General features: G+C 73.0%; 54 protein-coding genes and 1 pseudogene (1 of these 55 cut by a window edge). 20 read left to right on the top strand and 35 right to left on the bottom strand.

Annotation, left to right across the window (positions count from 1 at the left end):
- The 3 genes and pseudogenes from ACCP09_RS19470 to ACCP09_RS19460 all read left to right on the top strand — a co-directional run.
- Nucleotides 1–1,099 carry the 3' portion of an MFS transporter gene (locus tag ACCP09_RS19470; RefSeq protein WP_378363094.1) on the top strand. 239 nt of this gene lie to the left of the window's left edge, so 1,099 of the gene's 1,338 nt are visible here — the last part of the coding sequence; the start codon falls outside the window, past its left edge; its stop codon occupies nt 1,097–1,099.
- Nucleotides 985–1,392 (top strand): annotated as a pseudogene (locus ACCP09_RS19465) (MBL fold metallo-hydrolase); the annotation flags it as partial. The gene ACCP09_RS19470 and the pseudogene ACCP09_RS19465, both read left to right, overlap by 115 nt.
- Before the next feature lie 157 nt (nt 1,393–1,549).
- Nucleotides 1,550–1,843, top strand: a complete 294-nt coding sequence (locus ACCP09_RS19460; protein ID WP_433748586.1) for a hypothetical protein — start codon at nt 1,550–1,552, stop codon at nt 1,841–1,843.
- 20 nt (nt 1,844–1,863) lie between these two features.
- On the opposite strand, the gene ACCP09_RS19455 is transcribed toward ACCP09_RS19460, so the two are convergent.
- The 5 genes from ACCP09_RS19455 to ACCP09_RS19435 form a co-directional block, all read right to left on the bottom strand.
- Entirely contained in the window at nt 1,864–3,039 is a 1,176-nt protein-coding gene (locus tag ACCP09_RS19455) for an NAD(P)/FAD-dependent oxidoreductase (RefSeq protein ID WP_433748583.1), read from the bottom strand.
- 71 nt (nt 3,040–3,110) lie between these two features.
- Entirely contained in the window at nt 3,111–4,310 is a 1,200-nt protein-coding gene (locus tag ACCP09_RS19450) for a cytochrome P450 (RefSeq protein ID WP_433748580.1), read from the bottom strand.
- The gene (locus ACCP09_RS19445) at nt 4,307–5,470 is read right to left on the bottom strand and encodes a cytochrome P450 (RefSeq protein ID WP_433748578.1); all 1,164 of its coding nucleotides are present in this window, start codon (nt 5,468–5,470) and stop codon (nt 4,307–4,309) included. The genes ACCP09_RS19450 and ACCP09_RS19445 overlap by 4 nt, the downstream gene beginning before the upstream one ends.
- Complete coding sequence (locus ACCP09_RS19440; protein WP_051362706.1) at nt 5,467–6,777, bottom strand: MFS transporter; 1,311 nt, start codon at nt 6,775–6,777, stop codon at nt 5,467–5,469. Before ACCP09_RS19440 ends, ACCP09_RS19445 begins: the two co-directional genes overlap by 4 nt.
- A gap of 82 nt (nt 6,778–6,859) precedes the next feature.
- Nucleotides 6,860–7,804: a PaaX family transcriptional regulator gene (locus ACCP09_RS19435; RefSeq protein ID WP_433748574.1), complete on the bottom strand. Its 945-nt coding sequence runs from the start codon at nt 7,802–7,804 to the stop codon at nt 6,860–6,862.
- 98 nt (nt 7,805–7,902) lie between these two features.
- On the opposite strand from ACCP09_RS19435, the gene ACCP09_RS19430 reads away from it, so the two are divergent.
- Together ACCP09_RS19430 and ACCP09_RS19425 are read left to right on the top strand one after the other, a co-directional pair.
- Nucleotides 7,903–8,826, top strand: coding sequence for a hypothetical protein (locus ACCP09_RS19430; RefSeq protein ID WP_433748571.1), 924 nt, complete (start codon nt 7,903–7,905; stop codon nt 8,824–8,826).
- On the top strand, nt 8,823–10,145 hold the full coding sequence (locus tag ACCP09_RS19425; RefSeq protein ID WP_433748568.1) for an alpha/beta hydrolase family protein: 1,323 nt from the start codon (nt 8,823–8,825) through the stop codon (nt 10,143–10,145). Before ACCP09_RS19430 ends, ACCP09_RS19425 begins: the two co-directional genes overlap by 4 nt.
- Here ACCP09_RS19425 and ACCP09_RS19420 read toward each other — a convergent pair.
- The 8 genes from ACCP09_RS19420 to ACCP09_RS19385 all read right to left on the bottom strand — a co-directional run bounded on the left by ACCP09_RS19420 (nt 10,117) and on the right by ACCP09_RS19385 (nt 18,848).
- Nucleotides 10,117–11,562, bottom strand: coding sequence for an MFS transporter (locus tag ACCP09_RS19420; RefSeq protein ID WP_231960603.1), 1,446 nt, complete (start codon nt 11,560–11,562; stop codon nt 10,117–10,119). The two genes, ACCP09_RS19425 and ACCP09_RS19420, sit on opposite strands and share 29 nt — an antisense overlap.
- 123 nt (nt 11,563–11,685) lie before the next feature.
- The gene (locus ACCP09_RS19415; RefSeq protein ID WP_433748565.1) at nt 11,686–12,915 is read right to left on the bottom strand and encodes a 2-hydroxyacyl-CoA dehydratase; all 1,230 of its coding nucleotides are present in this window, start codon (nt 12,913–12,915) and stop codon (nt 11,686–11,688) included.
- The gene (locus ACCP09_RS19410; RefSeq protein WP_433748562.1) at nt 12,912–13,925 is read right to left on the bottom strand and encodes a 2-hydroxyacyl-CoA dehydratase; all 1,014 of its coding nucleotides are present in this window, start codon (nt 13,923–13,925) and stop codon (nt 12,912–12,914) included. Before ACCP09_RS19410 ends, ACCP09_RS19415 begins: the two co-directional genes overlap by 4 nt.
- The gene (locus ACCP09_RS19405) at nt 13,925–15,163 is read right to left on the bottom strand and encodes a CaiB/BaiF CoA transferase family protein (RefSeq protein WP_433748559.1); all 1,239 of its coding nucleotides are present in this window, start codon (nt 15,161–15,163) and stop codon (nt 13,925–13,927) included. The genes ACCP09_RS19410 and ACCP09_RS19405 overlap by 1 nt, the downstream gene beginning before the upstream one ends.
- The gene (locus ACCP09_RS19400; RefSeq protein ID WP_123683124.1) at nt 15,160–16,293 is read right to left on the bottom strand and encodes a CapA family protein; all 1,134 of its coding nucleotides are present in this window, start codon (nt 16,291–16,293) and stop codon (nt 15,160–15,162) included. Before ACCP09_RS19400 ends, ACCP09_RS19405 begins: the two co-directional genes overlap by 4 nt.
- On the bottom strand, nt 16,290–17,075 hold the full coding sequence (locus tag ACCP09_RS19395) for an amino acid ABC transporter ATP-binding protein (protein WP_027931317.1): 786 nt from the start codon (nt 17,073–17,075) through the stop codon (nt 16,290–16,292). The genes ACCP09_RS19400 and ACCP09_RS19395 overlap by 4 nt, the downstream gene beginning before the upstream one ends.
- Nucleotides 17,072–17,932, bottom strand: a complete 861-nt coding sequence (locus ACCP09_RS19390; RefSeq protein ID WP_027931316.1) for an amino acid ABC transporter permease — start codon at nt 17,930–17,932, stop codon at nt 17,072–17,074. The genes ACCP09_RS19395 and ACCP09_RS19390 overlap by 4 nt, the downstream gene beginning before the upstream one ends.
- Nucleotides 17,933–17,945: 13 nt before the next feature.
- Entirely contained in the window at nt 17,946–18,848 is a 903-nt protein-coding gene (locus tag ACCP09_RS19385; RefSeq protein ID WP_027931315.1) for a transporter substrate-binding domain-containing protein, read from the bottom strand.
- Nucleotides 18,849–18,965: 117 nt separating this feature from the next.
- Here ACCP09_RS19385 and ACCP09_RS19380 point away from each other — a divergent pair, with 117 nt between their 5' ends.
- From ACCP09_RS19380 to ACCP09_RS19365, 4 genes are all read left to right on the top strand, one after another.
- Complete coding sequence (locus ACCP09_RS19380) at nt 18,966–19,961, top strand: PaaX family transcriptional regulator (RefSeq protein WP_400989445.1); 996 nt, start codon at nt 18,966–18,968, stop codon at nt 19,959–19,961.
- Between the two features lie 81 nt (nt 19,962–20,042).
- A complete protein-coding gene (locus tag ACCP09_RS19375; protein WP_433748686.1) occupies nt 20,043–20,189 on the top strand; it encodes a hypothetical protein in 147 nt (48 codons plus the stop codon).
- Between the two features lie 73 nt (nt 20,190–20,262).
- Nucleotides 20,263–21,027, top strand: a complete 765-nt coding sequence (locus ACCP09_RS19370) for an SDR family oxidoreductase (protein ID WP_433748552.1) — start codon at nt 20,263–20,265, stop codon at nt 21,025–21,027.
- 92 nt (nt 21,028–21,119) lie between these two features.
- Nucleotides 21,120–22,490: a M14 family zinc carboxypeptidase gene (locus tag ACCP09_RS19365; protein WP_433748549.1), complete on the top strand. Its 1,371-nt coding sequence runs from the start codon at nt 21,120–21,122 to the stop codon at nt 22,488–22,490.
- A gap of 156 nt (nt 22,491–22,646) precedes the next feature.
- Here ACCP09_RS19365 and catC read toward each other — a convergent pair whose 3' ends face one another.
- From catC to ACCP09_RS19345, 4 genes are read right to left on the bottom strand one after another with little or no spacing between them, the layout of a single operon-like run.
- Nucleotides 22,647–22,925: a muconolactone Delta-isomerase gene (catC, locus tag ACCP09_RS19360; protein WP_027931311.1), complete on the bottom strand. Its 279-nt coding sequence runs from the start codon at nt 22,923–22,925 to the stop codon at nt 22,647–22,649.
- A 21-nt stretch (nt 22,926–22,946) separates the two neighbouring features.
- Nucleotides 22,947–23,792: a catechol 1,2-dioxygenase gene (gene catA / locus ACCP09_RS19355; protein WP_020418937.1), complete on the bottom strand. Its 846-nt coding sequence runs from the start codon at nt 23,790–23,792 to the stop codon at nt 22,947–22,949.
- A gap of 35 nt (nt 23,793–23,827) precedes the next feature.
- Entirely contained in the window at nt 23,828–24,931 is a 1,104-nt protein-coding gene (locus tag ACCP09_RS19350; protein WP_027931310.1) for an enolase C-terminal domain-like protein, read from the bottom strand.
- On the bottom strand, nt 24,928–25,830 hold the full coding sequence (locus tag ACCP09_RS19345) for a LysR substrate-binding domain-containing protein (protein WP_027931309.1): 903 nt from the start codon (nt 25,828–25,830) through the stop codon (nt 24,928–24,930). Before ACCP09_RS19345 ends, ACCP09_RS19350 begins: the two co-directional genes overlap by 4 nt.
- A 219-nt stretch (nt 25,831–26,049) precedes the next feature.
- Between ACCP09_RS19345 and benA the strand changes: the two genes are divergently transcribed.
- Genes benA through ACCP09_RS19320 form a run of 5 tightly spaced genes read left to right on the top strand, consistent with a single transcriptional unit; the run spans nt 26,050 to nt 34,834 of the window.
- Complete coding sequence (benA, locus tag ACCP09_RS19340) at nt 26,050–27,399, top strand: benzoate 1,2-dioxygenase large subunit (RefSeq protein ID WP_027931308.1); 1,350 nt, start codon at nt 26,050–26,052, stop codon at nt 27,397–27,399.
- A complete protein-coding gene (gene benB / locus ACCP09_RS19335; protein WP_017981487.1) occupies nt 27,396–27,902 on the top strand; it encodes a benzoate 1,2-dioxygenase small subunit in 507 nt (168 codons plus the stop codon). Before benA ends, benB begins: the two co-directional genes overlap by 4 nt.
- A 10-nt stretch (nt 27,903–27,912) precedes the next feature.
- Nucleotides 27,913–30,867, top strand: a complete 2,955-nt coding sequence (gene benC, locus ACCP09_RS19330) for a benzoate 1,2-dioxygenase electron transfer component BenC (RefSeq protein WP_433748542.1) — start codon at nt 27,913–27,915, stop codon at nt 30,865–30,867.
- A 58-nt stretch (nt 30,868–30,925) separates the two neighbouring features.
- Nucleotides 30,926–32,236 carry an MFS transporter gene (locus tag ACCP09_RS19325; protein ID WP_027931306.1) on the top strand — a complete coding sequence of 437 codons (1,311 nt, stop codon included), beginning with the start codon at nt 30,926–30,928 and terminating at the stop codon, nt 32,234–32,236.
- A 9-nt stretch (nt 32,237–32,245) separates the two neighbouring features.
- A complete protein-coding gene (locus ACCP09_RS19320; RefSeq protein WP_433748538.1) occupies nt 32,246–34,834 on the top strand; it encodes a LuxR C-terminal-related transcriptional regulator in 2,589 nt (862 codons plus the stop codon).
- On the opposite strand, the gene ACCP09_RS19315 is transcribed toward ACCP09_RS19320, so the two are convergent.
- The 15 genes from ACCP09_RS19315 to ACCP09_RS19245 all read right to left on the bottom strand — a co-directional run bounded on the left by ACCP09_RS19315 (nt 34,829) and on the right by ACCP09_RS19245 (nt 47,986).
- The gene (locus ACCP09_RS19315) at nt 34,829–36,064 is read right to left on the bottom strand and encodes a benzoate/H(+) symporter BenE family transporter (protein WP_433748535.1); all 1,236 of its coding nucleotides are present in this window, start codon (nt 36,062–36,064) and stop codon (nt 34,829–34,831) included. The two genes, ACCP09_RS19320 and ACCP09_RS19315, sit on opposite strands and share 6 nt — an antisense overlap.
- 62 nt (nt 36,065–36,126) lie before the next feature.
- Nucleotides 36,127–36,312 carry a CsbD family protein gene (locus ACCP09_RS19310; RefSeq protein WP_020418946.1) on the bottom strand — a complete coding sequence of 62 codons (186 nt, stop codon included), beginning with the start codon at nt 36,310–36,312 and terminating at the stop codon, nt 36,127–36,129.
- 246 nt (nt 36,313–36,558) lie between these two features.
- Entirely contained in the window at nt 36,559–37,488 is a 930-nt protein-coding gene (gene ligD / locus ACCP09_RS19305) for a non-homologous end-joining DNA ligase (protein ID WP_433748532.1), read from the bottom strand.
- 66 nt (nt 37,489–37,554) lie between these two features.
- The gene (locus tag ACCP09_RS19300) at nt 37,555–38,934 is read right to left on the bottom strand and encodes an MFS transporter (RefSeq protein WP_431903732.1); all 1,380 of its coding nucleotides are present in this window, start codon (nt 38,932–38,934) and stop codon (nt 37,555–37,557) included.
- Nucleotides 38,931–39,518, bottom strand: coding sequence for a dienelactone hydrolase family protein (locus ACCP09_RS19295; RefSeq protein ID WP_123683118.1), 588 nt, complete (start codon nt 39,516–39,518; stop codon nt 38,931–38,933). The genes ACCP09_RS19300 and ACCP09_RS19295 overlap by 4 nt, the downstream gene beginning before the upstream one ends.
- On the bottom strand, nt 39,518–41,137 hold the full coding sequence (locus tag ACCP09_RS19290) for a thiamine pyrophosphate-binding protein (protein ID WP_433748527.1): 1,620 nt from the start codon (nt 41,135–41,137) through the stop codon (nt 39,518–39,520). Before ACCP09_RS19290 ends, ACCP09_RS19295 begins: the two co-directional genes overlap by 1 nt.
- 226 nt (nt 41,138–41,363) lie before the next feature.
- Complete coding sequence (locus ACCP09_RS19285; RefSeq protein WP_378335766.1) at nt 41,364–42,143, bottom strand: SDR family oxidoreductase; 780 nt, start codon at nt 42,141–42,143, stop codon at nt 41,364–41,366.
- A gap of 8 nt (nt 42,144–42,151) precedes the next feature.
- Nucleotides 42,152–42,886, bottom strand: a complete 735-nt coding sequence (locus ACCP09_RS19280; RefSeq protein WP_433748524.1) for an SDR family oxidoreductase — start codon at nt 42,884–42,886, stop codon at nt 42,152–42,154.
- Nucleotides 42,877–43,590: an alpha/beta fold hydrolase gene (locus ACCP09_RS19275; RefSeq protein WP_433748521.1), complete on the bottom strand. Its 714-nt coding sequence runs from the start codon at nt 43,588–43,590 to the stop codon at nt 42,877–42,879. Before ACCP09_RS19275 ends, ACCP09_RS19280 begins: the two co-directional genes overlap by 10 nt.
- Nucleotides 43,587–44,363, bottom strand: coding sequence for an aspartate dehydrogenase domain-containing protein (locus ACCP09_RS19270; RefSeq protein ID WP_433748518.1), 777 nt, complete (start codon nt 44,361–44,363; stop codon nt 43,587–43,589). The genes ACCP09_RS19275 and ACCP09_RS19270 overlap by 4 nt, the downstream gene beginning before the upstream one ends.
- Entirely contained in the window at nt 44,360–45,283 is a 924-nt protein-coding gene (locus tag ACCP09_RS19265; protein WP_433748515.1) for a VOC family protein, read from the bottom strand. Before ACCP09_RS19265 ends, ACCP09_RS19270 begins: the two co-directional genes overlap by 4 nt.
- 17 nt (nt 45,284–45,300) lie before the next feature.
- Nucleotides 45,301–46,344, bottom strand: a complete 1,044-nt coding sequence (locus ACCP09_RS19260) for a Rieske 2Fe-2S domain-containing protein (protein ID WP_431903754.1) — start codon at nt 46,342–46,344, stop codon at nt 45,301–45,303.
- 2 nt (nt 46,345–46,346) lie between these two features.
- Nucleotides 46,347–46,532 (bottom strand): recombinase-like helix-turn-helix domain-containing protein, encoded by a 186-nt coding sequence (locus tag ACCP09_RS19255; protein WP_037322573.1) that lies wholly within the window; start codon nt 46,530–46,532, stop codon nt 46,347–46,349.
- Between the two features lie 4 nt (nt 46,533–46,536).
- On the bottom strand, nt 46,537–47,472 hold the full coding sequence (locus ACCP09_RS19250) for a PDR/VanB family oxidoreductase (RefSeq protein ID WP_433748511.1): 936 nt from the start codon (nt 47,470–47,472) through the stop codon (nt 46,537–46,539).
- Nucleotides 47,473–47,476: 4 nt separating this feature from the next.
- The gene (locus ACCP09_RS19245) at nt 47,477–47,986 is read right to left on the bottom strand and encodes a cupin domain-containing protein (RefSeq protein WP_020418960.1); all 510 of its coding nucleotides are present in this window, start codon (nt 47,984–47,986) and stop codon (nt 47,477–47,479) included.
- A 183-nt stretch (nt 47,987–48,169) separates the two neighbouring features.
- Here ACCP09_RS19245 and ACCP09_RS19240 point away from each other — a divergent pair, with 183 nt between their 5' ends.
- Nucleotides 48,170–49,618, top strand: a complete 1,449-nt coding sequence (locus ACCP09_RS19240; protein ID WP_433748507.1) for an aldehyde dehydrogenase — start codon at nt 48,170–48,172, stop codon at nt 49,616–49,618.
- Here the strand turns inward: ACCP09_RS19240 and ACCP09_RS19235 are convergent.
- Together ACCP09_RS19235 and ACCP09_RS19230 are read right to left on the bottom strand one after the other, a co-directional pair.
- Nucleotides 49,615–50,136 carry a hypothetical protein gene (locus tag ACCP09_RS19235; protein ID WP_378363123.1) on the bottom strand — a complete coding sequence of 174 codons (522 nt, stop codon included), beginning with the start codon at nt 50,134–50,136 and terminating at the stop codon, nt 49,615–49,617. The two genes, ACCP09_RS19240 and ACCP09_RS19235, sit on opposite strands and share 4 nt — an antisense overlap.
- A 40-nt stretch (nt 50,137–50,176) precedes the next feature.
- Nucleotides 50,177–50,737 carry a MarR family winged helix-turn-helix transcriptional regulator gene (locus tag ACCP09_RS19230; protein ID WP_037322571.1) on the bottom strand — a complete coding sequence of 187 codons (561 nt, stop codon included), beginning with the start codon at nt 50,735–50,737 and terminating at the stop codon, nt 50,177–50,179.
- A 64-nt stretch (nt 50,738–50,801) separates the two neighbouring features.
- On the opposite strand from ACCP09_RS19230, the gene ACCP09_RS19225 reads away from it, so the two are divergent.
- The 3 genes from ACCP09_RS19225 (at nt 50,802) to ACCP09_RS19215 (ending at nt 53,988) form a co-directional block, all read left to right on the top strand.
- A complete protein-coding gene (locus ACCP09_RS19225; RefSeq protein WP_027931290.1) occupies nt 50,802–51,680 on the top strand; it encodes an NAD(P)H-binding protein in 879 nt (292 codons plus the stop codon).
- A gap of 112 nt (nt 51,681–51,792) precedes the next feature.
- The gene (locus ACCP09_RS19220; RefSeq protein ID WP_433748503.1) at nt 51,793–52,260 is read left to right on the top strand and encodes a CPBP family intramembrane glutamic endopeptidase; all 468 of its coding nucleotides are present in this window, start codon (nt 51,793–51,795) and stop codon (nt 52,258–52,260) included.
- A 9-nt stretch (nt 52,261–52,269) separates the two neighbouring features.
- The gene (locus tag ACCP09_RS19215) at nt 52,270–53,988 is read left to right on the top strand and encodes a protein kinase domain-containing protein (RefSeq protein WP_433748500.1); all 1,719 of its coding nucleotides are present in this window, start codon (nt 52,270–52,272) and stop codon (nt 53,986–53,988) included.
- Between the two features lie 79 nt (nt 53,989–54,067).
- Here the strand turns inward: ACCP09_RS19215 and ACCP09_RS19210 are convergent, their stop codons facing one another.
- Nucleotides 54,068–54,259: a hypothetical protein gene (locus ACCP09_RS19210; protein ID WP_378335754.1), complete on the bottom strand. Its 192-nt coding sequence runs from the start codon at nt 54,257–54,259 to the stop codon at nt 54,068–54,070.
- Nucleotides 54,260–54,328: 69 nt separating this feature from the next.
- On the opposite strand from ACCP09_RS19210, the gene ACCP09_RS19205 reads away from it, so the two are divergent.
- On the top strand, nt 54,329–54,853 hold the full coding sequence (locus tag ACCP09_RS19205) for a YbhB/YbcL family Raf kinase inhibitor-like protein (RefSeq protein ID WP_433748497.1): 525 nt from the start codon (nt 54,329–54,331) through the stop codon (nt 54,851–54,853).
- A 9-nt stretch (nt 54,854–54,862) separates the two neighbouring features.
- Complete coding sequence (locus tag ACCP09_RS19200) at nt 54,863–54,994, top strand: hypothetical protein (protein ID WP_017981498.1); 132 nt, start codon at nt 54,863–54,865, stop codon at nt 54,992–54,994.
- The last annotated feature ends 135 nt before the right edge of the window (nt 54,995–55,129 follow it).

Here is a 55,129-nt window from a genome sequence, read left to right as displayed (position 1 = left end):
TGACCGGTTCGGGCGCAAGCGGGTGCTCGTCCTCACCCTGCTCATGATGGGCGTCTCGACAGTGCTCGTCGGCTGTCTGCCCAGCTACCAGACCGCGGGGGTCGCCGCCCCGGTCATGCTCGTCGCGCTCCGGTTGCTGCAGGGGTTGTCCGCGGGTGGGGAGCAGGCGAGCGCCAACTCGATGTCGCTGGAGCACGCGCCGGAGAACCGGCGCGCCTACTACACCAGCTTCACCCTCAGCGGCACCCAGGCCGGGCAGATCGTCGCCACCGCCGTGTTCCTCCCGGTCGCCACGCTGCCGCAGGACGCACTCCTGTCCTGGGGCTGGCGCGTGCCGTTCTGGGGCAGTGCGCTGATGGTCCTCGTCGGCTACCTGGTGCGCCGCACCGTCGAGGAGACCCCGGTGTTCGAGCAGGAGGTCCGCACCGGCGAGGTCACCAAGCTGCCGCTGGTCGTGCTGCTCCGCGAGCACTGGGCCGACGTGCTCCGGGTGATCGTCGCCGCGCTGATCGCCTCCGTCAGCACCATTTTCACCGTCTACGCCCTGTCCTACGCGGTCAACACCGTCGGCCTGAGCAAGACGCCGATGCTGTGGGTCGGTGTCCTCGCCAACATCGCCGCCGTCGTCTCGATCCCGCTGTGGGCCAAGCTCGCCGACCGCGTCGGGCGCAAACCGCTGTTCGTCGCCGGGTCGCTCGGCTGCGCGGTGCTGATCTTCGCCTACCTCGGCGCGATCGCGGCGGGCAGCTGGGTGCTGATCTTCGCCGTCGGCGTCGTCCTGTTCGGCGTCGTCTACACCGCCACCAGCGCCGTCTGGCCCGCCTTCTACGGCGAGATGTTCCCGGCCCGGGTGCGGCTTTCCGGCACCGCGATCGGCACGCAGATCGGATTCGCCATCAGCGGGTTCCTGCCGACGGTCGCCGCCGCGGTCGCCGGCGACGGGGCAGGCGCGTGGCTCGGCGTGTCGATCTTCACCGCGGCGCTGTGCCTGGTCAACGTGATCGCCGTGGCCACCGCACGCGAGACCTACCGCGTGCCGACCGCGCAGCTCGGCCTCAAGGAAACCGCCGCACCGGAACCGGTGGGCGCCGCGCGGTGAGCCGGTACGAGGTCCACGCCCTCTGCTACGGCCGCCGCGAGGGCACCCGGGGACAGCACTTTCTCGGGTGCGCCGTGGGCGAGGCCGACCAGCCGCACCCGACCGCGTACTACGTGTGGCTGGCGCGATCGGCCCAGCACACCGTCCTGATCGACGCCGGGATCCACCCGTCGCGGGTGCCGGCCGGGCTGGAGTACCGGCGGCCGGCCGAGCTGCTGGACTCGATCGGCGTCGCGGCCGGGGACGTGGACCTCGTGGTGCTCACCCACCTGCACTACGACCATGCCGGCACGGTCGCCGACTTCCCCGGCGCCCGCTACGTCGTGCAGCGCGCGGAACTGGCCTACTGGACGGGGCCGTGGGCGAAGCGCATCCGGCGCGAGCACTGGCTGCTCGACGAGGACGCGCTCGGCCACGTCCGCGGCGCCCGGCTGTCCGAAGTGGACGGCGATGCGGAGTTGCTGCCCGGGCTGGGGCGTCCACCTCGTGGGCGGGCACACGGCGGGGATGCAGATCGTCCGCGTCGCGACCGCCGCCGGGCCGGTCGTGGTCGCCTCGGACGCCGGCCACTTCTACGAGAACCTCGACGACGACCGCCCGGCGCCGCTGCTGCACTCGATGCCCGGCGTCTACGGCGCGTTCGACCGGATCCGCGAGCTGGGCGGAATCGTGCTGCCCGGCCACGACCCGGCGGTGCTGGAGCGGTACCCGGCCGCGGGACGGGACGTCGTCCGCGTCGCCTGAGCCGGGCACCGCTTCCCGCGTCAGGCCGCCTGGTTCGTGACGGCCGGCGCCTGGTTCCGCACCAGTTCGCGGCGCTTCTCGTCCTTGGCCCACCACTGCCGCTTGCCCGGGTGGCGCGCCTCGTAGCCCAGCTGCCACACGATGCTCCGGCAGATGACCTCCTTCACCAGCGCGCCGAACCTGCCGCCGATGAAGCTCGACTTCGCGGTGTCGTCCTTCGTCGAGAACTGGAAGATGCCGTGCCGGCGGCCCAGGCTGATGCACATCCCGGCGAACCCGACGTCGACCGGCGCGGGCTCCTCGCCCGCGATCCGGGCCAGTACCGTCCGCGCGGCCTGCGGACCGACCTGGACGGCGGCCTGGCAGCTCATCCGCACCGGCAGCCCCGACGGCGCCGCCGAGTCCCCGGCCGCGACGATGCGCTCGTCGTCCACGCTGGTCAGGGTCTCGTCGGTGAGCAGGCGGCCCAGCGCGTCGGTGGTCAGGCCGCTGCGGGCGGCGAGGTCGGGGACGCCGAACCCGGCGGTCCAGATGGTCACGCCGGACAGCAGCGCGCGGCCGTCGCTGAGCTGGACGGCGTCGCGCGTCACGGCCGTCACCGTGGGCCCGTCGAGCACGGTCACGCCCAGCTTTTCCAGGCGCCGGGCGACCGAGCGCCGCCCCTTCGGGTGCAGGTACGGGCCGAGTTCGCCACCGCAGACCAGCGTCACGGCGCGACCCTGCCCGGCCAGCTCGGCGGCGGTTTCGATGCCGGTCGGCCCGCCTCCCACGATCGTCACGGTCGACGCCGCGTCGAGCAGCGGTCGCACGCGCTCGGCTTCTTCCAGCGAGGCGATCGGGTGGGCGAACTCGGCCGCGCCGGGCACGCCCGGGTCGGCGCTGCCGCTGCCCACGGCGTAGACCAGGTAGTCGTAGCCGAGGGTGTCGCCGCCGGCCAGCGTCACGCGCCGCGCGGTCGCGTCGATCCGGGTCGCCGTGTCCACGACCAGCCGGACGCCCGGGGCCAGCACTTTCCGGTAGTCCACGACCGCCGGGCCGGTGCCGCCGGCCAGCTGGTGCAGTCGGATCCGGTCGACGAACTCCGGGCGCGGGTTGACCAGGGTGACGGTCACGTCGCCGCGCTGCGTCAGCCGGTTCGCCGCCATGACTCCGGCGTAACCGCCGCCGATCACGATCACTTCGGTGTTGCCGCTCATGGTGTCTCCTTCGCAGAGGGTCGACCATCTGACAAAGCGGCTCCCGGGAGTGTGACAACGCGTGACCCGGATCACTCCCGCGCGGTGAACGCCAGCGGCACCGACCGGGTGCCCCACTCCGCCCAGCGGGCCATCAGGATCTCGCCCGCGACCGAGAAGTCCCTGGTGGCGGCGAGGAGTTCGTCGAGCGTGAGCACCAGCATCATGCGGGCCAGCGGCGCGCCGGGACAGGCGTGGATCCCGGCGCCGAACGGGATCGCGTCGCGCAGGTTCGGGCGGTCCAGCACGAAGTTCTCGCCGTCCGGGAACACCGTCTCGTCCCGGTTCGCGGAGGTGTAGACGAGCGCGATCGGCTCGTCCTTGCGGATGAGCCGCCCGCCGATGACCACGTCCCGCGTCGGCGTGCGCGACATGCCGCGGTAGGGGGTGTAGAGCCGGAGGTACTCCTCGACGGCGGCCGGGATCCGCGACGGCGCCGCCCGCAGCATCGCCTGCAGGTCCTTGTCCGACGCCAGGTGCGCCAGCATCGTGCCGATGAACACGCTCGGCGCCACCATCCCGGTGACCAGCAGCTGCCGCACGCAGCCGAGCACCATCTCGTCCGGGAACGGCTCTCCGCCCGGCCGCGCCGCGAGCAGCGCGGTGGTCAGGTCGTCGTCGAGCGGAGCCGCCCGGCGCTGCTCGATCACGTCCGCCGCGATGCCGTAGAGCACCCGGCTGCCGCGCTTGACCTCCTCGTCGTCCACCACCTGGATCGCGCGCACGTACTCGGCGCTGATCTGCTCGATCCGCTCGGCCAGCTCGACGGGCAGGTGGAAGAACTCGGCGAACACGTGCGCCGGGAACACACGTGCGTACTCGGCCGCCACATCGGCTTCGCCACGCGCGACCAGCCCCGTCAGCAGTTTCCGGGCGTGCGCGCGCACGGCGGGTTCCAGCTCGGCCATCTTCCCGCGGGTGAAGAACCGGTTGATCACGCGGCGGTAGTCGGTGTGCTCGGGTGGGTCGAGGTGCAGCGGCGGGCGCCGCCCGGTGAACGCGAACTTCGGCACCACGTTCTGCACGCTCGTGGTGAACGTGGTGCTGTCGGCCAGCACGGCCCGCACGTCTTCGTGCCGGAACAGCGCCCAGAACCCGCCGTAGGTGGCGCTGCGCGCGACCGGGCAGCGTGAGCGCATCTCCCGGTACTGCTCGTGGGCGCTGGTAAAGGTCTCGGGCGCGAGCGGGTCGAAGTCGTGCTCGCCCGGGCGCGCGGGAACCGGTTCGCTCATCGGGCGACCGCCCGCAGCGGCAGCGACCGCGGGCCGAACTCCGGCCAGCGCGTCATCCCGATCGGACCGTCCACTGTGAACAAACGCGTCCTGGCGAGCAGTTCCCGCAGGGTCACGGTGATCTCCATTCTGCCGAGGCCCGCGCCGGCGCACCGGTGCGGGCCCGAGCCGAAGACGATGTTGTCGCCGGAGGGCCGTCCGGCGTGGAACCGGTCGGGCTCCGGGAACACGGCCGGGTCCCGGTTCGCCGCGGTGAACACCAGCGCGATCGGTTCCCCGGCCCGGATCCGCTGCCCGCCCAGCTCGACGTCCCGCACCGCGGTGCGGGCGAAACCCCGGTACGGCGAGTAGAGCCGCAGCAGCTCGGGGATCGCGGCCGGGATCTCGCCCGGGTTGCGGCGCAGGTGTTCCTGCAGCGCGGTGTCGCGGGCCAGGTGCGCGATGCAGCTCGCGATCGTGACGCTGGCGCCGATCATCGACGCGGGCAGCAGCTGCCGGATGGTGCCGACGACCAGCTCGTCCGGCAGCGGTTCGCCCCCGTCCCGCGCCGCGAGCAGGGCCGACGGCGGGTCTTCGGCCGGGTCCAGCGGATCCGCCCGCCGCCGCGCGACGAGCGTCCGCGCGATCTCGTACAGCTCGCCGCTGGTGCGGCGCAGGCCGTCGTCGTCGCCCTCCTGGAAGGCGCGGTTGTAGGCGTCGGCGGTGTCCCGGACCGCGCCGATCTCGGCGTCCGGGATGTTCATCCAGCGGGCCACCGTGAAGCTGGGCACCCGGTAGGCCAGCTCGCAGGCGTCGAACCGGCCGCGCGCGACGAGGTCCGCGACCAGGTCGCCGACCAGCGCGCGCAGCGGGGGCTCCAGCGCCGCCGTGCGCTCGCTGCGGAACGTCGGCGCCAGCGCCCGCCGGTAGACGGTGTGCTCCGGTGGGTCGAGGTGCAGCGGCGGGCGGCGGCCCGCGGCACGCACCTTCGGCACCACGTTCTGCACGGAGTTGATGAACAGCGCGGGATCGCTGAGCACCTGGCGGACCTCGCGGTGCGCGAGCACGGCCCAGAACCCGCCGAACTCGGGGCTGTGCACGACCGGCGAGGCCGCCCGCAGCCGGTGGTAGTGGTCGTGAATGGCGAACAGGTCGTGCTCGGCCAGCGGATCGAGCCTCACGCATCCACCTTCCGCGCGGCGACGGCGGGCGCGGCGGTGGTGGACGGCAGCAGGCGGCGGCCGACCGTGCACGCGGTGATCGCCGCCGCGGCGAGCAGCGTGACGTACGCGGCGACCATCCACCCGCTTCCCGCCGCCTGCACCAGCAGGCCGGCGACCAGGGGAGTGGTGCCGCCGAGGATGGCGTCGCTGGTCTTGAAGCTGAACCCGGCGCCGGTGACCCGGTCGGCGGGGCGGAACAGCAGCACGTAGATCGGCACCGAGGAGATCACCATGCCGTTGACGGCGATCTGTCCCAGCGACAGGGCGAGCACGATGAGCGCCGCGTTGCCGCTGTCCAGCGCGGCGAACAGCACCCACGCCAGCACGGCCAGTGCCGCCGCGCTGATCCGGTAGAGGCGGCCCAGCCCGATCCGGTCGACGCGGGGGAGCAGCAGGATCGCGGCGACCACGGCAAGGATCTGCGCGCTTGTGGAGAACGTCAGCATGGTCGAGCGGCTGATCCCGGCGTGCGCCACCGCGTAGGACAGCGTGTAGGTGTTGAGCAGGTAGATGCCGGACACCGCGGCCCCGGCGATGAAGAACACCAGCGCCATCTGCCGCCCGTTGCGCCGCACCACGCCGGACAGGCTCGGCCGGGCCGCGGGCGCGACTTCCCGGCGGAACACCGGCGACTCGTCCACGCCGAGCCGGATCCACAGCCCGGCACCCACGATCAGCGCACTGACCAGGAACGGGACCCGCCAGCCCCAGGACGCGAAGGCCGCGTCGGACAGGGCCGCGGACAGCGGCAGCACGGTCAGCGCGGCCAGGATCGATCCGATCGGCCCGCCGACACCGACCGCGCCGCCCCAGAAGCCGCGCTTGTGCTCGGGCGCGTGCTCGACCGCCAGGGTCGCCGCCCCGCCCCATTCGCCGCCGACGGCCAGTCCCTGCGCCAGGCGGAGCACGGTGAGCAGGACCGGCGCCGTCACCCCGATCGCCGCGTAGGTCGGCAACAGTCCGATGCAGACGGTCGCGACGCCCATCAGCAGCAGCGCGGACACGACCACCGTGCGGCGGCCGAAGCGGTCGCCGATGCGGCCGAAGATCAAGCCGCCCAGCGGTTTCGCGATGAATCCGGCGGCGAAGGTGCCGTAGGCGGCCAGCGTGCCGGCGGCCGGGCTCAGCGACGGGAAGAAGACCTTGTTGAGCACCAGCGCGGACATGGTGCCGTAGATGCCGAAGTCGTAGTTGGCCAGGCAGGCGCCCATCGGGCCGGCGAGCAGCGCCCGCTTGCCCGCGGGGCGGGGGACGTCAGGGGACACGATGCCTCCACGCTGAGGACGGGGAAGAAGCTCCGCGTCAAAACGCTACACAGCAATGTCCGGGAGGGCAATAACGTGTTGCCTATGGTTCGCCGAGGGGACCCGTCCATGCGAGGTCGTCGTCCGCGGGGAAGGCCTCGGGCTCGGCGCCCCTGGTGATGTCGCCGCCGGTGCGGTGGGCGGCCAGTTCGGCCAGCTCCGGCGCGTGCGGGGCGACGATCTGGCGGAAACGCTGCTCGGCCACCGGGCCCAGGGTGTCGTAGATGTCCAGGAAGCACCGGCGGGCCGTGGCGCGCGGCCAGTCCGCGGGCAGGAGCTCACCGGGCAGGTCCGGGTCGGCGTCCGGGAAGGCGCGCCACTCGGTCATCACCCTGGTGCGGACGACGAGCGCCTCCGCCGGGCCGACCTCGCCGGCGGCGACCCGCTTCCGCAGTCCGGACCAGCGGTCGAGGAAGTCCACGTAGGACTGGCGCAGCTCGTCGAGGTCCCAGGCGCGCAATGGGTTCCCCGCCGCCGTGACGTCCGCGCTGACCTCCGCGCGGGCGACGGTCGCGGTGTCGACGCCGAGTGCGCCGAGGACCTGCAGGGCGTCCGCGGTGCGGTCCCACGGCGAGACCCAGACGCCGTCGTAGAGCGGCCCGAAACCCAGCCACCGCAGCCGGCCGCGCAGGGTGCGGCGGTCCTCCCGCTGCGGCTCCGGCACCGAGAACATCGCGAACGTCCAGCGGCCGTCCCACTCGCGGTCCTCCGCGCCGAATTCCAGCAGGCGGCGCAGGTGGCCGATGATCAGCCGATGGGTGCGGTCCGGGACGCCGTACGCGGTCCGGCGGCCGGACTTCGACGTGGTGACCAGGTGGCGGGCGGCCGCACGCTGGATCGCCGCGCGGGCCGCGGGCTCGGTCAGGCCGAACTCGCGCAGCAGGTCCACGAGCGCGGCCGAGGGCAGGTGCTCGCGCCGCCAGAACCAGTAGTCGCCGAGCAGGGTGCCCAGCAGGCGCTGCGAGTGCTGCGGGGCGGGTCCGGTCATGGCGGAAGTCTAGAGGCCTTCCACTGAGTGACAGTGCCGTTGACGGTCGTCGCCCGAAATGACCACAGTGAGGTCCCCCAACGAAGGGAAGGCGTCCTGTGAAGCAGTTCGTGTGGAAGGTCCTGGCGGCCGCCGCGGCGGCCGTGGCCCTCACCGGTGTGACGGTGGGCCTGGCATCGGGAACGACTCCGGAGACGGCGAACCGGCCGGCGATGGAGCAGTTCCACCCCGTCGTCCGCGAGGCGGCCGCGAACACCCACGGCCTGGCCGTCGAGTACACGGTGTACCGGCCGGCGGACCTGGACGAGATCCACGGCAGGCTGCCCGTGGTCGTCATCGGCAACGGCGCGTGCCGTCACCTCGGCAACAACGAGCTGCTCGCCACGGAGATGCTGGTGGCCGCACACGGCTTCGTCGTGGTCGCGGTCGGCGCGGTCGACCAGCCGGCGAACGGCGAGAACGGCACCCCGCGCCCGGAGGTGATCACCGACGGCATCACCTGGGCCGAGCGGGAGAACGACCGCAAGGGCAGCGACCTGCGCAACCGGCTCGACCTGAACCGCGTGGCGGTGGCCGGGCACTCCTGCGGCGGGCTCGAAGCACTGGTCGCGGGCGCGGATCCGCGGGTGAAGTCGGTCGCTTCGCTCAACAGCGGCTTCTTCGCCGACGGGCGGTACGGGTACGGCCGGGCGGAGCTGGCGAAACTGCACACCCCGGCGTTGTTCCTCGACGGCGGACCGTCCGATGTGGCCCACGAGAACAGCCTCGCCAACTACGACCTGGCGACCGTGCCCGCCGTGCGGGCGACCAACCCGGGCGCCGGGCACAGCGGGTTCTGGTACGGCCTGCGCGACGGGCAGGTCGACGCCGCCATGCGTGAGGAGGCCGTCGCGGTGCTGGTGAACTGGCTGGACTTCACCCTCAACGGCAACCCGGTGGCCCGCGGCTACTTCCTCGGCTCGTGCACGCTGTGCGCGACGCCGGGCTGGGAGGTCGCCACGAAGAACTTCCCGGTCCGATGAGGCGGCTCGCGCGTGCCCTGGTGGCCGCACTCCTGCTCACCGCCGGGACCGCGGTGCCCGCGTCGGCGGCGGACCAGTGCCTCGCCGGCGCATCCTGTCTCGACGGTCGCCTTGCCGACGGCACGCCGTACCTGTTCGTCAAGCCGGACCACTGGCAGGGCACGGTGATCGTCGGGCTCGACTTCGCCGCCAGCGGGCTCGCCGATCCGCTGACCGCCCGGCTCGTGGACCGCGGGATCGCCGTCGGCGGGACCACCCGCACGGTCACCGGGTGGAACATCGCGCGGGCGATCGACAACCAGGCCGAGGCGCTGTCCCGCTTCGAGGCGGCCTCCGGCCCCGCGAGGTGGGCCATCGCGTCCGGCGAGTCCATGGGCGGGTTCGTCTCGGCCGGGGCGGCGCAGGTGCACCCGGAGGTGTTCGACGCCGCGGTGCCGTTCTGCGGTGGCCTCGGCGGCGCGGTCGGGCAGTGGAACCAGAAGCTGGACACCGTGTTCACGCTGAAGACGCTGCTGTTCCCGGACCGCGACCTTCCGGTGACCGGCATCCCGGCGGACGTTCCCGGCGCGCAGCAGGCGTGGATCTCGGCGCTCGCCGGGTCGCAGGCGACGCCGGAAGGCCGGGCGCGCATCGCCCTCGCCGGGGCGATCGGCCAGCTCCCGGAGTGGGGTCTCGCGTCGGACGGCTCCGAGACGCCGCTGCCCCGCACCGTGACCGAGCGCCAGGAGGGCACCTACCTCGCGCTGGCCGGCGGGCCGTTGCCCTACATCGGACAGGCGATGAGCAGCCGCAGGCAGATCGAGCAGCTGGCCGGTGGCAACCCGTCGTGGAACACCGGGGTGGACTACGCCCGGCAGCTCGGCAACGACCCGGCGGTGCGGGAGCTGTACCGGCGGGCAGGGCTGGACCTCGGCGCGGATCTCGCGCGGCTGGCGGCGGCGCCGCGCATCGCGGCCGACCCGGCCGCTGTGGCCTATCTCAGCCGCGGCATCGTGTTCGACGGCGAGCTGGACATCCCGGTGCTGACCGTCAACGGGACCGGCGACCAGATCTCCACGGTGGCGCAGCAGCAGTCCTACGGCGCGGTGGTGCGGTCCGCGGGCAACGGCCCGCTGCTGCGGCAGACGTACGTGCAGACCGCGGGGCACTGCACGTTCACCGCGGACGAGCAGGAGACGGCCATCGAGGTGATGCTGGACCGGTTGCGGACCGGGCACTGGCCGTTCACCGCGCCGCGGGTGATGGGCGGCCGGTACGTGCCCTACACGCCGCCGGTGTTCAACCGGCCGTTCACCGCAACGGTGTCTCCCGGACGGTGACCACCGCGGCGAAGGCCAGCAGCGCCAGCGGGATCGCGGCGACGAACGCGAGCCGCAGCCCGCTGGTGTAGGTCAGGTGCACCGCCTCCGCCAGGGCGGCCGGGAGCCGGGCGATCTGTTCGGGAGTGCCGAGCAGATCGCCCGGCAGCCCGTCGCGGAGGCGGGACGCGATCACCGAGCCGAAGGCCGCCACACCGACCGCGCCACCGAGGGAGCGGGCGAACGTGGCGGCCGACCCGGCCACCCCCAGGTCACCGGGACCGACCGCGTTCTGCGCCGCCAGCACCAGAACCTGTTGCGCCATCCCGGTTCCCGCGCCGAGCACCGCCATCGCGGCGGCGAGCCACCACGGGGAGGTGGCCGGCGTCAGCGGGGCGAGCATCACCAGGCCCGCCACCAGCAACGCGCAGCCCGCCGCGGGGAACACCTTCCACCGGCCGGACGCGACGATCCGCCGCCCGGTCAGCACCGACGCCAGGATCATGGTCCCGATCTGGGGCAGCATCAGCAGGCCGGCGCCGACCGCGTCGTGCCCGCGCACCACCTGCAGGTACTGCGGCAGGTAGATGATGCCGCCGAACATCACCGCACCCAGCAGGAAACTCGCGCCGACCGCCGCGGCGAACGACGGCACGCGGAACAGCCGGGGCGGCAGGATCGGGTCTGCCGCCCGCAGCTCCCGGGCGAGGGCCGCGACCCCCAGGCCTCCGGCGACCAGGGCCAGCACGAGACTCGGCCAGGACAGCCACGGCCAGGCGCTGCCCGCGGCGGACAGCAGCAGCACCAGCCCGCCCAGTGCACCGGTGAGCAGCGCGCCACCCGCGTAGTCCACGGGGGCGCGGGATGCCGGTGGCTGCCGGTGGGGCGCCAGCCGCACGAGAACCGCCGCCACCGCGGCGATCGGTACCACGCCCAGGAAGCACCACCGCCAGCCCCACGCGCCGACCACCAGCCCACCGGCGAGCGGCCCGGCAACCGAGGCGACGCCGAACGACATGCCGAACCACCCGGTGTACCGGCCGCGCTCGCGCGCCGGGACCAGCCCGGCCACCAGCGCGTTCGACAACGCGAGGATCCCGCCCGCCCCGGCGCCCTGCACCGCGCGGCCGGTGATCAGCCAGCCCATCGCCGACGCCGTGCCCGCGATGAGCGACCCGGCCACGAACACCGCGATCGCCGCCAGCAGCAGCGGCCGCGGGCCTCGCCGGTCGGCGCCCTTGCCCCACAACGGGGTCGCGGCCGTCATGGTCAGCAGCGCCGCGCTCGCCACCCACGCCACTTTGTCCTGCCCGCCCAGCTCCCCGGCGATCGTCGGCAGCGCGATGCCCGCGATGGTGTTGGTCAGCGACGCGGCGAACAAGGCCACCAGCGCGCCGCCGAGCACCGCGGGCATCGACGGTGGTTCAGCGGATGTCATTGTTCAGCCCATCGCGGACGCTGCGCGCCGCCAGTGCTGCTGATCGCCCGGGGAGGCGCCTGCCGCCGGGCGCCGTGGGTGTCGAGGGTTGTGCTGGTCGCTTGGGCGAGCGCCGCGGGCAGGTCAGCACACCTCACGATCCAGCCAGTCGCGCACCACGGCGCTGATCGCCTCGGGCGAGGCCTGCCGCGCGTCGACGTTGTCCGCGTGCAGCTCCAGCACCGGGATGCCCGCCGCCCGGAGGGCGCGCGTCGTGAAGTAGCCGCCGCGTGCGTCGTCGGAGACCAGGTGCACCACGCCGTCCACGCCGTGGTTGCGGGCCTCCTTCACGTACCACTCGGCCGACCACGGCGGCGTGTACAGCTGGTCGGAGAACGCGGCGAAGCGCGCCGCCAGCGCCCGCAACGGGTCGTCCCCGTAGCGCAGGTACCCGTCGGCCGCGATCGCGAGGTACATCGACCACACGAACACCGCGCCGTGACTTTCCTGGAAGCGGCGGTAGAAATCCAGGTCGAACCACAACCCGCGGCCGATCCACATCAGACGGACGCGTTCGTCCTCGCACACCGCCGCGCCCGCGTCGATGCGTGCCGCGACCTCGTCGTGGAAGGCGCGGGCCGCGTCGCGTGCCCATTCCGTGCCGCGGTGCCACTGCGGCACCATGACGCTCGGGATGCTGTCGGTCACCGCGAGCGGGCACGGCCGCGCCGCCGCGATCAGGTCCCTGGTGCGCCGGTTCCACTCCTGCTGCTCGTTGACCAGCGCCATCACCTCCCGGAAGCGGGTTTCCGAGAACACCCGCCCGGTGGTCTGTTCCAGGAACCGGATCAGCCCCTCCAGCTCGCCGACCATCAGGTCGAGCCGGTCGCTGCCGATCGCCTCCTCCCAGCGCCGCGGCATCAGCTCCCACCAGCGCACCGGCACGTCGTCCGCGGCCGCGCTCTCCAACGGGTAGAACGTGATGCCCGGCTGGGCGTCCCAGACGTCGAAGATCTTCCGGGACGCGTCCCCCGTGGTCTCGGCGAGCACGATGGACGGCCGCGGCAGGCCACCCCACGGCGCGTTCGCCGGATCGGGGTCGAACAGCGAAGCCAGCGACGTCGAGCTGTACTGCTCCACGTAGTCCGGGTAGCCGCGCTCCCGCAGCAGCGCGAGGTAGTCCTGGGTGCGCCGCTTCGCCGCGACGATCGAGGCCCACCACTGGTTCACCACGTACGGGATGCCCATGGCGCGGAAGATCTCCTGCGGCGCGTCGGCGTTGACCAGCGCCAGCGGCCCGTCGTGCCCGCGCAGGCCGGCGAACCACTCCTTCTGGTAGGCGGTGGCGGCGGACGCGGAGGCGAGGCGGGTCACGAGAGTTCCTTGATCGCGGTGCGGGCTTCGGGGGTGAGGCCGCCGTAGGGCTGCCGTTCGAGCAGGACCGCGGGCAACCCGGTCGCTTCGCGCTGGGCCGGGTAGTCCCACGGCGGCGCGTCGTCGTGCTCGCGGACGTAAGAGACCAGCGCCTGCGCTCCGCACTCCCGCGCCGCGGCGGCCGTGTGTGCGGCGCGGGCGCGGATCGACGCGCGCGGGGCGGACGGGCCGTTGTGCTGGTAGCGCTCGGCCAGCGCCAGCTCGGTCGGCGCACCGACCCGCCGCTGCCACAGCAGATCACCCCAGTCGTGGTCCTCGCCGACGATCAGCAACCCCGCCTCCTCCAGCGCCTCGTACACCTCCGGGCCGTCGTGGCCGCTGCCGGTGAGGAACACCCGCAGCCCCGCCACCGGGGCGTGGTCCTCGGCGAGCACCGACTCCAGCAGCTCGATGGCCGCGGTCACCGGCAACGCCGTCGTTTCAGCCACAATGGACAGTGCCCGGGTGCCGCTGATCCGCCCCCGCCTGCGCAGGGTCGCCAGTTCGGCGAACAGGGACCGCAACCGGTCGTGCGCGGTGATCGCCTCGGCCAGCGCCGCGTCGGTGATCAGCGAGCCCGTCCACGATTCCAGCGTCGCCCGCAGCTGCCGGACCTTCGCCAGCACGTACCGCGTCGTCGTGCGGTGCGGCAGGTGCAGCACGTCGACCAGGTGCAGCGGCGGCAGCGCCACCGCCGGCTCCACCCGCCGCAGCTCGCGCAGCGCGTAGAACACTCGCAGCGACGCTTCGCAGTCGCGGGACACCACGATCCCGTCCAGCCTGCCGAACTCCCCGGCCAGCAACCGGGACAGCAGCGACCGCGCCGCCGGGTCGAGGCCGCGGCCCAGGTACCGGTCGCCCAGTGTCCGGTCCGCGTCCGGCCGCCCGGCCAGCCGCACCGGGCGCGCCCCGGCCGCGGTGATCAGCTCCACCGGGACGTCCGCGCCCACGTATCCGATCACCGCGCCCATCAGATCACCGCGTCGGCGGCCAGTTCCGCGAGCTGTTCGGCGCTGTACCCCAGCCACTCCCGGTACACCTGGTCGTTGTGCTCACCGAGCGCGGGCGCCGGGCGGTCGAAACCCGCGCGGGCGCCGGAGAACCGGATCGGGATGCCGGTCGCGGACAGGTCGGCGACCGCGCCGTGCCGGGGGTGGGCGAGCGGCACCACTTCCTCGCGCTGCCGCACGAGGGGATCACGCACCGCCTCCCGCGGTTCCCGCACCGGCGCCGCGGGCACGCCGTGTGCGGCGAACGCGTCGACCACCTCGGCGACCGGGCGCGACGAGCACCACTCGCGGATCAGGTCGTGCAGCTCGTCGGCGTGCCGCACGCGCTGGTCCCGGCTGTGGAACCGGCCGTCCTCGACCAGGTCCGCGCGCCCGATCGCCCGCAGCACGCCGTGCGCGAACGCGTCGGTCGGCGCGCACAGGGCGACGTGACCGTCGGCGGCGGGCAGGATCCCGAACGGCGCGAGCCGCGGCACCATCGACCCGGTGCGCTGCGGCAGCCCGACCGCCTCGAAGGCGTCGAACGGCTCGCACGCCACCAGCGAGGTCAGCGCGCCGAGCATCGACACGTCGACGTGCTGCCCCTCGCCGGTGTGCTCGGCCTGCATCAGCGCCGACACGGTCCCGATCACCGCGAACAGCGGCGCCAGCATGTCGCCGACCGGCAGCCCGAACCGCACCGGGCCCTCGTCCGGCTCGCCCGCGGTCATCATCACGCCGCTCAGCGCCTGGATGATCGAGTCCATCGCCTTGCCCGATCCGGGACCGCCCTGCGCGCCGAACCCGCTGATCGAGGTGTAGACCAGGCGCGGGTTCAGCTCCCGCACCGCCGGGTAGTCGATGCCGAGCCGGTGCGTCACGCCCGGGCTGTAGTTCTCCACCAGCACGTCGGCGTCGCGCACCAGGTCGGCGAAGACCGCCTTCGCGCGTGGGTTCTTCAGGTTCAGGGTGACGCTGAGCTTGTTGCGGCCGCGGACGAGCATCGACACCGACATGTCGTCCTCGCCGCGCCGCGTCAGCGACAGCCCGTCCCGGCCGAGGTAGGGCGCGTTGTTGCGGGAGGAGTCCCCGCCGGTGAACGGGTTCTCCACCTTGATGACCGTGGCGCCGAGCCCGGCGAGCAGGAGCGTCGCGTACGGGCCGGCCAGCGCCGTGGTCAGGTCGATGACGGTGCGCCCGGCGAGCGGCTGGTCGGTCATGACGTCCTTTCGATGTCGTCCAGCAAGACCCGGTCGCCGCGCGGCGTGAACCGCCCGTTGAGGCCGGCCCTGCGGGTGATGTCGTCGATGTAGCCGGTCACCCGGTCGCCGTCGGGCGTGCCGCCGCACGGGACCGGGGCGCCGCGCTCGTCGATCCAGCACGGCACGAACCCCGCTTCGGCGAGCCCGTCGCGGTCGAAGCCCAGCCAGGCGATCGCCGTGTTGCGGCTTTCCGGGTGGAACGGGTATGCGGGCATCCGCGGATCGGGCGCGAACCCGTACAGCTCCTTGCGCCGCCGCGACCACGCCTCCAGTTCCGCGCTGGAGCCCGTGCCCGGGGTGAGCGCGTGGGTCACGGTGACGAAGTTGCCGAGCCCGTGGAAGATCGGCTTGCCGCGGTGGGTCTCGATGCCGCGCATGATGTGCGCGTGGTGCCCGAACACCGCGTCGGCGCCCGCGTCGATCGCCGCGCGGGCCACCGGCTTCTCGTACATCGCGACCGCGGCGGGGGTGTGCCCGACGCCCTTGTGCAGCGACACCAGCACGATGTCGGCGTCCGCGCGCAGCGCCCGGATGTCGTCGGCCATCGCGTCCAGGCTGTCCGGATCGGCGAAGGTGTAGATCTTCGGCGGCCCGCCGGGGCTCGCGTGGTCCAGCTCGTAGTGGGTGAGCACGTGCACGTAGGCGCAGCCGGGCTTCTTCGACGTGGCCCAGGATTCCCGCGGGCCGACGCAGTTGTAGGACAGCACGCCGACCCGCAGCCCGTCGCGCTCGACGATCGCCGGCCTGCGCGCCTCGTCGAGGTTCGCCCCCGCGCCCGTGGGGACGAGCCCGGCGGCGCGCGAGTGCGCGATGGTGTCCGCGACGCCGACGTCGCCGGCGTCGCAGATGTGGTTGCCTGCCAGCGTGACGACGTCGAACCCGGCGTCCGCCAGTGCGGTCAGCGCGGCCGGGTCGGCGGGCGGGGCGGGCACGTCGGTGCTCTGCGAGACCGTCGTCGTGGAGTGCGGGACCTCCACGTGCCCGATCGTCACGTCGGCCGAGCGCAGCAGGTCCGCGGACGGCGCGAGGAACGACGCCGGGTCCGGCTCGTCGAGGATCAGGTCCCCGACCGAGGCGATGGTGATCACGCAACACCTTCCATCGTCGCGTTGTGGCGGGCCAGGAAAGCCCGCAGCCGCGGGGTTTTCGGGTCGCCGAAGAGTTCCGCGGGCGGCCCGGACTCGACGATCCGGCCCGCCTCCATGAACACGCAGCGGTCGGCGACCTCGCGGGCGAAGGCCATCTCGTGGGTCACCACGACCATGGTCATGCCGTTCGCGGCGAGGTCCCGCATCACGCCGAGCACCTCGCCGACCAGCTCGGGGTCGAGCGCGCTGGTGGGCTCGTCGAACAGCGTGATCCGCGGGTGGGTGGCCACCGCGCGGGCGATCGCCACGCGCTGCTGCTGCCCGCCGGAGAGCTGCCTCGGGTAGTGCCCGGTGCGGTCGCTCAGACCGACCTGCGCGAGCAGCTCCAGCGCCTCCGCCCTGGCTTCGGCGCGGTCCCGGCCGTGCACGCGCACCGGCGCTTCGGTGACGTTGCGCAGCACGGTCATGTGGGGGAGGAGGTTGAACTGCTGGAACACCATGCTCATCCGCCGCCGCTGGGCCGCGACGCGCCGTTCGGGCAGCGGGCGCAGCCGGGAACCGCGGCGCTCGTAGCCGAGCAGCTCGTCGTCGAGGTAGATCGCGCCGCCGTCGATGCTCTCCAGCTGGTGCACGCACCGCACCAGCGTCGACTTGCCCGACCCGGACGGGCCGATCACCACCACGACCTCGCCCTCGTGCACGTCGAGGCTGACGTCGTCGAGCGCGGTGTGATCGCCGAAGTTTTTGCGCACGTTGCGCACGCGCAGCACCGGATCACTCATTTCCGCCCCCCGTGTCCCCGGCTGAAGTGCCGTTCCAGGCGGCGCTGGCCGATCGTCAGCAACGTGACCACCGCCAGGTACCACAGGCACGCGACGATGAGCATCGGCACGATCTGGTACGTGCGGTTGTAGATGACCTGGACCGAGTGCAGCAGGTCGGCCATCGCGATCACCGACACCAGCGCCGTGCCCTTGAGCACGCTGATGAACTGGCTGCCCGCGGGCGGGATGATCGTGCGCATCGCCTGCGGCAGCACCACGCGCACGAACGTCTGGCCGGGCGTGAACCCCATCGCCCTGGCCGCGTCGCGCTGGCCGCTGTCCACGCCGAGCAGCCCGGCGCGGATGATCTCGGCCAGGTAGGCCGACTCCACCAGCGACAGGCCGATGATCGCCGCGGTGAGCGGGGTGATCACCAGGTTGGCGTCCCAGGAGGCGAACACCGGGCCGAACGGGATGCCGATCGACAGCCGCGGCAGCAGGTAGGCCAGGTTGAACCAGAAGATCAGCTGCACCAGCGGCGGGATGCCGCGGAACACTCCGATGTAGACGGTCGCGGCCCAGCGCAGCGGCGGGAAGTCGCTCAGCTGCGCGGCGGCGAGCAGGCCGCCGACCAGCGAGCCGATCACCATCGCCACCACCGCCAGCAGGACGGTCGTGCCGAGCCCGGCGAGCACGGTCGGGTCGAACAGGTACTCGGCCACGACGTCCCACTGGAAGCGGGAGTTGCCGATGAGGAACCAGGCGAGCTGGGCGGTGACGACGGCCAGGACGATCCCGGCCACCCAGCGCCACGGCCGGAACCGGTGGCGCGCGGTGGCGACGTCGTCGGGCGGCGCCGCGGTGAGGGTTGTCATGGGTTCTCCGTGGTCAGCGGGACGTGGCGACGTTGAGCAGCGGCTTCTCGACCGTGACGTCGGTCAGTCCCCACTTCTGCATGATCTGGCGGTACTCGCCGCTGTCGAACAGGGCCTGGTACGCGTCACGCAGCACCGGGCCGAGGCCGCTGGTCTTGGGCACGAGCAGCGCGAGGTTGTCGGCGGTCGCCCCCTGCGCCTCGGTCTGCGTGACGTAGGTGAAGGCGCCCTTCTGCGCGGTGGTGACGTCGATGGCGGCGGCCTGGGTCATCCCGGCGGCGTCCGCGCGGCCGGACTGGGCGGCCAGCATCGTCGCGTTGGTGTCGGCCAGCCCGATCGTGGTGGTGGGCGCGCGGCCGGCGCCGGTGCAGTACTGGGAGAGCTTGTTCAGCTGCTCCTCGACGATGCTCGCGCTGACCACCGCGACCCGCTTGCCGCACAGGTCGTCCACCGTCTTGATGCCCGCGGTGGAGCCGGCCGGCACGACGTAGGAGGTGCGGGTGGTCATCCAGGTGATCGAGTCGAACTGCTGCTCGCGCTCCGCGGTGGCCTTGACCGGGCCGTTGAAGGCCTCGTAGCGGCCGCTGAGCATGCCCTGCAGGGCGGCCGGGAGGTTGCTGACCACCACGGTCTGGGTGCGGACGCCCAGCACCCGGCCGAGCGCGTCCTGGAAATCCTTGTCGATGCCGGTGACACTGGTGCCGTCGGCGCCGACGGTCCGGTACGGCGGGTGCGAGTCGCCGGCGAATCTGAGCACGCCGGAGTCCTTGACCTGCTGCGGCAGGGCGTCGTGCAGGGCGGGCACGGCGGCGGTGCCCGGGCCGGGACCCGAACCGGACGAGGCCTGGCCGCAGCCGGTGAGGGCCAGGACCGCGGCCACCGCGAGGACGAGGGGACGGCGGAGGGTGTGGCGCATGGCGTGTTTCTCCCTGCGTTGGGCCTTGCCAGGCGATCGAGGAGGGTTGCTGTCGAAGTTGAGGACGAGCGTCGCACGAGCTGTCGCCTATTTCAAGACCTGTGCGAGACTGGGCCGGTGACCGCGAAGAATCCGGGGGCCGCACTGCCCCGCCCGCAGAACGGCGCCGAACCGCAGCTGCTGCTCACGTCGCTGCTGGGCGACTTCTGGTACTGGCGGGACGAGCACGTGCCGGCGACCGCGCTGGTCCGGCTGCTCGCGGACTTCGACGTCACCGCCGACGGCGCCCGCGCGGCGATGCGGCGGCTCGCGGCGCGCGGGCTGCTCACGGTGTCCCGGCAGGGCCGGACGACCGCGTACGGGATCCCGCCGCGCACGTCGGAAGTGATCGTCGAGCGCACGCACCGCATGCTGACGTTCGGCTCGACCGCCCCGAAGTGGGACGGCCGCTGGACGGTCGTCGCGTTCTCCGTCCCCGAACAGGACCGGACGCTGCGCAACAACCTGCGGTCCCGGCTGCGGGTCCTGCGCTTCGCCGCGCTGTACGACGGGGTGTGGGTGTCGCCGCACGACGCGGGCGAGGAGGCCCTGGAGGTGCTGCGCGAGCTGGGCATCACGACGGCGACCGTGCTGCGGTCGACCGAGGTGCCGGGCGGGCCGGTCAGCCCCGTCGCCGCGTTCGACCTGGAGCCGCTGGCGCGGGAGTACCGCGAGTTCGCCGACCGCTACGAGCCGATGCTGCAGAGCCTCGACGACGGGCTCATCGGGCCGAAGCAGGCGCTGCGGATGCGGACCGAGCTGCGCGTGGACTGGCGGCACTTCCCGGAGACGGACCCGGACCTGCCCGCCGAACTGCTGCCCGCCGGCTGGGACCGGGCGCGGGCGCAGCGGGTGTTCGTGCAGATCTACGACCGGCTCGGCCCGCTCGCGGAGATCCGGTTCCGGCAGATCCTCGGGTCTGTGGCGCCCGACCTGGCCGAGCACGCGTCCCACCACGACTCGGCGACGGTCGCGGAGCTGTTCGCCACCCTCGGGGACCGTCGCGCGCACGGCGACACGCCGTTCGAGCAGGCGGCGGCCGCGCGTCGCCTCGCGGAGGCGGAGCGGGGCTAGCGCGTGCTCCCGTGCACTGTTCAACAGTGACACGTCCGGTGCTGCTCATCTCGAGAGAGACCTCGTGCCCGCGCCGAAGGCCTGGCCGCGGCGCCGGACCACACCTTCCTCTCCGTGGCCGACACGGGCGCGGACACGATGACGGTCGTCGACATCCCGACCGGCACCCGGCACGCGACTGTCCCCGTCGGCGCGCAGCCCGAAGGCGTGGCGGTTTCCCCGCGGTAGCCGGGACCTGGCCGGGGATCGCCAAAGGTATACTGAGGCGAGAAATCAACTCAGTCTACTTTCTGGGGGCGTCATGAAGACCTGGCTGATCACGGGCGCGTCCGGTGGCTTCGGCACCGCGATCGCCCGGCAGGCGCTCGCCGCGGGAGACGCCGTGGTCGCCACCGCGCGGCGGCCGGAGCGCGTCCGGCTCGCCGGGGAGCGGTTGCTCGTGCTGCCGCTGGACGTCACCGACGAGGAGGCGGCCCGCGCGGCTGCCGAGCGCGCCGTCGAGCGGTTCGGCCGGATCGACGTCCTGGTGAGCAACGCGGGCCGCGGGTTGTTCGGCGCGGTGGAGGAGACGTCACCGGCGGAAGCGCGGGAGTTGTTCGACACCAACGTGTTCGGCGTACTGGCGGTGACGCGCGCCGTGCTTCCGGTGATGCGTGCCCAGCGCAGCGGGCACCTGCTGGCGATCAGCTCGATGGGCGGCTTCTCGGCGGGCGCCGGGTTCGGGGTGTACGCGGCGAGCAAGTTCGCCGTCGAGGCGCTGCACGAAGCCCTGCGTGAAGAGCTGGCGCCGTTCGGGGTGCGTGTCACCATCGTCGAGCCGGGGGTGTTCGACACCGGTTTCAGCGGCGCGTCGGCCCAGGTCGCGCAGAAGATCGACGCGTACGCCGCGCCCGACTACACCGACGACGACGGTGACCCGCCGGGCGACCCGGCCGACGCGGCGGCGGCGATCGTCGCGGTGGCCGGGGCCGCGGACGCGCCGCTGCGGCTCCCGCTGGGCCGCGACGCGATCGCCCGCATCCGCGCGAAGCTGGACCAGGTGGCCGGCGACCTCGGTACCACGTGACGCTCCACTCGTTTCGCCTGGTCGGCCCTCGCCCGCCGCGACACATTCGGGTGAACTGGACCGAGCACGGTACGACGGACGAGGAGAGACCCGTGGCGCTGCCGGAGTGGCTGGTCAAGGAGATCGACGGGGTCGGGGACCACTCGGCGTTCGCGGGCGTCGACGAACTGGAACGCGGGCTGCGCACACTAGCAGCGGGCTACCCGGAGATCACGACGCTGCGGCGCGTCGGCACGTCCCGGCATGGCGAGCCCCTGCTGTGCCTGACGATCGACGGCGAGCCCGGTGATCCGACGGCGCTGGTGTTCGGGCTGCCGCACCCCAACGAGCCCATCGGCGGGCTCACCGCGCTGCACCTGGCCGCGCGGCTGTGCGCCGACCCGGGGCTGCGGGGGCGGCTGCGGCACCGGTGGCGGGTCATCGCGTGCATCGACCCGGACGGGCTGCGGCTCAACGAGGGCTGGCTGGCCGGCCCCTTCACGCGGGAGCACTACGCGCGGCACTTCTACCGCCCGGCCGGGCCGGACCAGGTGGAGTGGACGTTCCCGCTGGACTACAAGGACGCCTACTTCGACGCGGCGTTGCCGGAGACGCAGGCGCTGATGCGGCTCATCGACTCCGACCGGCCGGGCCTGGTGTGCTCGCTGCACAACAGCGAGCTGGGCGGCGTCTACTACTACCTCAGCCGCGCCGAGCCGCCGCTGCACCTGGCGCTGCAGGCGCTGCCCGGGCACGTCGGGCTGCCGCTGGACCGCGGCGAGCCGGAGGCGCCCTACATCACGCGGCTCGACGACGCGATCTTCCAGGGCACGTCGATCAGCCGTGCCTATGACTACCTGACCGGGCTCGGCGAACCGTGGACGAGCTCGGCGGGCGACAACACGGCGTCGTACGCCGGCCGGTACGGCGCGCTCACGCTGGTCACCGAGCTGCCGTACTGGACGTCGGACACGGCGGACGACGACGGCCCGGCCGGCACCGGGTACGCCTCGGCGCTGGCCGCGCACGCCCGCGCGCTGGCGGACCTGTCGTCGCTGATGGCGGAGACGATCGAGGCGGTGGCCGGGGCGCTGATGGTGCCGGACTCGCCGTTCTGGCGGGCGAGCCGGTCCTTCGCGACGATGATGGCGTCGGGGGCGCGCAGCGCACGGTCGCGCAGCACGTCCCCGGAGGCCGATCGGCCGGCGACGGTGGCCGAGGTGTCGTCCCTCGCCGAGGCGACGCACAGCTTCCGGCTGCGCTACGGCGGAATCCTGTTGCGGGCGTTGGACGGTGAGCTGGCGGTGGGCAACACGCGGCCGGTCGTGCGGGCGGCCAGGGAGCGGGTCGCGGCGCGGCACGCGGAGTGGGTCGCCGGGGACGCGCTGATCGGCGAGTACCGCACGATCCCGATCCGGCAGCTGGTGGCGACCCAATACGGGGCGGTGCTCGCGGCGGCTGCCCAGGTGGCTGGGGTTCTGTAGCCGCTACGCGGGTTCTAGGGCGCCGGGCTTCGCTTCGCTACAACCCGGATGCCAAGAAGCCCCTCCCGAACCCGATCGGGTTGCGGGAGGGGACTGGTCAGTGGGTTGCTGCTCTCGTTGCCGGCCGGCGGTGGCCGGTCGGCTGCTTGGAACCGGTCAGGAAACCTTCGAAGGATGCGTAGCCAACGGCATCACACGAATATCCATGTACGGGAACAACGGCAACCCCGACAGCAGCTCGTGCAGCTCGTCGTTCGAGTCCACGTCGAAGATGGAGATGTTCGAGTACTCACCCACGATGCGCCACAGGTGCGGCCATTTCCCTTCCCGCTGCAGCTTCTGGCTGTACGCCTTCTCGCGGGCCACGATGTCGGCCCGCACCGACGGGTCCATATCGGACGGTAGCCGCACATCCATCCGGACGTGGAACAACATGGGTGAGTCCTCCAGAGTGAATCAAGCCGGGTCGAGCACGAAGTCGTAGGTCACCGTCTCGCCGCCGTCGGACGGCTTCGGGTCCAGGACCAGTTCCGGCTTGACCGCCGAGGCGATGTCGTCGTCGTTGTGCTCGTCGCCGGGGAAGTACAGCTGCGCGGTCAGCAGCTCGTGGCCCGGGGCGGACACCTTGACGTGCAGGTGCGCCGGGCGCCACGCGTGCCAGCCGGCCGCCGCGATCAGCTTGCCGCACGCGCCGTCGGTCGGGATCTGGTACGGCGCGGGCCGCACGGTGTGGATCTCGAACGAGCCGTCCTCCTCGACGGAGAAGGTGCCGCGCAGGTTCCACTCCGGGATGCCGGGCGCGAACTGCGAGTACAGGCCGTCGGCGTCGGCGTGCCACAGCTCGACCTTCGCGTCCTTCAGCGGCGTGCCGTCGACGGAGGTGACGCGGCCCGTCCACACCAGCGGCGTGCCGCCCTCGCCCTCACGCATCGGCACCGAGCCGCGCGAGCCCTGCTCCGGCGCGCCGGGCACGTAGTACGGGCCCTCGATGGTGCCCTTGTTGCCCTTGCGATGCGAGGTGGCGACCTCCTCGACCACGTGCTCGACCCACACGTCCAGGAACAGCGGCCACTCGCCGTCCTCGCCGACCTGGATCAGCCACGCCTTCAGGGCGTTGTACTCGTCGTAGGTGACCTTGTGCTTGCGGATGGTCTCGTGCACGGCCGAGAGCACCTCGCGGGCCAGCAGCGACACCCGCTCCTTGGGGGTGTCGGCGACGGCGGCGAACTTGTCGCTCTTGAACCGGGCCGTGGCGCTCGCGCCGGACTCCGCCGCGGCGGGAGCGTGGTGGGTGGCGGTCATGGGATCCTCCTTGATTCCTTGATATCCGGGGGAGTTCAGTGGTCCTGGCGGTATCGGTCGAGCTTGGCCGGGTCGATCTCGATGCCGAGCCCGGCGCCGGGACGGATGTGCAGCTCGCCGTCGTGGATCTCCAGCGGTTCGGTGAGCAGGTCGTCGCTCATGTCGAGGAAGTTGGACAGCTCCCCGGCCCGCCGCGACGTGAGCGCGTAGGACGCTCCGAACGCGACCGTGCACGCGGAACCGATCTGGCCGTCGATCTGGTTGCCCATCACGACTTCCAGTCCGAGCCCCTCGGCGAGGTGGTGCACGCGCTGCGAGTGGGTGAAGCCGGTGCGCGCGGTCTTGATGCTGATCGCGGTGGCCGAGCCGGCCAGGATCTCGCGCGTCACGTCGGCCGGGGTGACGGCCGACTCGTCGGCGATGAACGGCACGTCCAGCTGCGACACCAGCCAGCGGCGGCCCAGCACGTCGTCGGCGGGGCACAGCTCCTCGGCGAACAGCAGGCCGAGGTCGGACATCTCCTTCATCGCCACCGCCGACTCCGAGGCGGTCCAGCCCCGGTTGCCGTCGACGTACAACTCGACGTCGTCGCCCATGCCCTCGCGCAGGGCCCGCACGACGGCGGTGTCCAGCGAGACCGGGCGGCGCCCGACCTTGACCTTGAACGTGGTGATGCCGTGCTCGTCACGCATGCGCTGCGCCTCGGCGACCATCGCGGCCGGCTCGTCGAACCCGAGCATGTGCGACACGCGCATCCGGTCGGTGTAGCCGCCGAGCAGCTCGGTGACCTGCACGTCCAGCGTGCGGCCCAGCGCGTCCCACACGGCCATGTCGATCGCGGCCTTCGCGGCCGGGTTGCCCACGGTGCGGCCCAGCCGGGACGCCATCGTCTCGCGTTCGAGCAGGGTCAGGCCGACCACCTGCGGCGCGAAGATCTTCTCGATCACCGCGATGATCCCGGCCTGCGTCTCGCCGTAGGTGAACGGCCGCGGCGGCGCCTCCGCCACGCCGACGACCCCGTCGTCGGTGTGCACCCGCACCAGCACGTGCTCGGCCACGTGCACCTCGCCGGAGGCGAACTTGAGCGGTTTGCGGTACGGGATGGCGAACGGGATCGCCTCCACCCGCGTGATCTTCATCGGCTGACCTCGTGTGGTTGGGGGGCGAGTGCGGCCTCGAGCACCTCGAGGACCGACCGGACGAGTGGGGAGTCGTTGTCGCGGCGCCAGGCGAGTGCGAGCTCGACGGTGCCGGCGTCGGCGAGGTCGCGGAACACGACCCCGGCCAGCGGCAGTGCCCGGGCCGAGGCGGGCAGCACCGCGATGCCGAGCCCGCCGGCGACCAGCGCGAGCAGCACCGCCGTGCCTGCCGCTTCGTGCTCGCGGTGCGGGCTGAACCCGGCGGCCTGGCAGCTGCGCATGACGGCGTCGTTGACCACGGAGTCCTTGGCGGCGTAGCTGATGAACCCCTCGGTGCGCAGGTCGGCCATCGACACGACGGGCTCGACCGCGAGCCGGTGGTCGGCGGGCACGGCGAGGATCAGGGGCTCGACCTCCAGCGTGTGCAGGTCGATGTCCTCGCCCCGCGCGGGCGGGCGCAGCACGGCCAGGTCCAGGTCGCCGTTGCGCAGCCCGTCGCACTGCGCCGGGGTGAGCAGGTCGGCGTGCACCTCGACGGCGACGCCGGGCAGGTCCCGCTTCACCGCGCGGGCGATGCGCGGCAGGTGCGAGAACGCCGAGGTACCGGTGAACCCGACCCGCACCAGGCCGAGGCGGCCGTCGGCGATGCGGCGCACCCCGCGGACGCTGTCCTCGACCGTGTCCAGCACCCGCTGCGCCTCGCCGAGCAGGAACTCACCCGCGGGGGTGAGCCGAACCTGCCGGGTCGTGCGCGTGAACAGGGGCGCGCCTAGTTCGGCCTCCAGCTGCCGGATCGCGTGCGACAGGGCAGGCTGTGCCATGTGCAGGCGTTCGGCGGCCTTCCCGAAGTGGCAGGTGTCGGCCACGGCGGTGAAGTACCGCAGGTGACGCAGCTCCATCGCCGGCCTCCTTCCCGCTCCTCGTCGTGGATTCATTCACCGTAGGTACGGATATTGAGTCAAGACAAGGAGCGATTCAGTCTTGATTGATCGATGCTGTCGATTAATAGCACCCTGGGTCAGGACTAGGTAATCGCCCGGTGTGACTGGGGCCACCACTTGTCAAGGTCAGGGGAACACCGAAGCCGAGCAGTGCCGCTGAGGCCGTTGGAGGTTTCCATGACCGAGACCCTGGACCACGTGTCGGAGGTCCTCGCCGACGCCGTCGTGGAGGACCGTGACGCCGGGATCTACCGGGCGAACCGCCGGATCTTCACCGACGAGGAGATCTTCGAACTCGAGATGAAGCACATCTTCGAGGGCAACTGGATCTACCTGGCGCACGAGAGCCAGATCCCGAACCCGGGCGACTACTTCACCACCTACATCGGACGCCAGCCGGTGGTGATCACCCGTGACAAGGACGGCGAGCTGCACTGCCTGATCAACGCGTGCGCGCACCGGGGCGCGATGGTCTGCCGCCGCAAGACGGACAACCGGATGACCCTGACCTGCCCGTTCCACGGCTGGACCTTCCGCAACGACGGCAAGCTGCTCAAGGTCAAGGACCCCGACGGCGCCGGCTACCCGCCCTCGTTCAACACCGGTGGCTCGCACGACCTGACCCGCGTCGCCCGGTTCGACAGCTACCGCGGGTTCCTGTTCGGCAGCCTCAACGCCGACGTGCTGCCCCTGGACGAGCACCTCGGCGACACCACCAAGATCATCGACATGCTGGTGGACCAGTCCCCGGAGGGGTTGGAGGTGCTGCGCGGCTCGTCGACCTACACCTACGACGGCAACTGGAAGGTGCAGGCCGAGAACGGCGCGGACGGCTACCACGTCACCGCGACGCACTGGAACTACGCGGCGACCACCGCCCGGCGCAACACCGGCGAGTCCAAGAACGACACCAAGACCCTCGACGCGGGCAGCTGGGGCAAGTCCGGCGGCGGCTACTGGTCGTTTCCGCACGGCCACCTGTGCCTGTGGACGTGGGCGGCCAACCCGCAGGACCGTCCACTGTGGAACCGGATGGACGAGCTGAAGGAACAGTTCGGCGACGCCAAGGGCGAGTTCATGGTCAAGGGGTCGCGCAACCTGTGCCTGTACCCCAACGTGTACCTGATGGACCAGTTCTCCACCCAGATCCGGCACTTCCGGCCGATCGCGCCGGACAAGACCGAGGTGACGATCTACTGCATCGCGCCGAAGGGGGAGAGCGCCGAGGCCCGCGCCTGGCGGATCCGGCAGTACGAGGACTTCTTCAACGCCTCCGGCATGGCCACCCCGGACGACCTGGAGGAGTTCCGCTCCTGCCAGCTCACCTTCCGCGCCACCGCCGCGCCGTGGAACGACATGAGCCGCGGCGCCGAGCACTGGCTCACCGGCCCGGACGAGGTCGCACTGGCGCTGGACATGAAGGGCGTCATCTCGGCGGGGCAGAAGAACGAGGACGAGGGCCTGTACCCGGTGCAGCACGGCTACTGGCGGGACACCCTCCGCAAGGCGATCGGAGCGGCGGAATGACCAGCGCGACCAAGACCATCACGCAGACCGACATCGAGCAGTTCCTCTACCGCGAGGCGCGTTACCTCGACGACCGCGAGTTCGAGAAGTGGCTCGACTGCTACGCCGACGACGTGGTGTTCTGGATGCCCTCCTGGGGCGACGACGACCTGCTGACCGAGGACCCGCAGAGCCAGGTCTCGCTCATCTACTACCCGAACAAGGGCGGGCTGGAGGACCGCGTGTTCCGGATCCGCACCGAACGCTCCAGCGCCACGTCGATCCCGGAGCCGCGCACCAGCCACAACATCACCAACGTGGAGCTGATCGAGCGCCGCGGCGACATCGTGGACGTGCGGTTCAACTGGCACACCATGTACTTCCGCTACAAGACCGTCGACCCGTACTACGGCACGTCGTTCTACACGATCGACTTCTCCGGCGAGTCACCGCTGATCCGCCGCAAGACCGTCATCTTGAAGAACGACTACATCCACCACGTCGTCGACGTCTACCACATCTGAGGGAGGCGTCATGGCTTTCCAGGTCGCACTGTCCTTCGAGGACGGTGTCACCCGCTTCATCAAGTGCGAGCCGGACCAGACGGTCGCCGACGCGTCCTACCGGCAGCGCATCAACATCCCGCTGGACTGCCGCGACGGGGCGTGCGGGACGTGCAAGGCGTTCTGCGAGTCGGGCGACTACGACGGCGGCACCTACATCGACGACGCGTTGTCCCCGGACGAGGCGTCCCGGGGTTACGTGCTGCCGTGCAGCATGAAGCCGCGCTCCGACCTGGTGCTGCAGATCGCCAGCACCTCGGCCGTGGCGAAGACCCAGGCGGCGACCTATTCGGCGACCCTGACCGGGCTGGACCGGTTGTCGCCCACCACGTTCGCCCTCACGCTGGAGACGCCGGACCGCGACAAGCTCGCGTTCCTGCCCGGCCAGTACGTCAACATCGAGGTCCCCGGCACCGGGCAGACCCGCTCGTACTCGTTCAGCAACGCGCCGGACGACAAGGAGCTGACGTTCCTGGTGAAGCTCACGCCGGGCGGCCTCATGTCGGACTACCTGACCGAGCGGGCCGCACCCGGCGACGAGTTGCGTTTCACCGGCCCGAACGGCAGCTTCTTCCTGCGCGAGACCGAGCGTCCGGTGCTGCTGCTGGCCGGCGGCACCGGGCTGGCGCCGATCCTGTCGATCCTGCGCGCGATGCGGGCCTGCGGGTCGTCGCGCCCGGCGCACCTGGTCTACGGCGTCAGCACCGACGACGACCTGGTCGAACTGGACACGCTCGCCTCGCTGGCCGCCGAGGTGGAGGGGCTGACGTGGGACTACTGCGTCGCCGACCCGGACTCCAGCGCCCCGAACAAGGGCTACGTGACCAGCCTGATCCGCGACGAGCACCTGCACGGCGGCGACGTGGCCGTGTACCTGTGCGGCCCGCCGCCGATGGTCGAGGCGGTGCGCAAGCACTTCACCGACGCCGGGGTGCAGCCGACGGGCTTCTACTACGAGAAGTTCGCGCTAGCCGCCCCCGCGGGGGAGGCGACGGCCGGTGCCAACGCGGCGGGCCGCGGCCAGACCCCGGGAGCGACCGCTCCGGCGGGCGCTGCTGCATCGGGCGTTGCCGCGCCGGGGGTTGCCGCGCCGGGCACCGCGGCGCCGGGTGCTGCCGCGTCGGGGGTTGCCGTATCGGGCGCTGCTGCATCGGGCGCTGCTGCATCGGGCGCTGCCGCGCCGGGCGTTGCCGCGTCGGGGGTTGCCGCGCCGGGCACCGCGGCGCCGGGTGCTGCCGCACCGGGCGCTGCCGCGCTGGGCACCGCGGCGCCGGGCGGCGCCGCGCCCGCGGCCACCGCCTCGGCACGCAGCGTCGCCGTCAAGACTCCGGCGTCCCCGGCGCCGGGAGCCCCCGCCGCTCCGGGATCCGCGTCCCCTTCGCCGGAGCGTGCGGGGGCGAGCCGGACCGTCGCCGGGCAGGCGATCTTCCCGCCCGCCGAGCTCGCGCCGCTGCGCGGCGGCCCCGCGCGGGCTGCCGCCGAGGAGGCGGCCACGGCCCGCACCATCGCGGGCCAGCCAATCTGGCCCGCCGGCGGCGGTGCCGGTGCGCTGGACGCAGGCGAGCCGTTGCGGCCAACGGCCTCCCGCGCCATCGCCGGGCAGGAGATGCTGCCCCGCGCCGAAATCGCCCCGCTCACCGAACCCCCGCTCACCGAACCCGGGCGGTACGAGATCGGCGAGGAACACCCGTCGGTGCACGAGTCGGACGCCGTGTTCGAGGCGCGCCAGGCCCTGGAGCTGGGCGCGGTGGAGATCACGATCGGCCGGCTGTCCTCCCAGCAGTTGGCCGGGTACCGCCTGCTCGCCGAGGCCACTCTGCCCTATGTGGACGGTGACCGGTTCCTCGACGCCGCCGCCTACACCGAAACCAACGCGGCCTTCCACGACTACCTGTTCACCCTGACCGGCAACGAGCACCTCCTGCAGGCCTACCACGCGCTCGGCGTGAAGGGCCACATGACCGAAACCCTCCGCGACGCCACCTGGTGCCACCCCCGCTGCGCGCAGGACCACCTGGACATCGTGGCCGCGTTCGAGGCGGGGGACCGGACTGCCGCGCGCCGCCTGGTCGCCGAGCACGCCGAACGCTCGAAGACCACCATGCGCCGGGCGATGGACGACAAGAAGGCCGCGCGGCGGCCGCGGTTCATCAGCCCCGGCCGGTTCGACGGCAAGGTCGTCGTGGTCACCGGCGCCGCGCAGGGCATCGGCGAGCGGGTGGCGCGGCGGATCAGCGCGGAGGGCGGCACGGTCGTCCTCGCCGACCGCGCCGACCTGGTCACGGACGTGGCGGACGAGCTGACCGGCGAGGCCCTGCCGGTGCTGGCCGACCTGGAGACCTGGGCCGGCGCGCAGGCGGTGGCGGAGGCGGCGCTGGCCCGGTACGGCCGCATCGACGTGCTGGTCAACAACGTCGGCGGCGCGATCTGGTTCAAGCCGTTCACCGAATTCACGCCGGACCAGATCGACGCCGAGATCCGCCGGTCGCTGATGACCACGCTGTACTCCTGCCGCGCCGCGCTGCCGTCGATGGCCGCGCGGGGGCGGGGCGTGATCGTCAACGTCTCCTCGGCCGCCACCCGCGGCATCCACCGCATCCCGTACTCGGCGGCCAAGGGCGGCATCAACGCCATCACGGCGTCGCTCGCGCTGGAGTACGCCGACGCCGGCATCCGGGTGGTCGCGACCGCGCCCGGCGGCACCGAGGCGCCGCCCCGCCGCATCAGCCGCGGCGGATCGGCGTTGGAGACCGAGCAGGAGCGCGCCTGGTTCCAGGCGCACATCGACCAGACCGTGAACTCCTCGCTGATGAAGCGCTACGGCACGCTCGACGAGCAGGCCGCCGCGATCACGTTCCTGGCCTCCGACGAGGCCTCCTACATCACCGGCACCGTCCTGCCGGTGGCCGGGGGCGACCTCGGCTGAACCCGGCTGCCCCGCCCGGGGCCGCCGTTCCCCTCCCCACCCCACACCGGGAGCCATCATGTCCGACACCGACGCAATGAAGCGCCGGCGCACCGTGTCCTGGGTGGTCGCCCTGTCGACGATCGCCCTCGTCTTCGACGGATACGACCTGGTCGTCTACGGGACCGTCCTGCCCACCCTGCTCGCCGACCCCACGCAACTCGGCCACATCAGCGCGGGCCAGGCGGGGGCGCTGGGCAGCTACGCCCTGATCGGCGTGCTCGTCGGGGCGCTGGCCGCGGGCGGCCTCGGCGACTGGATCGGCCGCCGCAAGATCATGCTGGTCAACCTGGCCTGGTTCTCGGTCGGCATGGGGCTGACCGCCCTGACCCAGAACGTCACCGCGTTCGGCTTCGGCCGGTTCTTCACCGGCATCGGCGTCGGCGCGCTCGTCGCGACGGTCGGCGCGCTGGTGGCCGAATTCGCGCCCGCCGGTCGGCGCAACCGTCTCAACGCGATCGTCTACAGCGGAGTCCCGGCCGGTGGCGTGCTCGCGTCGCTGCTGGCGATCGTGCTCGCCGACGCCGTCGGCTGGCGCGGGCTGTTCTGGGTCGGCGCGCTGCCGATCCTGCTGGTCCTGCCGCTGGCGGTCGTCAAGCTGCCGGAGTCGGCGAAGTGGCTCGCCGCCCGCGGCCGGGTGGACGAGGCGCGGGCGGTGTCCGAGCGGACCGGCGTGCCGCTGGTCGCCGAGCCGCCGGTGACCGACCGCGTGGGCTTCCCAGCGCTGGCGAGCCGCGCGCTCGCCTGGCCGACCGCGCTGCTCGGGCTGATGAGCTTCGCCGGGCTGCTGCTGACCTACGGGCTGAACACGTGGCTGCCGAAGATCATGGCGGACAACGGGTACGGCAAGAGCTACTCGCTGACCTTCCTGCTGGTCCTCAACCTCGGCGCGATCATCGGCGGCATGCTCGCGTCGCTGTGGGCGGACCGGGCCGGCGCGAAGCGGGTCGTGGTCACCACGTTCGTGCTCGCCGCGCTCACGCTCGCGCTGCTGCCGCTGGACCTGCCGCTGGCCGCCCTGCTGCTCGCGGTCGCCGTGGCCGGGGTCGGCACGATCGGCACCCAGGTGCTGATCTACGGGCTGGTGTCCAACTACTACCCGACGCGGGCGCGGGCCGCGGGCGTGGCGTGGTGCGCGGGCTTCGGCAGGCTCGGCGGGATCGTCGGGCCGGTGATCGGCGGCCTGCTGGTCGGCGCCGGGCTGGGCGGCACCACGGCGTTCTACATCTTCGCCGGGGTGGCGCTCGCCGCGGCGCTGGTCACCGCGCTGGTGCCGCGGGCACAGCACGCCGACCTTCCGGTGCCCGCCGTCGCGCCGGAGCCCGCCTAGAGTGACCATGTGGTCCACCGTCGCCCGCAGCTGATCGCCCGCGCCGCCGCGCTCGCCGCACTGGAGAGCGTGGCGGCGCCGGCGTTCGTGCTGGTCACCGGCCCGGCGGGGGTGGGGCGGACGGCGCTGGCCGACGAGTTCGCCGCCCGGCGTGACGGCGTGCGGCGCGCGGCCGGGGCGCCGTGGGAGACCGGCCGCGCCGGTGGCGTGCTCGCCCAGCTCGGCGGCGCCGACGGTGTGGTCATTGTGGACGACGCGCAGTGGGCGGACCTGGAGTCGTTGCGCACGCTGGTTTCCACGGTCCGGCACGACCGCGACGCCCGGCCGCTCGTCGTCGCCACCTGCGTGAGCGGCGACCACCGGGTGCCCGCGGCCGCGCTCGAACTGCTGCACCGGGCCGCCACCACCACGGTGCGCCTGGAACCGCTCACCGCGCCGGAGACCGGCGAACTGGCCGCCGCGCACGGTGTTCTGCTGCACCCGTCGATGGCCGAGCGGCTGTGGCGGCACACCGGCGGCATCCCGCGCCACGTCGTGCAGTTGCTCGCCGAGGTGCCGCGGTCGACGTGGGCGCGGTTCGACCCGGACCTGCCCGCGCCCGCCGCCGTCGCCGCGCGCGTGCGCGAGGGCCTGGCGTCCTGTTCGCCGGAGGCGCGGCGGCTCGTCGAGGCCGTCGCGGTCCTCGGCCCGGGCACCGCGGTGCGGGACGCGGCGTCGCTGGCCGGGGTCGACGGCGACGTGCTGCCCCTGCTCGACGAGGCCTGCGCCGCGGGGCTGGCCGAGTTCGCCCCGCACGGCCTCACCGAGGCCGGGCCGCCGGACCCGATGGTGCGGGCCGCGGTGCTCGCCGCGATGGGCCCGGCCGCCGCCGCGGACGCCCACCGCCGGGCCGCGGACCTCATCGAGGACCCGGTCCGGCGCATGCACCTGCTGGTCGCCGCGTCCCCGGTGCCGGACGCGGCCGTCGCCGACCGCCTCGACGAGCTGGCCGCGGAACGGGCCGCCGAGGGCGCGTGGGGTGTGGCGGCGTCGCTGCTGTCCGACGCCAGCCGCCTCACCGACGACCGGCTGAGGCGGGAAAGCCGCCTTACCCGCGCGGTGGACGCGCTGATCGGCGCCGGGGACGCCTTCGCCGCCGCGGCGCTGGTGCCGGAGGTGGAGAGCCTGCGGGAAACACCGCTGCGCAATGCCGTTCTGGGCTACCTGGCGATCGTGCGCGGCCGCGCCGCCGAGGCGGAAACCCGGCTGGGCCGCGCCTGGGGGCTGGTCAACACCGGCCGGGAGCCGGACGTCGCGGCGTTGATCTGCCAGCGCTATGTCCTGCATTCGCTGTCGCGGTGCCGCGCCGAGGACCTGGTGCGGTGGGCGGACCGGGCGATCTCGCTGGTGCCCGCCGACGCCCCGGCGGCGGTGGAGGCCGCGGCGATCCGCGGGCTGGGCCTGGCCGGCAGCGGGCGCCCGGACGAGGCGCTCGCCGGGTACGCGGAGCTGGCCGAACGGGTGCAGCACGGCGCGCAGGCGCAGCGGATCCAGATGGGCCGCGGCTGGCTGAACCTGATGGTCGACGCGATCGACGAGGCGCGAGTGGACCTGGAGATCGCGGTGCCCACGACGTTCCTCGGCGGTTCGACGCGGATTTCGTTGTGGGCACGCGGGTGGCTGGCGCGGGCGCAGTTCCTGGCGGGAGAGTGGGACGACGCGCTGCGCACGGTCGCGGAGGCGGAGCCGTTGCTGGACCGCTCGGGGATCGTGCTGGCCGGGCCGCTGCTGGCGTGGACGGCGGTGGCGGTGCACGCGCTGCGGGGCGACTGGGAGCGCGCCGAGGAGGCGTTGCGCCGTGCCGATGCGGGGCCGCAGGATTACGAGATCATGCGGGTGCCCTCGTGCCTCGCGCGGGCGCACATCGCGGAGGCGCGCGCGGACGCGGCCGGGGTGCTGCGGGCGTTGCGGCCGCTGACGATGCCGTGGGCGGGCGGCAGCATCGACGAGCCGGGGTTGTGGCCGTGGGCGGACATGTACGCGCACGCGCTGGTGCTGGAGGGCAAGACCGCGGAGGCGGACGCGTTCCTGGCGCCGCACGAACGCCTCGCCGCGGAACGCGGGCGCGTCTCGGCGCGGGCCAGGCTCGGTGCGGCGCGCGGACGGCTGCTCGGCACGCAGGGCGACGTCGACGGGGCGCGGGCGGCGTTCGACGAGGCGCTGGAACTGCTGGAGGACCTGCCGTTGCGCTACGACCTGGCGCGGGTGAACTTCGCCTACGGGCAGATCCTGCGCCGGGCGGGCAAACGCCGCGAGGCGGACGCGGTGATCAGCACCGCCCGTGACGCGTTCGCCGCGCTGGGGGCCGCGACGTACGTGGCCCGCTGCGACCGCGAGCTGAAGGCGGGCGGCGTGCACGTCCCGCGCGGCCGCGGGTTCGGCGAGCTGACCCCGCAGGAGGAGGCGGTGTCCCAGCTGGTCGCCAGTGGACTGTCCAACCGGGAGGTCGCGGCGGAGCTGTTCCTGTCCACCAAGACGGTGCAGTACCACCTGACCCGCATCTACGCCAAACTCGGCATCCGCTCGCGCGCGGAGCTGGCCGCCCGGCGGCGGTCATGAGCGGAAGTCGCCGCGCTCCAGCAGGAACGACACCGCCAGCCCGGCGACCAGGCCCCAGAACGCGGAGCTGATGTGCAACGGCTGCACGCCGGACACGGTCACCAGGAACGCCACCAGCGCGCCGAGGGTGAAGCGGGTGCGGAAGGCCGTGACGAACGCGCTCTGCAGCGCCCGCAGCATCGCCAGCCCGCCCAGCACCGCGATGAACGCGGGCGGCGTCGCGAGCATCAGGCGCACGAAGGCCGGCGCGAACAACCCGGTCACCACGGCGCCGATCCCGCACACGACGGCCGCGGTGTACTGGCGGTCCCGCTCGCCCGAGGCGACCAGCAGTGCGTTCGTCGGCCCGGTCAGGCACGTGGAGACCGCGCCCACCGCCGCGGCGGGCAGCGACCACAGTCCGCACAGGACGGTCACGACGTTCGTGGGCGGCTCGTGCCCGGCCTGTTTCAGAACGGCGACGCCCTGGCCGTTCTGTACCACCAGCACGGTCACGGCCAGCGGCACGACCAGTTCCAGCAACGCGGGCCAGGTGAACCGGGGCGCCTGCAGCAACGGCTCGGCGAGCCAGCCGGAACCGGCAGGGGAGAAGCGGCCCGAGACCGCCACGGCGACCGCGCCGGCCAGCAGCGCCCCGAGGATCGGCGGCAGCCGTCTCCCGGCCGCGGGCAGGGCGCTGAGCAGCACGAACACCACGACCATCGGGACCGCGACCACCGGGTCCACGCCGAGCGCGGTCACCAGGTCGAGCCCGAACTTCAGGAACACCCCGGCGACCATGGCCATGACGATCGGCATCGGCAGCGCGGCCATCACCGTGCGCACCCAGCCGGTCAGGCCGATCACCAGGATCAGCAGCGCGGTGACCACGAACGCGCCCAGGACCTCGGGCCAGCTCAGGTGGGTGAGCGACCCGCCGACGACGACCGTGCCGGGGATCGTCCAGAAGAACGCCAGCGGCCGCCGGTACAGCCACGACGCGAGCGCCGTGAGGATGCCGTTGAGGAAGAAGACCCCGAAGATCCACGACGCGAGCTGCGCCGGGCTGAGGCCGCCCTGCACCCCGACGGCGAGGATGACCGCGATCGGCCCGGTCGCGGAGAACACCAGGCCGATCACGCCGTTGGTGAGGGTGGCGCCGGTGAGGTCCCGGCGCACCCGCCGCGGCCCGGCGACCGGTGACGGCGGACGCTCGAACCGCGGCGCGCTGATCTCCTCGTCGAGTCTCATGTACGCATGCTGAACTCATCGAACGCCATGCGTACACCCTGTTGTGGCGTGTGCCACCGGGGTCAGCGGTCGAACACGTCCTTCGCCGCGTCCTTGACCTTCTCGCCGGCCTGCTTGACGTCGGCCTTGCCCTGGTCGCCCTTGCCCTCGGCCTCCCACTGCTCGTTGCCGGTGGCCTTGCCGAGGCCTTCCTTCGCCTTGCCCTTGAGCTCTTCAGCCTTGTTCTGGGCCTTGTCGTCGGTGCTCATCTCCGGTCCTTCCGGTCGGTGAGCGCTGGGATTACCCGCCGGAGTGATCCTTATGCGGCGTTCACCGGCGGAGTCAGGTGCGGCGCCCGCCCGGTGCGGGCGCGCCGCGCCGGAGCGGTGCGACGGGGTTCGCGTGCCGGTTGCGGCCGGTCCGGACTCCGGCGGTCGGCGTGGTCGTGCGGGGCCGAGCTGGGGTGGCGCTCGGATCGTGGGGGCCGTCGCGAGACCGCGAGTTCCGCGCCGCGGTCAATCCAGCCCGTCGCGGTCCGCCCACTCCAGCAGCGTCTCCAGCGAGTAGGCGGTGTCGTCGATGCCCGCGTGCAGGTCGCCGAGCTTCGCGAACCGGGCGGGGACCGTCGCGATCGTGCAGTCGCCCGGTTCGACGTCGTCCACCTCGTCCCACGCGATCGGCGTCGACACCGTCGCCTCGGGCACGCCCCGCACCGAGTACGCGCTCGCGATCGTGTGGTCGCGCGCGTTCTGGTTGTAGTCGACGAACACCAGCGCCGGGTCGCGGTCCTTGCGCCACCACGTCGTGGTCACGTCGTCCGGTGCCCGGCGCTCCACCTCGTGCGCGAACGCCAGCGCCGCCCGCCGCACCTCGCTGAACCCCCACCGCGGCTCGATCCGCACGTAGATGTGCAGGCCGCTGCCGCCGGACGTCTTGGGCCACCCCGTCGCGCCCAGCTCGTCGAGCACCTCGTGCGCGACGTGCGCCACCCGCCGCACCCGGGCGAAGTCGGCCTCCGGGCCGGGATCGAGGTCGATGCGCCACTCGTCGGGCTTCTCGGTGTCCGCCCGCCGCGAGTTCCACGGGTGGAACTCCACGGTGCTCATCTGCACCGCCCAGATCACGTGCGCCAGCTCGGTCACGCACAGCTCGTCGGCGTGCCGGTTGTAGCGCGGGAAGTGCACGCGCACCGTCTCCAGCCACGGCGGCGCCCCGGTGGGTACGCGCTTCTGGTGCACCTTGTCGCCGCTCACCCCGGACGGGAACCGGTGCAGCATGCACGGCCGCTCCCGCAGCGCGCGCACGATGCCGTCGCCGACGGACAGGTAGTACCGCGCCAGGTCCAGCTTCGTCTCGCCCCGCGCCGGGAAGTAGACGCGCTGCGGGTTCGAGATCCGCACCGTGTGGTTCCCGACCTCCAGCTCCACCGCCTCGCCCTTGGCCATGGGCCGAACCTAGCGTGAAAACCGCGCCGCGGCGGGGTGCCGGGCGAACCCGGCACCCCATCGGAGTCAGGGCGCGATCTCCTCCAGCGTGCGGCCGCGCGTCTCCTCGGCGAACACCGCGGCCACGATCGCGCCGACCAGCGTGATCCCGCTGATCAGCAGGAACACCGAGCCCAGCGCGGTGCCGCCGGCGTAGACCGCGCCGACCAGGATCGGCCCGAGGATCAGGCCCAGCCGGTTCATCACCCCGCCGAGGCTGCAGCCCAGCGCGCGGCTGCGCGTCGGGTACAGCTCGGGCGTGTAGAGGTACAGGCTGATGTTCACGGCGAAGTTGAACACCGCCGCCAGCGACGACCACACCAGCAGCTGCACCGGCGACCCGGCGCCGAGCGCGCCCAGCACCACCAGCATCGCGGTGGTCGCGCCGAGCCCGGCGGCCAGCACCATCCGGCGCCCGATCCGGTCGATCACCAGCGCCGCCAGCACGCACCCGACCAGGCCGGCGGCCGAGGTCGCGGTGCTGTACCAGAGCGCCTGGCCCAGCGGCAGGTGGAACACGCCGCGGTAGATGGTCGGCAGCCACGACGTGATGCCGTAGTTGGCGAGGTAGCCGACGAACCAGATGGTCCACACGGTCAGCGTGCGGCGGCGGTAGCGGCCGGCGAACAGGTCGCGCAGGGCGTTGCCGCGCTGCTGCGGGGCGGTGACCGGCACCGTGGCGGCGGGCGCAGGCAGCGGCTCGCCGGTGGCGCGCCGGACCTTGGTCTCCATCGTCGCCATCGCCGCGGCGGCCTTGTCGTACTTGCCGCGGGAGGCGAGCCAGCGCGGCGACTCCGGCACCTTGCGCAGGATCACGAACGCCATCAGGCCGGGGACGGCGGCCAGCAGGTACAGCGAGCGCCAGCCCCACAGGGGGATCAGCCACGCCGCGACCAGCGCGCTCACCGCCAGGCCCGCCGGGAACACCACCTCGTAGAGCAGCACGAACCGGCCGCGCTTGTGGGCGCGGGTGATCTCGCTGATGTAGGCGGCCGCGGTCGGCACCTCGCCGCCGATCGCGAGGCCCTGCACGAACCGCAGGACGAGGAACGGGGTGAGCGAGTCGCAGGCCGCCATGCCGGCGCTGCACAGTGCGCTGACGGCGACGCAGATCGCGATCACCCGCACCCGGCCGATCCGGTCGGCGGCCCAGCCGGACACCAGCGCGCCGACCAGCATCCCGATCGAGCCGATGGTCAGCGCCGCGGTGCTGGTGGCCGCCGACAGGCCCCACTCGCGGGAGAGCACCGGCAGCGTGTAGGCGATCAGCAGCTGGTCGAACGCCTCGAAGAAGGTCACGATGCCGATCAGCAGGCGGACGCTGATCTGCCATCGCGACATCGGCAGCCGTTCCAGCCGCGCGGCGATGTCACCCTGCGTCATGGCGGGTGTGGCGTCGATGCTCATTCGGTCTCCTCGTCGGGCAATAGTGTGCGGGCTGAATCGAGGAATCGCACTGCTTCGTCCCAGGCGTCGGCTTCGTCACACAGGGACAGCCAGGACCCGCCCAGGTTCGCGGCGAGCACCGGCAGCTCGGGGAGGTCCGGCCAGGGCCCCTCACGCGGGTCGACGCCGGCGGCCGGCAGTCCGTGCTCGGCGGCGGCCACGGCGGCGAGGTGGGCGCCCTGGCCGAGCCCGATGAACGCGCTCGCTGGAACCCCCGCCCGGCGGCTCAGGTGGTCCAGCGCGCCGGCCACGTCGGCGGCGAGATCCGCGGGCTCGAGGGCCGCGAAGTTGCCGCGCGGGAAAACGCGCCCGCCGGTGTCGTAGTAGAGCAGCGGGGCGACGGCGAGGTACCCGCACTCGGCGAGCGTGCGGCAGGCGGCCTCGGCTTCGGCGGTGAGCCCCCGCTCGTCGTGCAGGACGATGACCGCCGCGCGTACGTCCGCGGCGGGGTAGCGCACGAGCAGGGGTGCGGCCGTCTTGAGGATGCGGCGCCGCCGGTTGGCGGGGGCGTGTCCGTGGTGGTGGGTGGTCGCCGGGGTGGCCATCAGTCCTCCCGGGGGACGGGCACCGGCGGGACGAACGGGCGTGGCGCCGGGTCCAGCGCCGTCACGTCGACCTCGATCACGGCCGGGCCGTGCTGCGCCACCGCCTTCTCCAGCGCCTCCGCGAACAGCGACGGCCTGCTCACCAGCTGGTACGGCAGGTCCAGCGACTGCGCGAGCCGCGAGAAGTCCGGGGTGTACAGGTCCACCCCGGCCCGCGAACCGCCGTGGTGGTCCTGCATGTTCCGCAGCACCCCGTACCCGCCGTCGTTGAAGACCACCAGCACCAGCCACGGCTTCTCCTGCGCCAGCGTGCCCAGCTCGCCCAGGTGCACGGCCAGCCCGCCGTCCCCGACCATCACCAGCGTCGGAGCGTCGCGGCCGGACAGCGCCGCCCCGATGCCCGTCGCCAGGCCCTGACCGATCCCGCCGCCGACCGGGAACAGGTTGGTCCGCGGGAAGAAGATGTCCAGCAGCCGGTTGCCCCACTGGCTCGACGGGATCGTCACGTCTCGGGCGATCACCGACTCCCGCGGCAACCCCGCCCGCATCGCGTCGCAGATTTCGCCGTACGGGCCGATCGCCTCGCGCAGCCGCGACCGCACGGCGGACCGCGTCGCCACCGCCCGTGCCCGCCACTGCCGATCACCGGACCCGCCCCGCAGCCGCCGCAGCACCGCCGCGGCCTCCCCGGCGATCCCGACCGTCGCCGGGTGCACCCGGCCCAGGGCGGCGGGGTCGACGTCGATCTGGATGTGCCGCGCGGGCAGCGCCAGGTGGTAGTGCTTCGTCTCGTTGGACCGGAAGTGCGTCCCGATCGAGATCAGCAGGTCCGCTTCGGCCAGCAGGTCCTCCGCCGCGGTCGCGAAGTTGCCGACCACCAGCGGGTGGTCCTCGGGCAGCGTGCCGCGCCCGGAGTTGCTCGTGAACACCGGCGCGTGCAGCCGCTCGGCCAGCTCCCGCACCTCGTCCCGCGCGTCGACCGCGCCGCCGCCGGCCCAGATCACCGGGCGCCTCGCCGAGGCGATCAAGTGGTCGGCCCGGGCCAGCGCGTCCTCGTCCGGCGGCGGCACCGGCGCCGGAACCTCCGGACCGCGAGCCACCACGTCGTGCCGCGCGTACTGCAGGTCGATCGGCCATTCCACACTGGACGGTCCACAGGGGAGGGACACGGCCTCCCGCACCGCCCGCCGCAGCGCGTCTTCGGCCTCGGCCACCGAAGAGATGGTCGCGGCGTGCTTGGACACCGCGGTGAGCATGCCCAGCTGGTCACGCGTCTCGTGGATGACCCCGCGGCCTTGCCCGAGGTAGGGGGAGTCGATCTGCCCGGTCACGTGCAGCACCCGGCTGCCCGCGGTCAGCGCCTCCACCAGCGACCCGGCCGCGTTGCCCGCACCGGTGCCGGTGCTGGTGATCGCGACCCCGAGCCCGCCGCCGGCGCGGGCGTACCCGTCGGCCGCGTTGACCGCCGCCGCCTCGTGCCGCACCGGCACGAACCGCAGCCGCGCCGCGATCGCCTCCACCAGCGGCAGGTTGTGCACGCTCACGATGCCGAACGCGGTGTCGACGCCGTTGTCGATCAGGATCTGGGCGAGCAGGTCCCCGCCGTTGCCGTGTGTCACACTTCCTCCTTGGATGTAGGCAGCTCGCACCGCCGCGGGTTCTGAGCCAGCTCGGCCGCGTGAAACGCGTCGATTGAGGGTGGTGGTGGGAGACGGGTGGGAGGCTCCTCGCGAGGACAGCGCCGACGTGGTGAATTGGCATTCATGAGGAGGCGATCCCACAGCGAGGGGGCGTCTGAGGTTCCGCCACCCGCACCGCTACGCAAGCCGTCACCCATGGAATTCCCTAGACGTATCGGGCGACGCCGCCACCGACGTCGAGGGCGGAGCCGGTGATGTAGGACGCGTGCGGTGACAGCAGCGCCACGATCGGGAAGGCGACTTCCTCGGCGGTGCCGAGCCTGCCGAGCGGGATGCCCCGGTCCGCGGCGAGCGCCGAAGTCCACTCCGCCCAGGTCAGCTCGGTGCCGGACTGTTCGTACCGGCGCCGCCACTGCCCGGTGTCCACCAGGCCGAGGCACACCGAGTTGACCCGCACCCGCGGCGCCAGCTCCGCGGCCAGCGTCTTGGACAGGTTCAGCAGCGCCGCCCGCGCCGCCGACGTCGCGGCGAGCTTCGGTTCGGGCTGGCGGGACAGGATCGCGTTGACGTTGACCACCGCGGCACCCGGCCGCAGCCACGGCTGCGCGGCGCGGACGACGTGCAGCACCGAGAAGATCTTCAGGTGCAGCTCGTCGCGCCACTGCTCGTCGCTGGTCTCGGCCAGCCGCGCCATCAGCGAGCGCCCGGCGTTGTTGACCACGCCGTCCAGCCCGCCGAACTCCTCACCGGCGCCGGTGACGAACCGGCGCACGTCGCCGGCGTCGAGGACGTCACAGGCCGCGGTGTACAGCCGGGCGCCGGCCGCGCGGGGCAGGTCGGCGAGGGCCTTCTCCAGCCGCACGCCGTCCCGCGCGCACGCGGCGACGTGTGCGCCCTCGGCGAGCAGCATCGCGGCGGTGGCCAGCCCGACACCGGAACTGGCGCCGGTCACCACGACCGCCCGCCCGGAAAGTCCCAGGTCCATGAAAACTCCTAGTGGCAGACGAATCCGCCGTCGACGACCAACGTTTGCCCGGTGATGAACGAGGCGGCGTCGGAGAGCAGGAACTCCACCGCGCCCACCACGTCACCCGGTTGCTGCGCCCGGGTCAGCGCCCGCCCGTTCGCGTAGAGCTGGTGCCGTTCGCGTGGCACCCGCTCGGTCGCCTCGACCTCGGTCAGGCCCGGCGCGACCGCGTTCACCGTCACCCCGTCCGGCCCCGCATCGCGCGCCATCGCCCGGGTCATCGCGATCACCGCGCCCTTCGAGGACACGTAGTGCACCAGCCGCGGCGGCCCGAACAGCGCGACGTCGGAGGCGATGTTCACGATCCGCCCGCCGGTGGCCGCCAGCTGCGGGTACAGGGCGCGGGCGACCAGCCACGGGCCGCGCGCGTTGACCGTCATCAGCCGGTCCCACGCCTGCACCTCCAGGTCGGCGAAGTGCTTGCCGCCCACGCCGTCGGCCATCGCCGCGTTGTTGACCAGCCCGTGCAGCGGCCCGATCTTCGCCACCTGTTCCGCCAGCCGCGCCACCGAATCGGGATCGGCGACGTCGGTGTCGATCCGGTGCACGCTCCGCCCGCGCTCTTCGAGCTGCGCCACCCCGCGGGCGGCGCGTTCCGGGTCGCGCTCGGCGACCACGACCTGCGCGCCGGACGCGCCGAGGGCGTCGGCGATCGCCCAGCCGAGCCCACGCCCGGCGCCGGTCACCACGATCAGGCGCATCGCACGGCCTCCACTTCGGACAGGAACTCGAGCAGGACCTCGTTGAACTCGCTGGGGCACTCCTGGTTGGCCGCGTGCCCGCCGCTGATCACCCGCAGCCGCGCCCCGGGGATCTCCCGCGCCAGCAGGCGGCTCTCCTCGACGCCGGTGACCTGGTCGTCGGCGCCCACGACCACCAGCGTCGGCACGCTGATCCGGCCGAGCAGCGGACCGTGGTCGGTGGTGGCCATCGACTCCGCGGCCGCGCGGTACCCGGCCAGGCGCACCCGGGCCATCGTCGCCTCGACCTTGGCGCGGGTCGCCGGATCGGAGCTCAGGCGCGGCGCTCGCCGCCGCGCGAACTCCGCGGCACCCACCTCGGCCAGCTCATCCACCCGCGCCCGCATCCGCGCGGCGGCCGCCGCGCTGGTGCCGGAGCCGCGCGTGGAGTCGGCCAGGGTCAGCGACAGCACGGGGTGCTCCAGCGCGAGCCGGGTCGCGATCACCCCGCCCCACGACACGCCCACCACGTGCGCGGGTTCGTCGAAGATCCGCGCCGCCCGTTCGGCGTACCAGGCGATGTCGGCGCGTTCCGGATCCGGCGAGTCCCCGTACCCGGGCGCGTCCCAAGCCACCACCCGGTGCCGCTCCGCCAGGACGTCCACTTGCGACTCGAAGGACGCGCTGGACCCGCCGATGCCGTGCAGCAGCAACACGGGGGTCACCGGAACACCACCCGCGGCTCCGCCAGCGCGGCGATCGCGGCGAGCACCGCGTGCGGCACGACCTCACTGCTCGTCGGCGTCCGCGGCGAGGGCCGGTTGCGGATCTCGAACCGGTACGACCCGGCCGGCCCGTCGGCGGTGATGACGTGCGAGGTCAGCTCGGCGGCCGGGTCGGCGATCACCGCCGCCTCCACCACGTCCCAGTCGCCCACGGCCAGCGCCACCGAGGCAGCCACGTTCGCCGACTTCGGGAACGCCGCCGTCACCTCGCGTGCCGGGCCGCGCATCAGCTCGACCGGCTCGGCGGTGGTCCGCAGCCGCGCGGACTCCTCGTCGGACATCCATGCCTGAACCAGGTTCGCGGCCAGTTTCGTGGTCTCGATCGTCACCCGGGACAGCGGCGCCATCCGGGCCGCCGCCCGCAGCAGGTCCAGGCCGCCGATCGCCCCGGTCGACAGGTGCAGCTCACCGGGGCCCGCGGACAGCAGCTTGTCCAGCAGGGCGTCGTCGGCCAGCGCGCCGACCGACACGACCAGCAGGTCCCGCCCGGCGGCCAGCACCTGCGGTCCGACCTCCGCCAGCGCCCGCTGCCCGGCCGCCTCGACTACCAGGTCCGAAGTGGACAAAAGTTCGTCCAGCGACACCAGCGGCAGATCCGCCGCACCGGCCGGGTCCACGACGCCGGAGAGCGTCGCACCCGGCACGGATCCGTCGCGCAGGGCGCGGGCGACCACGCCGCCGATCGAGCCCGCGCCGATCACCCCGGCCCTCATCCCCGCCACCACGCGGTGTAGCCGGGGTCGGGCACGCCCGCCATGTGGGTGCGGACGTCCTTCGACGGCGGCCCCGCGGTGCCCCACAGGTCGGACAGCTCGGGCGTGCGCCGCCACACCCGGCACAGCCACGCGTCCTCCACGACCTGCTCGACCTCGGAGGTGTACTCGCACACGAGCCCGGCCGGGTCGGCGAAGTAGCCGAACGTGTTGCTGCCCGGCCCGTGCCGGCCCGGACCCCACAGCGGGGTGATCCCGTTGTGCCGCAGCCGCCCGATACCGCGCATGAAGTGGTCGATCGAGGCCATCTCGTAGGCGACGTGGTTGACCGACGCGAACGGCGCCTGGTTGAACGCGATCACGTGGTGGTCGGCGTTGCAGCGCAGGAACGCCATCTGGTGCTCGGACCAGTCGGAGATCCGCATGCCGAGCACGCGGGTGTAGAACTCGCAGGCCGCGTCGATGTCGGCGGTGTTGAGCACGACGTGCGCCAGCTTGCGCGGCACCGCCGGGTGGCCGTCCGGATCGTCCGGGGTCACCGCGAACACGTCCGCGGACAGCTCGACCAGCCGGCCCTCCGGATCGGCGAAGCGCAGCCCGTAGCCGCCGCCGACCTGGTCCAGCTTGCCGGGCTCGGTGACCAGCGGAATGCCCTGCGCGACCAGGCGGCTCGCGGCCTCGTCGATCTCGCGGGGCGTGGCGACCGCGAAGGCCACCTTGCCGAGCGCGTTCCGCTCGGCCTGCTGCAACTGCAGCACGTGGTGCTCGCTGCTGGTGCCGCGCAGCCACACCGCGCCGGTGTCCTGCTCGACCTGCCGCAGGCCCCACACCTCGCGGTAGAACTCGCCCGCGTCAGCGCACGCGGTGGAGCGCAGGGTCACCGACCGCAGCGCCCGCAACCGGACGACGGGTTCGGACATGGTGTCCTCCAAGGGGTTCAGGCGACCGGGACCGGTGCTGCGGTCGCGGGCTCGGCCAGGCGGGCCGCCTGTTTCGCGGCCTCCGCCTTCAGCAGGCGGCGCATCCGGACGAGCGCGATGTCGTGCTGGTAGAGGTTCTCCCGGTCCCAGGCGTCGGCGGGCATCGCCTCGGCCATCTCGCGGTCCTGCTCCAGCACCGCGTAGTGCCGGGCCGCCAGCCGGTTGCGGTAGAGGAAGCGCCAGCTGTCCCGCTCCCAGCCGGACACCTTGCGGCAGCGCCAGAAGAACCCGGCGTGCCGGTTCGCCGAGATCGCGCACAGCCCGGCGACGATCGTGAACGGCCCGCCCGGGCCGGCGGTGTCCGGGTACGGGATGTCGAGGGTGACCCAGTCGGCGCCGCCGTGGGTCAGCTCGACCCAGTCGAAGTTGACGCCGCGCTGGTCGGTCTTCTCGAACACGAAACCGTTGTCGGTCGCCCGGATCTGGAAGACCGCTTCGCGTTTGCCGGCGAACATGGTGTGGCTGTTGCGGTGCAGGAACGCGCCGTGCATCGGGTCGAGCAGGTTGTCCAGCGAGTACAGGTAGGGTGCGTCCCACTCCACGTAGCAGAGGAACTGCGACCACTCTCCGCCCGCGATCGGCTCCGGGACCTCCAGCGGGGCGGGCGGTGCCGACTCGTCGAGTCCGAACCAGGCGAAGATCGCGCCGGCGTGCTCCTCCGCCGGGAACGTCCGCAGCACGCGGCGGCCCTCCAGGGCGCAGCCCGGGCTCCCCGGCACGGACACCACTGTGCCCTCGGCGTCGACCTGCACGCCGTGGTAGTTGCAGGCCACCCGGTCGCCCATGTGCACGCCCTGCGACAGCCGCGCGGCGCGGTGCGGGCAACGGTCCTCCTGGACGTGCACGACACCGGCGGCGTCGCGCCACAGCAGCAGCTGCTCGCCCGCGCGCTCGATCCGGACCAGCTCACCGGGACGCACGTGCCCGGACGGGCACAGCGGGTACCAGCGGTCCCGCAGCCCGAACGTCACCAGGCCGTCGGTGGTGTGCAAGGGGTTCACGTCTACTTCTCCGTTCCGCTCAGGCGGGCCAGTTCGGCGGTGAACGACGACTCGGTCCAGTCCTCGCCGCCCGCGGGGCGCACCCCGGAGGAGTTGAGGGCGGCCACGACACCCGGCAGGTCGTGCACGCCGCGGCCGTAGATCGCCTCGAGTTCGTCGCCGAACGCGTTCTCGTAGCTGGAAGGCATGTCCTCAGTCCTCCACGTCCAGGACGAGCTCGGCCGACCGGCTGCGGGACACGCAGATCAGCATCGTGCCGCCGGCCGCCTTCTCGTCGTCGCTCAGCAGGAAGTCGCGGTGCTCGGGTTCGCCGGCGAGCACCTTGGTCTCGCAGGTGCCGCACACCCCTTCGCGACAGGAGTTCGGCACGGACACCCCGGCCCCGGCGAGCGCGTCCAAGATGGACACTCCCGCGGGCACGGGAATCCGGCGCCCCGATCCGCCGCACACCACGTCGAAGCTTTCGTCGGGGGTGGCCGGGGCTGTCGTGGGTGCGCGGAACCGTTCCACCCGCAGTATCGAGGCGTCCGGGAGCGCGGCCTCGACGGCGGCGATGAGCGGTTCCGGGCCGCAGCAGTAGACGAGCGTGCCCGGCCGCAGCCCGGTCAGCTCGGCCGCCAGGTCCGGCGGTCCGCCGCGCTCGTCGTCGGCGTGCACGCGCACCCGGTCCGCGGGCAGGTCGGCCAGGAACGCCATGCTCGACCGGGATCGTCCACAGTAGAGCATGGACCAGTCGGACCCCCGCTGTTGCAGGGTGTTCGCCATCGCCAGCAGGGGAGTGATGCCGATGCCGCCGGCGATCAGCAGGTGCCGGGGCGCGTCTTCGAGGGCGAAGTTGTTGCGTGGCCCGTCGACCTCGATCAGCGTGCCCGGGGTGAGGCGCTCGTGAACCCAGGCGCTGCCGCCGCGGGAGGACGGCTCGCGCAGGACGGCCACGGTCCAGCTGTGCCCGTCCGCCGGGTCGCCGCACAGGGAGTACTCCCGGACCAGCCCGTTGGGCAGGTGCAGCGACAGGTGCGCGCCCGGCTCCCACGCCGGCAGGGCCGCCCCGACGGGGTCGCGCAGCTCGACGCGCACGACCCCGTCGGCCAGCCAGGTGCTCTGGTGAACTCGTACCGTCCGGGTCATGGGTTCAGTCGCGGGTCACGCCGTGCATCGGCGAGGTCGGCGGGTAGGTCGGCAGCTGCGGCTTCTGCGCGCCGATGATCACGGCGAACAGGGCGTCGGTGTCGCCGATGTTGCGCAGGCTGCGCGGCACCCCGGCCGGGACGCGGATCAGGTCGCGGTAGCCCAGCACGCGGCTGGCGGTCTTGGTGCCGTCCTCGACGTCGTGCACCGTGACTTCGAGGGTGCCCTCCAGGACGAAGAAGACCTCTTCCACGTCGTGGTGGGTGTGCTCGGGGCCGATCGCGCCGGCGGGCAGCCGCATGTTGGAGAACGTGAAGTGCTCCGAGGGCAGGATGCGGTTGTCGGTGTCGTGGTTGCCGGTGGCGCCGGAGCCGATGTAGCGGACCTGCGCGCGGCGGAACTGCTCGCCCGCCTTGGCCTGGAAGCCGAGCGTGTCCCAGTCCTCGTAGCGCGATTCGCGGGTCGCGATGCAGGAGTCGATCAGTTCCTCGAGGCCGGCTTGCGTCGTCGTCACGGGATCTCCTTGGATGTCTTAGCTCTAAGGGAACTTGGGAAGAGTTTGTAGCACCGCGACCCGGGCGACGACAACCCTTAGCTCTAAGTTTTCTGGCTGCCGGTTTCGATGGTGTTAACGGCTTCCAATTAACTTAGAGCTAAGTTATTCTGCCGATTCTGGACGGCCTGTGGAGGTGGCTCGATGACAGTGCCCGCGGACGAGATCCTGGTGGCCGGGCGGTGGCGGCGCGGCGGTGGCGCGCCGCTGGAGTGCGTGGACCCGGCGACCGGTGCGCCGATCGCGGTCGTGCACGGCGCGTCCGCCAGGGACGTCGACGAGGCGGCCCGCGCGGCCTGGGTGGCCGAGTGGGCGGCGTTGCTGCCGCACGAGCGGGCGCGGGTGCTGGCCCGGGTCGGCGACCTGATCGAGCGGGACGCGGAGGCGCTGGCCCTGCTGCAGACCCGCAACACCGGCAAGGCGCTGCGCGAGACGCGCGCGCTGGTGGCGAGCGCCGCGGCGACATTCCGGTTCTACGCGGCGGCGCTGGAGACGATGGAGACCGCGCTGACCCCGCAGCGCGGGCCGTGGCTGACGATGTCGGTGTACGAGCCCATCGGGGTGGTCGGCGCGATCACGCCGTGGAACTCGCCGATCGCCAGCGACGCGCAGAAGATCGCGCCCGCGCTCGCCGCGGGCAACGGCGTGCTGCTCAAACCGGCCGAGGCGACGCCGCTGGTGTCGCTGGCGCTGGCCCGGCTCGTGCTGGAGGCCGGTGTGCCGGCGCGGTCGCTGTCCGTGCTGCCGGGCCCGGGTTCGGTGGTGGGGGACGCGATCGTGCGGCACCCCGCGGTCGGGAAGGTCGCGTTCACCGGGGGCACGTCGACCGGGCGGGCGATCGGGCGGATCGCGGCGGAGAAGGTCATGCCGGTGACGATGGAACTGGGCGGCAAGTCACCGACGATCGTGTGCCCGGACGCGGCGGCCGAGCAGGCAGTGGCCGGGATCCTGTACGGGATCTTCTCCTCCAGCGGCCAGAGCTGCATCGCCGGGTCACGCATCTTCCTGCCGGAGTCGCGATACGCCGAGTTCCGGGACCTCCTGGTGGCGGGCGCGTCCCGGCTGCGCATGGGGCCGGGCACCGCGGCGGACACGCAGGTGGCGCCGTTGGCGACGTTCGCGCACCGCGACCGGGTGGCCGCGCTGGTGGACCGCGCGCGTGAGGAGGGGGCGCGGGTGCTGTGCGGGGGAGCGGTGCCGCCGTCGGCGGGCGCGTACTACCCGCCGACGCTGCTGGAGGGGCTGCCGAACTCGTCGAAGACGTGCCAGGAGGAGATCTTCGGCCCGGTCGGCGTGCTACTGCCCTACCGGGACGAAGCGGACCTGGTGGCGCAGGCGAACGACACCGTGTACGGCCTCGCGTGCGGCATCTGGACCGCCGACTACCGCCGCGCGTGGCGCCTGGCGCGGCGGATCGAGGCCGGGACGGTGTGGATCAACACGTACAAGCAGTTCAGCATCTCGACGCCGTTCTCCGGCAGGAAGGAGAGCGGGCTGGGCGTCGACAAGGGCCGCGAGGGGATCCTCGGGTACCTGCGGCAGAAGAGCGTGTACTGGGGCCTCGACGAGGCGCCCCTGCCCTGGGCCGGCTAGCGCCGCTTCCGCTCGTCCACCATGGCCTGGATCCGGGCGATCGCGGCGACGCGGCCGTCGGCCGCCTGCCCGGGTCCGGCCGGGTGGGGCAGCATCGGCTCGGGGCGGTGGCCGAGCAGCAGCGGGTTCCCGATCATCTCCAGGCCGTCGCTCGTGCGGTGGTAGCGCTGCGCGAACCGCACGCCCTCCGGCCTGCCCTGCTCGTAGGCGTCGACGAACACCGCCTCGGTCCGGTCCTCGTCCAGGGTCAGGAAGCCGTCCCAGGCCAGCGCGACGTGACGCGGCACCGGGTCGGCGGCGGCGAGGTCCTGCCGGGCCAGCGCGACGCTGCCCTCGACGGTGAAGTTCTCCTCGGAGTCGACGTAGCGGGTCGCGACCTTCTCGCCGTCGGGCAGGACGGCGAGCACGAAGGGCACGAAGCCGGACTCGGTCGTTTCCGCGTTTTCGACCGCGAAGTCGATCGCGTCGAACAGGGTCGCCGTGGCGTCGTTGCCGAGGTTCGGCACGGGGTCGGTCATCAGGCAGCCTTCCGGGGGGATGATCGTTCCCCGGTCCGACTCACCGGCGCCCGGAACGGTTCCCGTCGGTTTCCGCCCGGTCGGCCATCTCGGCCAGCCGGATCGAATGCTCCAGCCGGCTCAGCAGCTGCGCCAGCTGCGTCCGCTCGGTCTTCGTCAGGCCCGCGAGCATGCGGTTCTCGTTCGCGAAGTGGACCTCCGCGACCTTGTCGGTGAGCGCGAGGCCCTCGTCGGTGAGTCCGATGTAGACGATGCGGCGGTCGGTGGCGTCGCGCTCGCGGTAGACGAGGCCGGCGGCCTCCAGTTTGTCGACCCGCTGCGTGATGCCGCCCGTGGTGAGCAGGTTCGCGTCGGCCAGCTCGCCCGCCGTCCGGCGGTACGGCGCGCCCACGCGCCGCAGCGCGGCCAGGATGCCGAAGGCGGAGATGTTGACCCCGTACCGCCCGAACACCCGGTTGAGCTGCACGGTGTACCCGTCGAAGGCGCGGTGCAGCCGCCCGAACACGGCCAGCGGCGACGCGTCGATCTCCGGCGCCTCGCGGCGCCACTCCGCGAGCATCAGATCGACCGCGTCCGGCTGCGGCTTGTCGCGCTTCGGCATAGGATCCCCTCAAAACATTTCTACCGTAAGAATATCATCGCTAAGATAGCGCGGAGGACGGCTGATGCGGGTGGTGGTGGCGGGTTCGTCCGGATTCGTGGGGCGGCGCCTGTGCCCGGCGCTCGCCGAGGCCGGTCACGACGTCGTCGCGATGACCCGGCGCCCGGACGACTACGCCGGCGCGGGCGAACCCGTCCACGGCGACGTGCACGACGCCGGTTCCCTGAACGCGGCGCTGACCGGCGCCGACGCGGCCTACTACCTGGTCCACTCCCTGGGCGAGCCGGACTTCGAACGCCGCGACGCCCGTGCCGCACGCAACTTCGCCCGTGCCGCCGCGGACGCCGGCCTGTCCCGGATCGTCTACCTCGGCGGGCTCGGCGACGACGCCGACGACCTGTCGCCGCACCTGCGCAGCCGCCGTCAGGTGGAGGGCCTGCTGGGCGAGGCGGGCGTGCCGGTGACCGTGCTGCGCGCCGGGATCGTCATCGGCCACGGCGGGATCTCCTGGGAGATCACGCGCCAGCTGGTCGAGCACCTGCCTGCGATGGTCACCCCGCGGTGGGTCAGCACCCGCACCCAGCCGATCGCGCTGGCCGACGTCGTCCGGTACCTGGTCGCGCTGCTGGACGTGCCGCCGGGGCGGGTGTTCGAGGCAGGCGGCCCGGACGTCCTGGCCTACGGCGACATGCTGAAGCGCGTGGCCGGGATCGAGGGCCGGTTCCGGGTCATCGTGCCGGTGCCGCTGCTGTCGCCGAAGCTGTCGTCGCTGTGGTTGTCGCTGGTCACCGACGTGGACGCCCGCACCGGCCGGTCGCTGGTCGACTCCATGACCAACGAGGTCGTCGTGCGGGACCACAGCCTGCGCGAGGTCGTGCCGTTCGAGCCGATGGGCTTCGATGCCGCGGTGGTGGCCGCGTTGCGGGAGCGAGCCGGGGCGTGAAGACCGCGCTGGGGCTGGTCACCGCGGCCGGGGCCGGGCTGCTGGGCCACTCCCTGTCGCGGAAGCCGGGTTCGGCCGAGTTCGTCGGCTCGACCGCGGCGGTGGCGGGAGTGTGGCCGCCGGGAGCCTGCTCGACCGGACGCCGGCAGGCCGGATCGGCGCGGGCCCGGTGGCCGCCGGCGTCGGCGCGTTCGTCCTCGTCCGCGCCGGCGCCGAAGTGGCCAGGCGGATCCCGGTGCTGCGCCGGGCGCTGCAGGGCGTGCTCCGCTACGCGACCGCGGGCAACGGCGGCGCCGTGCTGCTCACGACGCTGGCCAACGGCGCGGCCGAGGAGCTCTTCTTCCGCGGCCCGGTCTACAACGCGCTGGGCGCGACCGGGTCGACGGCCGTCTACGTCCTGACCACCACGGCCACCCGCAACCCCGCGCTGGTCGCCGCGTCCGCCGTGATGGGAGCGGTGTTCGCGTGGCAGCGGCGGTCGGGTGGCGGGGTGCTGGCGCCGGTGGTGACGCACGTGGTGTGGTCGGCGTTGATGGTGTGGCGGCTGCCCGCTCTCGTCCCGGAGAAGGCCGGTCCGTAACCTGATCGGGTGACGACTACGGACGGACTGACCGTGGACGGCGCCGGCAACCTCCTCGCCGGGCGGTACCGGCTGGAGAGCCGCGTCGGAGCCGGCGGCACGGGCGTCGTCTGGCTGGCCCGCGACGAGCGTCTGGATCGCCAGGTCGCGGTCAAGCAGCTGTGGCCGGGCCCGGCGCAGAGCGAGCAGGCGCGGCAGCGGATCCTGCGCGAAGGCCGCAACGCCGCCCGGCTGCGCCACCCGAACGTGGTCACCGTGCACGACGTCGCCGAGCACAACGGGCAGCCCGTGCTGGTGATGGAGTATCTGCCGTCCCGCAGCCTCGCCGAGGTCGTCGCCGAGCAGGGGCTGCTCACGCCGGAGGCCGTCGCGCGGATCGGGCTGCAGGCCGCCGCCGCGCTGGCCGCCGCACACGCGGCCGGGATCGTGCACCGCGACGTCAAACCGGGCAACCTGCTCGTCGCCGACGACGGCACGGTCAAGATCGCGGACTTCGGCATCTCCCGCGCGACCGGTGACTCGGCGCTCACGCAGGGCGGCCTGGTCTCCGGGACGCCCATGTTCCTCGCGCCGGAGATCGCCCGCGGCGAGGAGCCGACGCCCGACTCCGACGTGTTCTCGCTGGGCGCCACGCTCTACGACGCGGTCGAGGGCGCGCCGCCGTTCGGCGACGACGAGAACCCGATCGCGCTGCTGCACCGCGTCGCCGCCGGGGAGGTCCCGGAACCGGAGTACGCGGGCCCGCTCGCCCCGGTGCTGATGGCGATGCTGCGGCCCGACCCCGCCCAGCGGCCCAGCACCGTGCAGGTGGTGACCGCGCTGCAGGCGGTCGCCGACGGGCAGCCGGTGCCGCCGCGCACGCTGAACCCGGCCCGCGCCCGGACGCAACCCGTTGTGACCCCGGCCTCGCCGACCGTGCCGGTCGCGCCGGTTGCCGGGCCGGCCGGTGCCGGGACGCGGGTGGACGCCCCGGTTGCTGGGCCGGGCGGCGCCGGGACGCAGGTGAACGCGCCGGCCGCCGCTGGGACGCGGCTGGACATTCCGGTGGCCGAGCCGGTTGGTGCTGCGACGCGGCTGAACACTCCCGTTGCCGGGGCGGGCGGTGCCGGGGCGCGGCTGAACAAGCGGGTCGCCGGGCTCGTCGCGTCGAAGCGCCGGTTCCTGCTGCCCGTCGCGGGCGCCGTGCTCGCCGTGCTGGCGGTCGTCATCCTGTTCACCCAGCTCACGCCTGATCCGCCGGCCCCGGCGCCGGCCCCGCCGCCCGCGGCGCTCGACGCCGCCGCGATCACCGGGGCGGTGCGCGAGTACTACGCCCTGCTTCCCGCCCGGCCGGACAACGCGTGGACCCGACTCGGCCCGAAGATGCAGGCGCAGGGCCAGGACGCCTACCGCGCCCGGTGGGCGGGCATCACGGCACTGACGGTCACCACGCCACCCGCGGTCGTCGCCGACAACACCGTGTCGGTGACCATCGCGTACACCTTCGAGGACGGTCGCGTGGTCACCGAGACGCACCAGCTCGGGCTCATCCCGGCCGCCCCCGCCCCGCTGATCGACAGCGACGCAGTGCTGACCAGCGAGACGAGCACACCGCCGCCCCCGCCGCCGTCACCCGCACCGGCAACCGCCGCCGAACCACCACCCGGCGGCGACACGGGAGACCGCAACGACCGCGACGACCGCGACGACCACAAGCCCGGCCGTGGACACGGCCGGGACCGCGACTGACCGGCGCCGGCCCCGCGGTTCCGCGCGGCGGAGCCGGTTGGCCTCGCGGATCACGTCCGGTGCCTGCGTCGGCCGTTCATCAACCGCTCTCGGTGTCGCGTGGGTATTCGGCCTGGCCGACGGTCCCCGTGGTGCCGGCCTCCTCCGTGCTGCGCGACACGGCGGTCTTGCCCGGCTGCGGCGGCTCGAACGGTTCGCCGGTGCTCTCGGCGATCGAGGTGCGGCTGTCCGCGTTCTCCTCGGTGTCGTCCTGGGGTCGTTCGGGGTTCATGCCGCGGTGGGTACCCGCCGGGCCAGTGGGTATGTCGGCTGGTGCGACCGATCTCCCGAGGAGGGCACCATGCCGGACCCCCAGCGCGCGGCGGGCCCGGCCGGCGATCGCGGCACGAGCCGGGGCGACCCGGGCCTCGGCGAGCCGCCGCGACCGCTCGCCGGCGGGCTCGAGCTGCGCACCAGCTCCTTCAGCGACAACACGTTGATCCCCGGGCAGTACTCCTACGACGGCGGCAACGAGCGGCCGTCACTGGAGTGGCTGGGCGTCCCCGACGGCGCCGCGGAACTCGTGCTGCTGTGCGAGGACCCGGACGCTCCCGCCGGCACGTTCACCCACTGGGCGGTCACCGGCATCGCGCCGACGTCGACCGGCCTGGACTCCGGCGTGGCGGGCCGCAACGACTTCGGGGAGCGTGGCTGGAGCGGCCCGCGCCCGCCGGTGGGGGATGAGCCGCACCGGTACTTCTTCCGCTTGCACGCCGTGGATCGCGAGCTCGGCCTTGGGGAGGACGCCACCGGCCAGGACGTGCGCGCCGCGATCGAAGGGCACGTCCTCAGCACCGGCACCGTCATGGGCCGGTTCGGACGTTAGGAGACGACGATGACCGACCCCCGCCGCGAAGACCTGGACGAGGAAGCCCGCCCGGCCACCGAACAGGACGAGGGCCTCGGTGAGGAGGACAACTCCCTGCCGGAGGACCGCACGCCGAGCGGCCCCGGCGAGGAGGCCTGACCCACGCCGGGGCTACTGGCGGTGGCCAGCTTGGCCCGGACCTGGATGTCGGACCTGACCCGGGGCGGTGAAAGGCTGCTGCGGGACGGTGGGGTCGCGCGCCGTCAGCTTCGGGTGGGGTTGGGTGTGCTGGGG

Source organism: Amycolatopsis sp. 3B14 (assembly GCF_050958625.1).
Classification (GTDB): Bacteria; Actinomycetota; Actinomycetes; order Mycobacteriales; family Pseudonocardiaceae; genus Amycolatopsis_E; species Amycolatopsis_E thermoflava.
This window is presented reverse-complemented; position numbering and strand designations above follow the sequence as displayed.

Excerpts from the sequence above, each read along its gene's own strand:
- ACCP09_RS19460 (WP_433748586.1), top strand. The coding sequence starts at position 1,550 with ATGCGGAGTTGCTGCCCGGGCTGGGGCGTCCACCTCGTGGGCGGGCAC.
- ACCP09_RS19455 (WP_433748583.1), bottom strand. The coding sequence starts at position 3,039 with ATGAGCGGCAACACCGAAGTGATCGTGATCGGCGGCGGTTACGCCGGA.
- ACCP09_RS19450 (WP_433748580.1), bottom strand. The coding sequence starts at position 4,310 with ATGAGCGAACCGGTTCCCGCGCGCCCGGGCGAGCACGACTTCGACCCG.
- ACCP09_RS19435 (WP_433748574.1), bottom strand. The coding sequence starts at position 7,804 with ATGACCGGACCCGCCCCGCAGCACTCGCAGCGCCTGCTGGGCACCCTG.
- ACCP09_RS19425 (WP_433748568.1), top strand. The coding sequence starts at position 8,823 with ATGAGGCGGCTCGCGCGTGCCCTGGTGGCCGCACTCCTGCTCACCGCC.
- ACCP09_RS19420 (WP_231960603.1), bottom strand. The coding sequence starts at position 11,562 with ATGACATCCGCTGAACCACCGTCGATGCCCGCGGTGCTCGGCGGCGCG.
- ACCP09_RS19410 (WP_433748562.1), bottom strand. The coding sequence starts at position 13,925 with ATGGGCGCGGTGATCGGATACGTGGGCGCGGACGTCCCGGTGGAGCTG.
- ACCP09_RS19405 (WP_433748559.1), bottom strand. The coding sequence starts at position 15,163 with ATGACCGACCAGCCGCTCGCCGGGCGCACCGTCATCGACCTGACCACG.
- ACCP09_RS19395 (WP_027931317.1), bottom strand. The coding sequence starts at position 17,075 with ATGAGTGATCCGGTGCTGCGCGTGCGCAACGTGCGCAAAAACTTCGGC.
- ACCP09_RS19390 (WP_027931316.1), bottom strand. The coding sequence starts at position 17,932 with ATGACAACCCTCACCGCGGCGCCGCCCGACGACGTCGCCACCGCGCGC.
- ACCP09_RS19385 (WP_027931315.1), bottom strand. The coding sequence starts at position 18,848 with ATGCGCCACACCCTCCGCCGTCCCCTCGTCCTCGCGGTGGCCGCGGTC.
- ACCP09_RS19370 (WP_433748552.1), top strand. The coding sequence starts at position 20,263 with ATGAAGACCTGGCTGATCACGGGCGCGTCCGGTGGCTTCGGCACCGCG.
- catC (WP_027931311.1), bottom strand. The coding sequence starts at position 22,925 with ATGTTGTTCCACGTCCGGATGGATGTGCGGCTACCGTCCGATATGGAC.
- catA (WP_020418937.1), bottom strand. The coding sequence starts at position 23,792 with ATGACCGCCACCCACCACGCTCCCGCCGCGGCGGAGTCCGGCGCGAGC.
- ACCP09_RS19350 (WP_027931310.1), bottom strand. The coding sequence starts at position 24,931 with ATGAAGATCACGCGGGTGGAGGCGATCCCGTTCGCCATCCCGTACCGC.
- ACCP09_RS19345 (WP_027931309.1), bottom strand. The coding sequence starts at position 25,830 with ATGGAGCTGCGTCACCTGCGGTACTTCACCGCCGTGGCCGACACCTGC.
- benA (WP_027931308.1), top strand. The coding sequence starts at position 26,050 with ATGACCGAGACCCTGGACCACGTGTCGGAGGTCCTCGCCGACGCCGTC.
- benB (WP_017981487.1), top strand. The coding sequence starts at position 27,396 with ATGACCAGCGCGACCAAGACCATCACGCAGACCGACATCGAGCAGTTC.
- benC (WP_433748542.1), top strand. The coding sequence starts at position 27,913 with ATGGCTTTCCAGGTCGCACTGTCCTTCGAGGACGGTGTCACCCGCTTC.
- ACCP09_RS19325 (WP_027931306.1), top strand. The coding sequence starts at position 30,926 with ATGTCCGACACCGACGCAATGAAGCGCCGGCGCACCGTGTCCTGGGTG.
- ACCP09_RS19315 (WP_433748535.1), bottom strand. The coding sequence starts at position 36,064 with ATGAGACTCGACGAGGAGATCAGCGCGCCGCGGTTCGAGCGTCCGCCG.
- ACCP09_RS19310 (WP_020418946.1), bottom strand. The coding sequence starts at position 36,312 with ATGAGCACCGACGACAAGGCCCAGAACAAGGCTGAAGAGCTCAAGGGC.
- ligD (WP_433748532.1), bottom strand. The coding sequence starts at position 37,488 with ATGGCCAAGGGCGAGGCGGTGGAGCTGGAGGTCGGGAACCACACGGTG.
- ACCP09_RS19300 (WP_431903732.1), bottom strand. The coding sequence starts at position 38,934 with ATGAGCATCGACGCCACACCCGCCATGACGCAGGGTGACATCGCCGCG.
- ACCP09_RS19295 (WP_123683118.1), bottom strand. The coding sequence starts at position 39,518 with ATGGCCACCCCGGCGACCACCCACCACCACGGACACGCCCCCGCCAAC.
- ACCP09_RS19285 (WP_378335766.1), bottom strand. The coding sequence starts at position 42,143 with ATGGACCTGGGACTTTCCGGGCGGGCGGTCGTGGTGACCGGCGCCAGT.
- ACCP09_RS19280 (WP_433748524.1), bottom strand. The coding sequence starts at position 42,886 with ATGCGCCTGATCGTGGTGACCGGCGCCGGGCGTGGGCTCGGCTGGGCG.
- ACCP09_RS19270 (WP_433748518.1), bottom strand. The coding sequence starts at position 44,363 with ATGAGGGCCGGGGTGATCGGCGCGGGCTCGATCGGCGGCGTGGTCGCC.
- ACCP09_RS19265 (WP_433748515.1), bottom strand. The coding sequence starts at position 45,283 with ATGTCCGAACCCGTCGTCCGGTTGCGGGCGCTGCGGTCGGTGACCCTG.
- ACCP09_RS19255 (WP_037322573.1), bottom strand. The coding sequence starts at position 46,532 with ATGCCTTCCAGCTACGAGAACGCGTTCGGCGACGAACTCGAGGCGATC.
- ACCP09_RS19250 (WP_433748511.1), bottom strand. The coding sequence starts at position 47,472 with ATGACCCGGACGGTACGAGTTCACCAGAGCACCTGGCTGGCCGACGGG.
- ACCP09_RS19240 (WP_433748507.1), top strand. The coding sequence starts at position 48,170 with ATGACAGTGCCCGCGGACGAGATCCTGGTGGCCGGGCGGTGGCGGCGC.
- ACCP09_RS19235 (WP_378363123.1), bottom strand. The coding sequence starts at position 50,136 with ATGACCGACCCCGTGCCGAACCTCGGCAACGACGCCACGGCGACCCTG.
- ACCP09_RS19230 (WP_037322571.1), bottom strand. The coding sequence starts at position 50,737 with ATGCCGAAGCGCGACAAGCCGCAGCCGGACGCGGTCGATCTGATGCTC.
- ACCP09_RS19225 (WP_027931290.1), top strand. The coding sequence starts at position 50,802 with ATGCGGGTGGTGGTGGCGGGTTCGTCCGGATTCGTGGGGCGGCGCCTG.
- ACCP09_RS19210 (WP_378335754.1), bottom strand. The coding sequence starts at position 54,259 with ATGAACCCCGAACGACCCCAGGACGACACCGAGGAGAACGCGGACAGC.
- ACCP09_RS19205 (WP_433748497.1), top strand. The coding sequence starts at position 54,329 with ATGCCGGACCCCCAGCGCGCGGCGGGCCCGGCCGGCGATCGCGGCACG.
- ACCP09_RS19200 (WP_017981498.1), top strand. The coding sequence starts at position 54,863 with ATGACCGACCCCCGCCGCGAAGACCTGGACGAGGAAGCCCGCCCGGCC.